This window comes from Variovorax sp. 01T432 (genome assembly GCF_056398605.1).
The window spans coordinates 1-56868 of record NZ_JBFTPS010000009.1 but is presented as its reverse complement, the minus strand read 5'-3'; the positions used below and the strand labels follow the sequence as shown (position 1 = coordinate 56868).

General features: G+C 67.6%; 51 protein-coding genes (1 of these 51 only partly in view). 22 read left to right on the top strand and 29 right to left on the bottom strand.

Annotation, left to right across the window (positions count from 1 at the left end; genetic code table 11):
• The 4 genes in view from AC1DNF_RS09730 to AC1DNF_RS09715 are tightly spaced (at most 55 nt apart) and all read right to left on the bottom strand, a layout consistent with a single transcriptional unit that may run on beyond the window.
• On the bottom strand, window positions 1–916 hold the 5' portion of the coding sequence (locus AC1DNF_RS09730; protein WP_478148368.1) for a phosphotransferase. The gene continues 173 nt to the left of window position 1, outside the view; 916 of the gene's 1089 nt are visible here — the first part of the coding sequence; it begins with the start codon at window positions 914–916; its stop codon lies off the left edge, out of view.
• Between the two features lie 20 nt (window positions 917–936).
• Window positions 937–1659, bottom strand: coding sequence for a Crp/Fnr family transcriptional regulator (locus AC1DNF_RS09725; RefSeq protein WP_478148367.1), 723 nt, complete (start codon window positions 1657–1659; stop codon window positions 937–939).
• Window positions 1660–1714: 55 nt separating this feature from the next.
• A complete protein-coding gene (locus tag AC1DNF_RS09720) occupies window positions 1715–2494 on the bottom strand; it encodes an oxepin-CoA hydrolase, alternative type (RefSeq protein ID WP_478148366.1) in 780 nt (259 codons plus the stop codon).
• A 9-nt stretch (window positions 2495–2503) separates the two neighbouring features.
• Window positions 2504–4024, bottom strand: a complete 1521-nt coding sequence (locus AC1DNF_RS09715) for a 3-hydroxyacyl-CoA dehydrogenase (RefSeq protein ID WP_478148462.1) — start codon at window positions 4022–4024, stop codon at window positions 2504–2506.
• 150 nt (window positions 4025–4174) lie between these two features.
• On the opposite strand from AC1DNF_RS09715, the gene AC1DNF_RS09710 reads away from it, so the two are divergent.
• Window positions 4175–6274, top strand: coding sequence for a type IV pilus assembly protein FimV (locus tag AC1DNF_RS09710; protein ID WP_478148365.1), 2100 nt, complete (start codon window positions 4175–4177; stop codon window positions 6272–6274).
• On the opposite strand, the gene AC1DNF_RS09705 is transcribed toward AC1DNF_RS09710, so the two are convergent.
• The 4 genes from AC1DNF_RS09705 to lexA form a co-directional block, all read right to left on the bottom strand.
• Complete coding sequence (locus tag AC1DNF_RS09705; protein ID WP_478148364.1) at window positions 6264–7436, bottom strand: MFS transporter; 1173 nt, start codon at window positions 7434–7436, stop codon at window positions 6264–6266. The two genes, AC1DNF_RS09710 and AC1DNF_RS09705, sit on opposite strands and share 11 nt — an antisense overlap.
• Complete coding sequence (locus AC1DNF_RS09700; RefSeq protein WP_478148363.1) at window positions 7433–8440, bottom strand: D-2-hydroxyacid dehydrogenase family protein; 1008 nt, start codon at window positions 8438–8440, stop codon at window positions 7433–7435. Before AC1DNF_RS09700 ends, AC1DNF_RS09705 begins: the two co-directional genes overlap by 4 nt.
• A gap of 78 nt (window positions 8441–8518) precedes the next feature.
• Window positions 8519–8863, bottom strand: a complete 345-nt coding sequence (locus tag AC1DNF_RS09695; RefSeq protein ID WP_478148362.1) for a hypothetical protein — start codon at window positions 8861–8863, stop codon at window positions 8519–8521.
• 117 nt (window positions 8864–8980) lie between these two features.
• The gene (lexA, locus tag AC1DNF_RS09690) at window positions 8981–9655 is read right to left on the bottom strand and encodes a transcriptional repressor LexA (protein ID WP_478148361.1); all 675 of its coding nucleotides are present in this window, start codon (window positions 9653–9655) and stop codon (window positions 8981–8983) included.
• Between the two features lie 74 nt (window positions 9656–9729).
• Between lexA and AC1DNF_RS09685 the strand changes: the two genes are divergently transcribed.
• A complete protein-coding gene (locus tag AC1DNF_RS09685) occupies window positions 9730–10725 on the top strand; it encodes an asparaginase (protein ID WP_478148360.1) in 996 nt (331 codons plus the stop codon).
• A gap of 50 nt (window positions 10726–10775) precedes the next feature.
• On the opposite strand, the gene adk is transcribed toward AC1DNF_RS09685, so the two are convergent.
• The 6 genes from adk to AC1DNF_RS09655 form a co-directional block, all read right to left on the bottom strand.
• Window positions 10776–11432, bottom strand: a complete 657-nt coding sequence (adk, locus tag AC1DNF_RS09680; protein WP_478148359.1) for an adenylate kinase — start codon at window positions 11430–11432, stop codon at window positions 10776–10778.
• Window positions 11433–11555: 123 nt separating this feature from the next.
• Window positions 11556–12308, bottom strand: a complete 753-nt coding sequence (kdsB, locus tag AC1DNF_RS09675; RefSeq protein ID WP_478148358.1) for a 3-deoxy-manno-octulosonate cytidylyltransferase — start codon at window positions 12306–12308, stop codon at window positions 11556–11558.
• Between the two features lie 89 nt (window positions 12309–12397).
• Window positions 12398–12580: a Trm112 family protein gene (locus AC1DNF_RS09670; RefSeq protein WP_478148357.1), complete on the bottom strand. Its 183-nt coding sequence runs from the start codon at window positions 12578–12580 to the stop codon at window positions 12398–12400.
• Entirely contained in the window at window positions 12561–13544 is a 984-nt protein-coding gene (gene lpxK, locus AC1DNF_RS09665) for a tetraacyldisaccharide 4'-kinase (RefSeq protein ID WP_478148356.1), read from the bottom strand. Before lpxK ends, AC1DNF_RS09670 begins: the two co-directional genes overlap by 20 nt.
• Before the next feature lie 2 nt (window positions 13545–13546).
• Complete coding sequence (locus tag AC1DNF_RS09660) at window positions 13547–13972, bottom strand: ExbD/TolR family protein (RefSeq protein ID WP_478148461.1); 426 nt, start codon at window positions 13970–13972, stop codon at window positions 13547–13549.
• 2 nt (window positions 13973–13974) lie between these two features.
• Window positions 13975–14607, bottom strand: a complete 633-nt coding sequence (locus AC1DNF_RS09655) for a MotA/TolQ/ExbB proton channel family protein (RefSeq protein WP_478148355.1) — start codon at window positions 14605–14607, stop codon at window positions 13975–13977.
• 312 nt (window positions 14608–14919) lie between these two features.
• Here AC1DNF_RS09655 and xseA point away from each other — a divergent pair, with 312 nt between their 5' ends.
• Together xseA and AC1DNF_RS09645 are read left to right on the top strand one after the other, a co-directional pair.
• A complete protein-coding gene (gene xseA, locus AC1DNF_RS09650; RefSeq protein WP_478148354.1) occupies window positions 14920–16233 on the top strand; it encodes an exodeoxyribonuclease VII large subunit in 1314 nt (437 codons plus the stop codon).
• Window positions 16234–16281: 48 nt separating this feature from the next.
• Entirely contained in the window at window positions 16282–16863 is a 582-nt protein-coding gene (locus tag AC1DNF_RS09645) for a superoxide dismutase (protein ID WP_478148353.1), read from the top strand.
• Between the two features lie 65 nt (window positions 16864–16928).
• On the opposite strand, the gene AC1DNF_RS09640 is transcribed toward AC1DNF_RS09645, so the two are convergent.
• Entirely contained in the window at window positions 16929–17381 is a 453-nt protein-coding gene (locus AC1DNF_RS09640) for a DUF192 domain-containing protein (RefSeq protein ID WP_478148352.1), read from the bottom strand.
• Window positions 17382–17534: 153 nt separating this feature from the next.
• Window positions 17535–17852, bottom strand: a complete 318-nt coding sequence (locus AC1DNF_RS09635; RefSeq protein ID WP_478148351.1) for a cell envelope biogenesis protein TolA — start codon at window positions 17850–17852, stop codon at window positions 17535–17537.
• 196 nt (window positions 17853–18048) lie between these two features.
• On the opposite strand from AC1DNF_RS09635, the gene icd reads away from it, so the two are divergent.
• The 6 genes from icd to AC1DNF_RS09605 all read left to right on the top strand — a co-directional run bounded on the left by icd (window position 18049) and on the right by AC1DNF_RS09605 (window position 25585).
• Window positions 18049–19308: an NADP-dependent isocitrate dehydrogenase gene (gene icd, locus AC1DNF_RS09630; RefSeq protein WP_478148350.1), complete on the top strand. Its 1260-nt coding sequence runs from the start codon at window positions 18049–18051 to the stop codon at window positions 19306–19308.
• A 220-nt stretch (window positions 19309–19528) separates the two neighbouring features.
• Entirely contained in the window at window positions 19529–19888 is a 360-nt protein-coding gene (clpS, locus tag AC1DNF_RS09625; RefSeq protein ID WP_478148349.1) for an ATP-dependent Clp protease adapter ClpS, read from the top strand.
• 54 nt (window positions 19889–19942) lie between these two features.
• The gene (gene clpA / locus AC1DNF_RS09620; RefSeq protein ID WP_478148348.1) at window positions 19943–22264 is read left to right on the top strand and encodes an ATP-dependent Clp protease ATP-binding subunit ClpA; all 2322 of its coding nucleotides are present in this window, start codon (window positions 19943–19945) and stop codon (window positions 22262–22264) included.
• Window positions 22265–22361: 97 nt separating this feature from the next.
• Window positions 22362–23819, top strand: a complete 1458-nt coding sequence (cls, locus tag AC1DNF_RS09615) for a cardiolipin synthase (RefSeq protein ID WP_478148347.1) — start codon at window positions 22362–22364, stop codon at window positions 23817–23819.
• 2 nt (window positions 23820–23821) lie between these two features.
• Window positions 23822–25264 carry an exodeoxyribonuclease I gene (gene sbcB, locus AC1DNF_RS09610; RefSeq protein ID WP_478148346.1) on the top strand — a complete coding sequence of 481 codons (1443 nt, stop codon included), beginning with the start codon at window positions 23822–23824 and terminating at the stop codon, window positions 25262–25264.
• Between the two features lie 24 nt (window positions 25265–25288).
• Window positions 25289–25585 (top strand): putative quinol monooxygenase, encoded by a 297-nt coding sequence (locus AC1DNF_RS09605; RefSeq protein ID WP_478148345.1) that lies wholly within the window; start codon window positions 25289–25291, stop codon window positions 25583–25585.
• Between the two features lie 41 nt (window positions 25586–25626).
• Here AC1DNF_RS09605 and AC1DNF_RS09600 read toward each other — a convergent pair whose 3' ends face one another.
• The 5 genes from AC1DNF_RS09600 to AC1DNF_RS09580 form a co-directional block, all read right to left on the bottom strand.
• The gene (locus AC1DNF_RS09600; protein WP_478148344.1) at window positions 25627–26481 is read right to left on the bottom strand and encodes an alpha/beta hydrolase; all 855 of its coding nucleotides are present in this window, start codon (window positions 26479–26481) and stop codon (window positions 25627–25629) included.
• A gap of 83 nt (window positions 26482–26564) precedes the next feature.
• Window positions 26565–27845, bottom strand: a complete 1281-nt coding sequence (locus AC1DNF_RS09595; RefSeq protein WP_478148343.1) for an amidohydrolase family protein — start codon at window positions 27843–27845, stop codon at window positions 26565–26567.
• A gap of 150 nt (window positions 27846–27995) precedes the next feature.
• Entirely contained in the window at window positions 27996–28628 is a 633-nt protein-coding gene (upp, locus tag AC1DNF_RS09590) for a uracil phosphoribosyltransferase (RefSeq protein ID WP_478148342.1), read from the bottom strand.
• Between the two features lie 42 nt (window positions 28629–28670).
• Window positions 28671–30080, bottom strand: a complete 1410-nt coding sequence (locus tag AC1DNF_RS09585) for a URC4/urg3 family protein (RefSeq protein ID WP_478148341.1) — start codon at window positions 30078–30080, stop codon at window positions 28671–28673.
• Between the two features lie 58 nt (window positions 30081–30138).
• A complete protein-coding gene (locus tag AC1DNF_RS09580) occupies window positions 30139–31530 on the bottom strand; it encodes a GTP cyclohydrolase II (RefSeq protein ID WP_478148340.1) in 1392 nt (463 codons plus the stop codon).
• 207 nt (window positions 31531–31737) lie between these two features.
• Between AC1DNF_RS09580 and AC1DNF_RS09575 the strand changes: the two genes are divergently transcribed.
• The 9 genes from AC1DNF_RS09575 to mctP all read left to right on the top strand — a co-directional run bounded on the left by AC1DNF_RS09575 (window position 31738) and on the right by mctP (window position 48823).
• Window positions 31738–32292, top strand: a complete 555-nt coding sequence (locus AC1DNF_RS09575; RefSeq protein WP_478148339.1) for a sigma-70 family RNA polymerase sigma factor — start codon at window positions 31738–31740, stop codon at window positions 32290–32292.
• Entirely contained in the window at window positions 32289–32930 is a 642-nt protein-coding gene (locus AC1DNF_RS09570; RefSeq protein WP_478148338.1) for an NrsF family protein, read from the top strand. Before AC1DNF_RS09575 ends, AC1DNF_RS09570 begins: the two co-directional genes overlap by 4 nt.
• A 33-nt stretch (window positions 32931–32963) precedes the next feature.
• Entirely contained in the window at window positions 32964–36470 is a 3507-nt protein-coding gene (gene recC, locus AC1DNF_RS09565) for an exodeoxyribonuclease V subunit gamma (protein WP_478148337.1), read from the top strand.
• Entirely contained in the window at window positions 36467–40222 is a 3756-nt protein-coding gene (recB, locus tag AC1DNF_RS09560) for an exodeoxyribonuclease V subunit beta (RefSeq protein WP_478148336.1), read from the top strand. The genes recC and recB overlap by 4 nt, the downstream gene beginning before the upstream one ends.
• Entirely contained in the window at window positions 40219–42237 is a 2019-nt protein-coding gene (gene recD / locus AC1DNF_RS09555) for an exodeoxyribonuclease V subunit alpha (RefSeq protein ID WP_478148335.1), read from the top strand. Before recB ends, recD begins: the two co-directional genes overlap by 4 nt.
• Window positions 42234–43490, top strand: a complete 1257-nt coding sequence (locus AC1DNF_RS09550) for a metallophosphoesterase family protein (protein WP_478148334.1) — start codon at window positions 42234–42236, stop codon at window positions 43488–43490. Before recD ends, AC1DNF_RS09550 begins: the two co-directional genes overlap by 4 nt.
• 23 nt (window positions 43491–43513) lie before the next feature.
• Entirely contained in the window at window positions 43514–46981 is a 3468-nt protein-coding gene (locus AC1DNF_RS09545) for an AAA family ATPase (protein WP_478148333.1), read from the top strand.
• Between the two features lie 157 nt (window positions 46982–47138).
• On the top strand, window positions 47139–47318 hold the full coding sequence (locus AC1DNF_RS09540; protein ID WP_478148332.1) for a DUF3311 domain-containing protein: 180 nt from the start codon (window positions 47139–47141) through the stop codon (window positions 47316–47318).
• The gene (gene mctP / locus AC1DNF_RS09535) at window positions 47318–48823 is read left to right on the top strand and encodes a monocarboxylate uptake permease MctP (RefSeq protein WP_478148331.1); all 1506 of its coding nucleotides are present in this window, start codon (window positions 47318–47320) and stop codon (window positions 48821–48823) included. Before AC1DNF_RS09540 ends, mctP begins: the two co-directional genes overlap by 1 nt.
• Before the next feature lie 13 nt (window positions 48824–48836).
• Here mctP and AC1DNF_RS09530 read toward each other — a convergent pair whose 3' ends face one another.
• A complete protein-coding gene (locus tag AC1DNF_RS09530; RefSeq protein ID WP_478148330.1) occupies window positions 48837–50672 on the bottom strand; it encodes a TRAP transporter large permease in 1836 nt (611 codons plus the stop codon).
• Entirely contained in the window at window positions 50669–51679 is a 1011-nt protein-coding gene (locus AC1DNF_RS09525) for a TRAP transporter substrate-binding protein (RefSeq protein WP_478148329.1), read from the bottom strand. The genes AC1DNF_RS09530 and AC1DNF_RS09525 overlap by 4 nt, the downstream gene beginning before the upstream one ends.
• A 134-nt stretch (window positions 51680–51813) precedes the next feature.
• On the opposite strand from AC1DNF_RS09525, the gene AC1DNF_RS09520 reads away from it, so the two are divergent.
• Window positions 51814–52602, top strand: coding sequence for an SDR family NAD(P)-dependent oxidoreductase (locus AC1DNF_RS09520; protein ID WP_478148328.1), 789 nt, complete (start codon window positions 51814–51816; stop codon window positions 52600–52602).
• Window positions 52603–52710: 108 nt separating this feature from the next.
• Complete coding sequence (locus AC1DNF_RS09515; RefSeq protein ID WP_478148327.1) at window positions 52711–52851, top strand: hypothetical protein; 141 nt, start codon at window positions 52711–52713, stop codon at window positions 52849–52851.
• 206 nt (window positions 52852–53057) lie between these two features.
• On the opposite strand, the gene AC1DNF_RS09510 is transcribed toward AC1DNF_RS09515, so the two are convergent.
• The 3 genes from AC1DNF_RS09510 to AC1DNF_RS09500 are packed head-to-tail and all read right to left on the bottom strand — an operon-like array spanning window position 53058 to window position 54975.
• Window positions 53058–54095, bottom strand: a complete 1038-nt coding sequence (locus tag AC1DNF_RS09510) for an L-idonate 5-dehydrogenase (protein WP_478148326.1) — start codon at window positions 54093–54095, stop codon at window positions 53058–53060.
• Between the two features lie 26 nt (window positions 54096–54121).
• The gene (locus tag AC1DNF_RS09505) at window positions 54122–54616 is read right to left on the bottom strand and encodes an enolase C-terminal domain-like protein (RefSeq protein ID WP_478148325.1); all 495 of its coding nucleotides are present in this window, start codon (window positions 54614–54616) and stop codon (window positions 54122–54124) included.
• Window positions 54544–54975, bottom strand: coding sequence for an enolase C-terminal domain-like protein (locus tag AC1DNF_RS09500; protein ID WP_478148324.1), 432 nt, complete (start codon window positions 54973–54975; stop codon window positions 54544–54546). The genes AC1DNF_RS09505 and AC1DNF_RS09500 overlap by 73 nt, the downstream gene beginning before the upstream one ends.
• A gap of 242 nt (window positions 54976–55217) precedes the next feature.
• Here AC1DNF_RS09500 and AC1DNF_RS09495 point away from each other — a divergent pair, with 242 nt between their 5' ends.
• Window positions 55218–55595 (top strand): hypothetical protein, encoded by a 378-nt coding sequence (locus tag AC1DNF_RS09495; protein WP_478148323.1) that lies wholly within the window; start codon window positions 55218–55220, stop codon window positions 55593–55595.
• A gap of 48 nt (window positions 55596–55643) precedes the next feature.
• Here AC1DNF_RS09495 and AC1DNF_RS09490 read toward each other — a convergent pair whose 3' ends face one another.
• Genes AC1DNF_RS09490 through AC1DNF_RS09480 form a run of 3 tightly spaced genes read right to left on the bottom strand, consistent with a single transcriptional unit; the run spans window position 55644 to window position 56660 of the window.
• Window positions 55644–55991 (bottom strand): hypothetical protein, encoded by a 348-nt coding sequence (locus tag AC1DNF_RS09490; RefSeq protein ID WP_478148322.1) that lies wholly within the window; start codon window positions 55989–55991, stop codon window positions 55644–55646.
• 17 nt (window positions 55992–56008) lie between these two features.
• A complete protein-coding gene (locus AC1DNF_RS09485) occupies window positions 56009–56407 on the bottom strand; it encodes a helix-turn-helix domain-containing protein (RefSeq protein ID WP_478148321.1) in 399 nt (132 codons plus the stop codon).
• Window positions 56367–56660, bottom strand: a complete 294-nt coding sequence (locus AC1DNF_RS09480) for a cupin domain-containing protein (RefSeq protein WP_478148320.1) — start codon at window positions 56658–56660, stop codon at window positions 56367–56369. The genes AC1DNF_RS09485 and AC1DNF_RS09480 overlap by 41 nt, the downstream gene beginning before the upstream one ends.
• Between the last annotated feature and the right edge of the window lie 208 nt (window positions 56661–56868).

Here is a 56868-nt window from a genome sequence, read left to right as displayed (position 1 = left end):
CCAGCGCTTCGGGCGTCGTGAGGCGCGTGCGGTCGCAGTAGCTGCGGATGTATTCGCTTTCGGTCGGAATGCCCAGGCTCTTCAGGTCGAGCCCGCCGAGGCCGCGGAAAGCCCCCGGAGCGATGTGCCACGACATGCAGTGGTAGCTGAAATCGGCGAGGGGGTGTCCCAGCGTCGAAAGCTCCCAGTCGAGAACGGCGATCGCGCGCGGCTCGGTCGGGTGGAACATCAGGTTGTCGAGGCGGTAGTCTCCATGCACGATCGAGGTCATCCTCTCGTCGCGGGCACTGGCGGGCATATGGGCGGGCAGCCATTCCATCAGCCTGTCCATTTCAGGAATAGGCTGGGTGATCGACGCGACGTACTGCTTGCTCCAGCGGCCGATCTGGCGCTCGAAATAGTTGCCCGGCTTGCCGTAGTCGGCGAGGCCGCGTTCGGCGAACTTCACCGTGTGCAGCGCCGCGATGACGCGGTTCATCTCGTCGTAGATGGCGCCGCGTTCGGCGTTGCTCATGCCGGGGAGGGATTGGTCCCACAGCACGCGTCCGGCCATGAACTCCATCACATAGAAAGCCCTGCCGATGACAGCCTCGTCTTCACACAGGCAATACATGCGGGGCACCGGCACGTCCGTACCGGCGAGGCCGCTCATGACCTTGAACTCGCGCTCGACCGCATGGGCCGAAGGCAGCAGCTTGGCGACCGGGCCCGGTTTGGCGCGCATCACGTAGCTCTGCGAGCGAGTGATGAGTTTGTAGGTCGGGTTGGATTGCCCCCCCTTGAACATTTCGACCGTCAGTGGTCCCTTGAAGCCGTCCAGGTTCTTCTCGAGCCACGCGGTCAGCGCTTCGATGTCGACGCTGTGCTGCTTGGAGACGGCACGGGTGCCGACGAAGTTGGTGAAGTCCTGGGTCATGTCTCTGCAGTGGGTGTCTGTTATTGATCGTCGGCTTCAGAGATGCGCATCAGCGCGGCGCGATCCTTCACCACCAGCCCACCCGGCTCGATGCGGATCGCCTCCTCGCGCTCCATGGCCTTGAGTTCCTGGTTGACGCGTTGGCGCGAGGCGCCCAGCAACTGCGCGAGTTCTTCTTGCGCCAAGTGCAGGCCAATGCGCATCTGGCTGCCATCCTCCAGCGTCGGCACGCCGTAGCTGCGAACCAGATGGATGAGCTGCTTGGCGAGCCGCGCTCGCAAGGGCAGGGTGTTGAGGTCCTCGACCAGGCCGAACAGCTGGCGAATGCGTCTGGCCTGCAGGCGCATCAGCGCCTCGTAGAGTTCGACGTGGTTGGAAAGGATCTTCTGGAAATCTGCGCGGGCCACACAGAGAATCGTGGTTTCGCCATGCGCATAGGCGTCGTGCGTGCGCCGGTCCCCATCGAACATCGCCACGTCGCCGAACCAGATGCCGGGCTCCACGTAGGTCAGCGTCACCTGCTTGCCTGACACCGCCGTCGAACTCACGCGCACCGCGCCCTTCGCGCATGCGATCCACTGCTCGGGCGGATCGCCGCGAGCGGCGATCAGATCGCCGTCCTTGTATCGTTTGACGTAAGCACATCGAAGAATATCGTGGCGCAGTGATGGAGAGAGGGAAGAGAACCAGCGACCACCGTTGATCGCCTCACGTTCTTCGATGGTAAGAATGGGGTCGTCCATGGACTGTCCTGTCGGAGACTGAAAGACTAGGGGTTGTCACGAGAGCGACGCGGCGCTATTCGTAGCGCGGCGTCTGCTTGGCCAGGAAGGCGGCGATCCCGATGCCGGCGTTGACGTGATGCAGGTTGCGCACGAAGTGGTCCCGCTCCTGCGACAGCTGCGTACCCAGCGCCGCACCGCGAGCTTCGCTGAGCAGCTCCTTGATGCTGGCCAGCGAATTGGGCGCGCGCGCGTTGAGGCGCGTCGCCAGCGCGAGCGCTGCGGCGAGGGCCTGGCCGTTCTCGGTGATCTCGTTGACCAGGCCGAGCGCGTGCAGGCGCGGTGCCTGGAACTTTTCTCCCAGCATGAGCCATTCGCTCGCCAGTTGGCGCGGCAAGGCTTGCCCCAGGTGCCAGCTCAGGCCGCCGTCCGGTGACAGTGCGACGTTGCTGTACGAAGCGGCGAACACCGAATCACGTGCCGCCACGATGAAGTCGCAGGCCATCGCCAGCGAGAAGCCAGCGCCGGCCGCCGCACCTTCGACAGCCGCGATGACGGGCTTGGGAAAGGTGCGAATCGAATCGATCCAGGTGTGCAACGCCTCGATGCTCTCCGCCTGCACCGAGGGCTCGCGACCGCGGTTGGCTGAAAGGCGTTGCAACGAGCCCCCGGCGCAGAACCATGCGCCTTCGCCGACAAGGACCACGCTGCGGATCTCATTGTTGCTCTCGGCACCATTGAGCGCTTCGATGCCGGCTGCATACATCTCGGGGCCCAGCGCGTTACGTTGCGACGGATTGGACAGTGTGAGCACCATCGTGCTTCCTTCGCTCGTGCTCTTGAGTTCTGCGGTCATCGATGTCTCTTACTCTTCTTGGTGGGTGAGGCTCAGGCCGAGAGCGCCGCGGCGGCGCAGCCAGGGGCTCGGCCGATAACGCGGGTCGCCATAGACGGTCTGGAGGTTGAACAGGATTTCGAGCACGTTGGTCGGCCCGTACAGGTCGCCCATCGCCAGCGGGCCCTGAGGGTAGCCGAGGCCGAGCCGAACCGCGGTTTCGAGATCAGCCGGCGAGCAAACGCCTTGTTGGCACATGTCCGAAGCGATATTCACGATCGTTCCGATCACTCGTTGCGTGATGAAGCCGCCGCTGTCGCGGATCACGCTCACGGGTTTTCCGTCCCGAGCGAACAGCGCATGCGCGGCGTCGCGCATGTCGCGCCGCGTCGCGGGGTTGGTCGCCAGCACGCGCCGCCTGGTGGCGGCGTCCTCCACCATGAGGTCGATGCCGATCGTGCGGGTCGCGTCGAGACGTTCGACAGCGGCCACGGTTGTCACGTCGAAGCCCAGARGCGCAACCAGGATCAAGGCGGCCGAGGAGGGCGTCGCGCCGCTTTCGAGCTGTGCGCCCAGCGTATGGACAAGTCTCAGGAGATCGGGCCGTCGCGCGGCGCGCGGCGACACCCAAACCGCGGGAATCGTGTCGACTGCGGGTACCGGGGGTTCCGGAGGAACCTGCATGATGCCGTCGAGGTAGCGGTAGAAGCCCTCGCCGGTCTTGCGTCCCAGGGCGCCGGCAGCAAGGCGCTGGGCGGTGATCACGCTTGGCCGAAACCGTGGTTCGTCGTAGTACTGGCGGTAGATCGACTCCATCACGGGATGGGAGACGTCAAGCGCCGTGAGATCGAGCAGTTCGAACGGACCGAGTCGAAAGCCAGCCTGGTCCTTCAGGATGCGGTCGATCGTTGCGAAGTCGGAAACGCCCTCGCCGACGATGCGCAGCGCCTCGGTGCCGTACCCGCGCCCCGCATGGTTGACGATGAAGCCAGGAGTGTCCTTGGCCTGCACCGCGCTGTGACCCATCTGTGCGGCGTATCCGGCCAGACGCTCGCAAACCTCGGCCTCCGTCTTGAAGCCTGCAACGACCTCGACGACCTTCATGAGAGGGACAGGGTTGAAGAAGTGGAAACCCGCCATGCGCCCGGGATGGGCCATCACTGCCGCGATAGCCGTGACCGAGAGAGAGGAGGTGTTGGTCGCCAGAATGGCGGAGGACGCGGCATTGGCTTCGAGTTCGCGAAACAGCTTGCGCTTAATCTCGAGATCCTCAACCACAGCCTCGATCACCAGATCGCAACCAGAGAGCGCCTGCATCGACTCGGCGGCGTGGATCCGTGCGGACAGCGCGTCGCGCTGTGCTTCGTCCAGCTTGCCTTTCTCATGCAGTTTTTGCCATTGCGCAAGGATGGCGTCGCGTCCGCGCATCGCCGCGCCCTCGAAGCTGTCGAGTAGCAAGACTTGGCTGCCGGCTTGTGCTGCAATCTGGGCGATGCCCCGGCCCATGGCGCCCGCGCCCACAACGCCTATGTTGGAAAAATTCACAGTCATTTGATAATTGTCTCTCGACGGATGGATGGACCTGACCCTCATGTCAGAATGTGACAACTTTCGGTTACTTTTCTTATTCGCTCCATTTTGCAGATCCCACGACTAGCGGCGGCCCTCTTTCTACTGGGGTCTGTCCTTGATTCTTCGGCCTTGACGATCGGACGACCCCAAGGGGCCGTCTGGATCGGCAAGCCGCTGGATGTGGTGATTCCACTATCGTTGGACGCCGCGGAGGCCGGTTCGGCGCTGTGCCTCGAAGCAGATGTGCTGCAAGGGGACGCGGCCCTTCCTGATCGACGCGTGACCGTATCGCTCGAATCAGGATCGGAGCCGGTCAGTTCGCGCATGCACGTTCGCTCCACGGTGCCGATGGAAGAGCCCGTGATCACCGTGAACGTGCGTGCGGGCTGCGACATGAAGTCGACCCGCAGCTATGTGCTGCTGGCCGATGTACCGAGTGAAATCGTGCAGTCGGGCGTCGCGAGCGCCGGCGCGCGAGCGCTATCAGGTCAAGGCGACGGCGGTACACCGTCAGTGCCCGTGCGACGCGGCGCGCCAGCAGCGGCCAGGCCACAACCGGCCAACCCCGGCACCCAGCCCCAAGCCTCTCGTCCGCCAGCGCCACGACGCGCTGCCGTTGCGCAGGCACCGTCCACGCCCCGCGCCGACGTTCCACGCGCCACGCCCTTGGTTCCCAAGCCAGTTGCATCGCCGCCGAAGCGCGAGGCTGCCGCCGGTGGGCCCCGTCTTCAGGTGGAGGCTCTGGAGCCGGCACCTGTCGCGGAGGCTGGCCTCAAGACCGCGTCCCAGCTCGCACTTCCTGCAAGCGAAGACTCCGCCCGACGCGCCGAGGCAGCGGCCCAGTGGCGCGCTCTCAATACGGGGCCCGAAGAAGCTCAACGCGACGCGCAACGCATGCAGGCATTGGAAGCGACGCTTGCAGCCCTTCGCGAGCAGACAGCGCAGAACCAGCGCACCTTGCTCGAAATGCGAAGCGAACTTGCAGAGGCACGCGAGAGTCGTTACCGCAATCCGCTCGTTTACGTCCTGATAGTCCTGCTGGTGCTCGCCCTCGTGGCGATCTTCATGCTGTGGCGTCTTGCGCGACGGACCGCCGCGCCCGCATGGTGGGGCGAGGCGCGGCCCGCAGGCGAGGGCGGCCTGAGGCGCCCGACACGCAACCGTGGCCTGCTCGACGAAGACCTCGAGGCCGAAGATCAGGATCTGGAATCAGATCGTCCGCACCGCAGTGCCAATGCCACGACCTTCGGAGCGACGCCCTTTGCGCCACTGGAGCCCGAGGTCGGCGATAGCGGCTTCGACGAGCCCATGGCACACCCGCCGCGTACTTTTGATGGCGCGCCTGCGAGGCCCGTCAACACCGAAGAACTCTTCGACGTGCAGCAGCAGTCCGACTTCTTTCTTTCGCTCGGGCAGCACGATCAGGCGATCGCTGTGCTGCGCGAGCACATCGCCGACAACCCCGGGACAAGTGCGCTGGCCTACCTCGATCTGCTGCGGATCTTTCACTCGCTGGGGCGCAAGGACGACTACACGCGCCTCGCCGAGGAGTTCGAACGGGCCTTCAATGCCGACGTGCCGGGCTTCGATAACTTCACCGATGCCGGCAAGGGACTCGAGCACTATCCCGCCACGCTGGCGCGCATCGAATCGCAGTGGCCGGCGCCGGGCACCTTGGCGTTGATTGAGGAACTGGTGTTCCGCAGGCCCGGCGTGCACGAGGACGGCGCCTTCGATCTGGCCGCCTACCAGGAACTGCTGCTGCTGTATTCCGTGGCGAAAGAAGTGATCGATCCGGACAGTGCGCCACCCGCACCTGTCACGCCTCAGTCATTCCTCGACACTCACGTCCATGGCTTGGACCCATTCACGACAGCGTCCGCGCCCCTGGAACCGGAAAGCCCACCCGAACCGGTGCAGGGTGGGCCCACGCTGGATCCCTCGATCTATGGCGCGATCGATGACGGCCTGCACCATGAGACGGTGCTGATTCCCGATGTCCCGGCCCCCGCGCCAGACAAGGGTGTCATTCCTCCAAGGGCCCGACCAGGTGCGGAGATGGATCTCGCCGAGTTCGACAAGACCGCTTACGAAACCATGCCGACGCCGCTCGAGCCGCCCGCGCGGCCGCCTTCGAGCGATCCGCACGTCATTGATTTCGAGCTCTTCGATCCGGAAACCGAGGCCGAGATCGCTCCCAAGACGACGCCCCCGATCATCAAGCGCTGAGTGCGGGAGCCCGGCGCTGTACCCGGTCGACGGCCAGGCTGAGTGCCATCGCGAACAACACCAGCACGAGGCCGACCCAGTTCATCAAGCCGATGGCATCGTTGGCTAGCAGCCAGCCGCCCGCCGCGGCACCTACGGCTTGGCCGACATAAATGCCGGAACTGTTCAGAGCGACGGAACCTGGTGCGAGCGTGGGTGAAAGCGCCACCAATCGCGCCTGCTGCGCCGAGTTGGCTGCAAAGCAGCCCATGCCCCAGGGCAGGAGGATCAGGGCGATCCATCCAAGCGTACGCCCCAGCGGCCACAGAAGCAGGCTCAACGCGATCGATGCGGTCGTGAGCAGCACTGCGCGCGGGGCACCTATACGGTCGATGTGTCGGCTTACAAGCATGTTGCCGAGCAGGCCGCACACGCCGAACCAACCCCAGAGAAAGCCCAATCCGGTTGCATTCGCACCGACAGTCTGTCGCAGGACGGGCGCGAAGTAGCTGAACAGCACGAACTGCCCGGCGCCCTGCAGCGCCGTGACTGACACGACGCCCATCAGCAAAGGACTCTTGAGCACACGGCCCCAGGCTTCGCGCGAGAGCGCCGGAGGGCGGATGCCCGTGGGGAGCTTGAGCCAGATCCAGACTGCGCTCAGGATAGACAGAGCCGCGATGGCGGCAAATGCCGTGCGCCATCCGAACTGGCCTCCCAGCAGCGCGCCGAGCGGCAGGCCCAGGACCGAGGCCATGGACCAGCCGAGAAAAATGAATGTGACGGCGCGACCTCGCTGTTCGGGCGGCACGAGCAGGCCGACGCATGCCGCGGCCTGTGCGGTGAAGACGGCGGGTGCGACCACCGTCAGCATGCGCACAGCCAGCAGGCCGCCGAAGCTGGGCATGAGCGTCGCCATCAAGTGCCCGCAGGCATACCAGAGCAGTGTGCATGCAAGTAGAAGCCTGCGGTCCCAGCCCGCGACCACCGCAGCCAACAGGGGCGCGCCGAGGCACATCACGATCGCACCTGCCGTGATCAACTGCCCGGCAGTGGCGGCGCTGACTTGCAGAGAGGCACTGAGTTCATTCAGCGTGCCGGGCACGACCATCACGCCCGTTCCGATCACGAAATTGCCCGCCAACAAGGCCCACAGCGCCGCGGGCAGAGGAGTCCGTGTCAACGACGGACCTGCAGCGCGCCAGGGTTGACGATGTTGGTCGGACTGCCCTTGATGAAGCTGACCACATTGTCGAAGGCCTGGCCGAAATACATCTCGTAGCTGTCTTGCTCGACATAGCCGATGTGCGGTGTGCAGATGCAGTTCTCCAGCCGCAACAGTGCATGGCCCTGCAGCGGTGGCTCGCTCTCGAATACATCGATGGCAGCCAGTCCGGGGCGACCGCGGTTGAGCGCTGCGAGCAGAGCGTCCTGTTCGACAAGTTCGGCACGCGATGTATTGACGAAGAGCGAGGTGGGCTTCATGCGGGAGAGATCCTCGAGCGTGACCAGGCCACGAGTCTCCTCCGTCAGCCGCAGGTGGACAGACAGCACGTCCGCCGCCATGAAGAAGGCTTCCCGGTTCGGCGCCACCTGAAGGCCGTCGGACCTAGCCTTGGCGCAGCTCTCCTCGCGGCCCCAGATCACGACTTGCATGCCGAAGGCCTGCCCGTAGCGTGCGACGAGTTGACCGATACGGCCATAGCCCCAGATGCAGAGCGTCTTGCCCTTGAGCACCGAGCCGAGACCGAAGTTGGGGGGCATGGAAGCGGATTTGAGGCCCGATTGCTGCCATGCCCCGTGCTTGAGATTGCTGATGTACTGCGGCAAGCGGCGCATGGCGGCCATGATCAGGGCCCAGGTCAGTTCCGCGGGCGCCAACGGCGAGCCTGTGCCTTCCGCCACCGCCACGCCATGCTCAGTGCAAGCAAGAACATCGACGTGACCACCGACCCGGCCCGTCTGAGAAATGAGCTTGAGCTTCGGGAGCTTCTCGATCAGCTGCCGGGAGATCTGGGTACGTTCACGGATCAGCACGATCACGTCAGCGTCCTTGAGGCGCACCGACAGTTGCCCGATGCCCTTGACCGTGTTGGTGTAGACCTTCGCCGCATACGCGTCGAGCTTGGATGCGCAGCGCAATTTGCGCACCGCATCCTGATAGTCGTCGAGGATCACAATGTTCATGGCGTGCCATTGTGCCTCGCACGATCGACATGCTGTGTCGGCGCAGCGCTGAAGTGCAGCGCAGGGGCCTGGCCAGCTTCAGTGCAGCGGGGTAGAACGAGGTGCTGCGTTCGCGGCTTCCAACGCGACGAGCCTGTCAAGTTCGGCGCAGACATCCGCCATCCGACCCGAAATCACCACGCGGCCGGCCCTTTGACCAGGGTGCTGCGCATCGACGGTGCGCACCACCCGCAAGGGTCTGGAGATTCGCTGCATCTTGCCTTCGGTGGCCACGCTCGGCCGAGCCGCGCAGCTTGGGCGGACACCGACGTAGCGAAGGCCCGCCGAGTCTTCCCGGCGTGAACGGCGCGCCGGAATCAATCGGCTGGCCAGGGCGTGCAGTGGCATGAACAAGTCAGCGATGCTGAGTAGGGCGATTCCCATGTGAACTCCAGAAAGGTCAGAGGTTGAACACAGGCAGGATTGCTCTCATCGGCCTCGACAGGGTGATGGCCCTCGGCCATACGCCCGCCACCTGTCGCGGCCGGGTTATTCAGTTGCTCACATCAGCATCGTGTTGCGAATCAAGCCGACGGCGAGGCCTTCGATTTCGAAGGGTTCGCCAGGCTGGACCACGATGGTGGGATAGTCCGGGTTCTCGGCATGCAGTTCGATGACTTGCTTGTTGCGCTTCAACCGCTTCACCGTGACCTCGTCGCCCAGGCGCGCGACAACGATCTGGCCGTTGCGAGCTTCCTTGGTGGCCTGAACTGCAAGCAGGTCGCCGTCCATGATGCCGGCGTCCCGCATGGACATGCCGCGCACCTTGAGAAGGTAGTCTGGTTGCCGCTGGAACAAGGTGTTCTCGACGTAGTAGGTCTGGTCGACATGCTCCTGGGCAAGGATGGGGGAGCCTGCCGCCACGCGTCCGATGAGCGGCAGCGCAAGCTGGGCCATGCCGGGCAGTGAAAGGGAGAACTGGTTGTTGCGCGATTCGTTGATGGAGCGCAGCGCGTCGCCCTTGAGTCGGATGCCGCGCGAGGTGCCGCTGACGAGTTCGATGACGCCCTTGCGAGCCAGGGCCTGCAGGTGCTCTTCGGCCGCATTGGCGGACTTGAAGCCCAGTTCGGAAGCGATCTCAGCACGGGTGGGCGGAGCGCCTGTGCGTGCGATTGCGCTTTGGATCAGATCCAGAATCTGCTGCTGGCGGGCGGTAAGCTTGACGGAGAACTGCATGAATGGCTCCTGGCGGATACTGGTTGGATAACCAGTAGCTGTATTTTTAACCAGTTTTCGAAAGTTGGCAAGCGATGGCCGAAACCAATTCAGATGGCAAGCGCCGCGTGGTCGTCCTCGGCACGGGCGGGACCATCGCCGGCCGGGCAAGAAGCGCAGGCGACAACATCGGCTATACGGCGGGTGAGGTAGGCGTGGCGGACCTGCTCGGATCCATTGATGCGCGCGAAGGCATCACCTTGTTCGCCGAACAGGTGGCCCAGGTCGACAGCAAGGACATGAGCTTCGGCATCTGGCGCGAACTGGCAATGCGCTGTGCGCACTGGCTTGCGGAGCCCGCAGTGGCGGGCATCGTCATCACGCACGGCACCGACACGCTCGAGGAGACGGCCTTCTTCCTGCAGTCTGTGCTCGCGCCCTCCAAGCCCGTGGTCCTGACCTGCGCGATGCGCCCCTCGACGGCGCTCGCCCCCGACGGGCCACAGAACCTGCGTGACGCGATCGTGGTGGCCGCCATGCCGGACGGTGGCGGCGTGGTCGCCGTTTGCGCGGGCACGGTGCACAGCGCATTCGACGTCCGGAAGGTCCATACCTACCGGCTTGATGCGTTCGATTCGGGAGATTCGGGACCGGTGGGGTACGTCGAGGAAGGGACGGTGCGCCGGCTCAGGAACTGGCCGGGTGGGCCATCCGCGGCGGCGCGCGAGTTGTTCGACCGGATGAAAGGCGCGGCGGTCCAGTGGCCCCGCGTGGAGATCCTGATGAGCCATGCGGAAGCGCGTGGCGACATCGTCGATGCTCTGGTGCGCGAGCGCAAGGCTGGCGCGGTCGACCCCGTGCAGGGTCTTGTGCTGGCGGCCACCGGGAACGGCACGCTGCATCACGCACTGGAGGCCGCGGCCCTTCGTGCGCAGGCTGAAGGCGTCGCCATCTTGCGAGCCACTCGATGTGCGGAGGGCCGCATCCTGGCCCGACCAGGCGACGGCTTGCGCGATGCCGGCTCGTTGACGCCTGTGAAGGCGCGCATTTCACTGATGCTGGATCTCCTGCCCGGCGCGGCGCCCAACTGAGCCTCTGTCGAGCGCATCGCCGCGCCTGTCCGGCCCGGCGGTTTGGAGGTTCAGCTGCTCAAGGCCGCGAGCGCGCGCTGTGTGATGTCCTCGACGGTTCCGACGCCGCTGATGGCGCGGTATTTCGGTGCCGCGGCGGGTTCGGCCTTGGCCCAGTCGGCGTAGTAGTCGACCAACGGACGTGTCTGCTGGCTATAGACCTCCAACCGCTTGCGGACGGTTTCTTCCTTGTCGTCCTCGCGCTGGATCAGGTCCTCGCCCGTCAGGTCATCCTTGCCTTCGGTCTTGGGCGGATTGAACTTGACGTGATAGATGCGGCCGGATGCGGGATGCGAACGGCGTCCGCTCATGCGGTCGATGATGTCCGCAAAGGGGACATCGATCTCAAGCACATAGTCGAGCTTCACGCCCGCCGTACGCATGGCCTCGGCCTGTGGAATGGTGCGTGGGAAGCCATCGAAGAGAAAGCCCTGAGCGCAATCCGCCAGCGCGATGCGCTCCTTCACGAGATTGATGATCAGGTCGTCGCTCACCAGCGCGCCCGACGCCATGACGGCCTGCGCCTGGAGGCCCAGAGGCGTGCCGGCCTTGACGGCGGCGCGCAGCATGTCACCGGTCGAGATTTGAGGAATGCCGTACTTGCGGCAAATGAAGGCCGCCTGCGTTCCCTTGCCTGCCCCGGGGGCGCCCAACAATATCAGTCTCATGGTGTCCTCGGACGTTTCTTTGATTTCTGTCGCGTCTTGCTCGCCACGGAGGCTCACAGGGCGGAGTTGCATCGAGGATAGCACGCGGCCCTCGAAAGAATTACGCCCGTGCTGGGGCGCGGGCTACGGGGCTGCGAAGAGCGCGCGGACACGCGCCAGGTCTTCCGGTGTGTCCACGCCCGGCCCCGGTGCATGCGCGCTGACGTGGACGGCGATGCGGTGTCCATGCCATAGCGCGCGAAGTTGCTCCAGGGCTTCAGTGCTCTCGACGGGTGCCGCAGGCATGTCTGGAAACTGACGCACGAAGGCGGCGCGATAGCCGTAGATGCCGATGTGCCTCAGCGCCGGGGGAGCCACGGGCAGGACCGTCACCCCGGCCTTTGCGAAGCCGTCGCGCCACCAGGGGATCGGCGCGCGGCTGAAGTAGAGCGCGTTGCCCTGCGCGTCGAGCACGGTCTTCACGACGTTCGGATTGACGAAATCGTCGAGCGAATCGATGGCGTGCGCAGCGGTGCTCATGGCGGCATCGGGATGCGACGCAAGCGTGTGCGCAACGGCATCGATCAGGCCTGGATCGATCAGCGGCTCGTCGCCTTGAACGTTCACGACGATCGCCTCGTCGGCAAGCCCCAGCTGTGTGCAGGCTTCCGCCAGCCGATCGCTGCCACTGGGGTGGTCGGCGCGGGTGAGCAGGGCGTCGACGCCGTGCGCATGGCAGGCGTCGACGATGCGTGCGTCATCCGCGGCCACCACGACGCGCATCGCGCCCGATTGCCGAGCGCGCCGCGCCACGCGTACGACCATGGGCAGGCCGGCGATGTCGGCAAGAGGCTTGTCGGGCAGGCGCGTCGATGCCAGCCGCGCTGGAATCAGCACGGTGAAGCCGACTGCCGGGCCTGGTGGGGGCGCGTCCTTCGTATCTCCCCCGGAGGGTGTGGCAACTCGGAGCGGTACGACGGCGCGACTCAAAGTCCCAACTCTTCGTCGGAAAGCGTGCGTGCTTCGGTCTCGAGCAGCACAGGAATGCCGTCGCGCACGGGATAGGCGAGGCGGGCGCTTCGCGAGACGAGTTCCTGCCTTTCAGCATTCCACGTCAGCGGTCCCTTGGTCACGGGGCAGACGAGCAGTTCAAGCAGCTTGGTGTCCATCGAGCGATGATAGCTTTGCATCGAGGGCCTCGAAGAAAGCGGGCTCGGGTTCGAACACCAGCGGCACGGCTAGCGCGTCAGGCGCCCTGCGCCAGAGCTTCACGGCGTCTTTCTCGGTGCAGACGAGCGCGTAGTCGCCACCGTCCGGCCGCGCCCAGTCGGCAAAGTCGTAGTGGTCGGGCAAGGACATGCAGCGCTGCGGCCGCAATGCCTTCTCGCGGAGCATGCGGAAGAACGCATCGGGCTTGGCAATCGCTGCAACCGCAACGAGCTGCCGCCCCGCCAGTGAGGCGAGTGTCACCTTCGAGCCGTCCCGGCGCAGCGCATGGTCGGCCAGAGCGCGCCGTGCAATGAACCCGGCGAACGCCGGGCGCGCGCCGGTATGCAGCACCAGGTCGCAGGGCCGCGGCCAGCGCTCGCGCAAGGGGCCGGCGGGGAGCAGCCAGCCATTGCCGACGCCGCGATCATCGAACACGCAGATCTCGACATCTCGCGCGAGCGCGTGATGCTGGAGGCCGTCGTCACTGACGATGAGCTGCGTGCCGGGATGGCGAGCGAGCAGCGCGCGCGCCGCTTCAACGCGCCGCCGAGCCACGAAGACCGGGGCACCCGTGGAGCGGCGGATCAACGCCGGCTCGTCGCCCACCTCGCGCGGATCGCTGTCATCGAGGACCTCGCGGCAGTCGTCGGTCGTCCTGCCATAGCCCCGAGACACCACGCCGACCTTGACGCCGCGGCCCTCGAGGTGACGCACGATGGCCATGACCGCGGGCGTCTTTCCTGACCCGCCAGCCACGACGTTCCCCACGACGACGACCGGCACGCCGACCCGTTCCGGCTGCAGGAGGCCGAGGCGGTAAGGCATCCGGGTGAAGGCGGCGAGCGCCGCATAGATCAGGGACAGAGGCCACAGCAGCCGCGCCGACGTACCGCGTTGCAGCCAGGCCCGCTGCAGGTGGGGCAAGGCTAGCGTCCCGCCTGCGCGGCCGATTGCGTCGCGAAGGTGATCTGCATGAGGCCCACGCGGCGCGCGGCCTCCATCACCGTGATCACCGATTGATGGGCGGCGTTGGCGTCGGCACTGATGATCACGACACTGTCCTTGCTGCCGGCCGCGGCCGCCTCGAGTGCCGCCGCCACCGATTCAACGCTGCGGTCGGTCATAGCGACCTTGTTGATCGCGTAGCGGCCGTCGGCAGAGACGGCGACGATGACTTCCTTCGGATAGTCGCGCTGCGCGTCCGCATCGGCCACCGGAAGGCGCAATTGCATCTCGGTGAACTTGCTGTAGGTCGTGGACAGCATGAGAAAGATCAGCACGACCAGCAGGACATCGATGAACGGGATCAGGTTGATCTCAGGCTCGTCCCGCGACCCGTGGCGGAAATGCATTCTCATGATCGCAGGGTGTTCAGGTGCCGTGCGAAACGCTCGCCAGCGAGTTCCAGATTCAGCAAGTATTCGTCGACGCGGCTGCGAAAGTAGCGCCAGAAGATCAATGTCGGGATTGCGATGATGAGCCCGAAGGCCGTGTTGTAGAGCGCGATGGAAATGCCATGCGCCAGTTGCGCAGGGTTGCCGGAGCCCACGGCGCCGCTCGCTGCCGACTGCGAACCGAAGATCTCGATCATGCCGATCACTGTGCCGAGCAGACCCAGCAGCGGCGCTGCCGACGCGATGGTGGCGAGGGCCGGCAGGTAGCGTTCGAGCCGGTGCGCCACGACACGCCCGGTCGACTCCATCGCGATGCGCAAGTCTTCCTCCGTCGAGCGGGGGTTGGAATTGATGGCGCGGAAACCCGCGGCCAGCACTTCACCCAGACCGGAATTCTGTTCCAGCTTGGCCACGACATCGGGGCCGGGAACCGCAGTCCGCGACACCGTGATGGCCTCGTCCAGCAGCTTGGGCGGCAAGACCTTGGAAGTCTTCAGGTTCGTGAATCTCTCGATGACGAGCGCAAGCGCAATCACCGAACAAGCGAGCAGCGGCCAGATCGGCCAACCCGCAGCAACTATGATGGAAAACAAGTATTCCTCCGGCCCATGGCATTGCAAATGCGCGGCGATTATCTACCGAGTGGCTCCAGCTTCCTGACTTGTCTGCAATGTAGGTTCAGACGCACAAATTCTGTGGATAACTTTGTGACTAATAAGCGGAGCAACCTGCTCCAAGGCCCGTGGAACGGGGCTTCCATTGGATCGATCGAATTTTGAGCAGCACTTTCCCCAATCAAATCAATGGCTTGCACGTGGACCCGTGGTTGCTGCGCGAATGCCCAAGGTCACAATCGACATGTTGGTCTCATGTGGACGACTCGCAATTTGTAACGCGAAAGTTGCATGAACGAGCGCAGTGAAAATTCAGCGCCGGGCGTGCGAGTGTGGGCAGTGGGTGCCTTGTGCCATGCCGTCGCAGATGCGCTCGATGCGCGTTTCAATCCGGTCGCCGTGCGCGGCGAGATTTCGGGCTTCTCGCGCGCGGCCAGCGGGCACTGCTATTTCGCGCTGAAGGACCCCAGCGGCCAATTGCGTTGCGCCATGTTCCGGCGTGCGGCGGGGCTGCTCGACTTTTCACCGCGCGACGGGGACCAGGTCGAGGTCCGCGGGCGGTTGGCGGTTTATGAGCCACGAGGCGATCTGCAACTTGTGGTCGAGAGTCTGCAACGTGCGGGGCAGGGCGCCTTGTTCGAGCAGTTCCTGCAGCGCAAGGCAAAGCTTGAAGCTGAGGGCTTCTTCGACACCGCGCGCAAGCGCCGCTTGCCCACCGTGCCTCGGGCGATCGGCGTGGTGACGTCGCTCGGCGCGGCGGCGCTGCACGACGTTGTCTCCGCCTTGCGCCGTCGCGTGCCTCATATTCCGGTGGTGCTGGCGCCGGCAGCGGTCCAGGGCGCGAACGCGCCGGCGGAACTGGCGCAGGCGCTGCGCTCGCTCTATGCGATGCAACCGGCGGTCGACGTCATCCTGCTGGTGCGCGGCGGCGGTTCGATCGAAGATCTCTGGGCCTTCAACGACGAAACACTGGCGCGCACGATCGTGCAAAGCCCGGTGCCCCTGGTCTGCGGCATAGGACACGAAACCGACTTCACGATCGCCGACTTCTGCGCCGATGTACGCGCCCCGACGCCCACGGCTGCGGCCGAGCTCGTCGCAGCGCCGCGCGAACTGTGGCTCGGTGCGCTCGAACTGCTCGACGAGCGGCTGCGCGATGCGCTCTCCGGGCGACTCGATGTCCTCGGCCAGCGTCTTGACCTCGCTGCGGGTCGGCTCGGGCGTCCATCCACCCTGGTCGCCCGGCAACAGCTGCGTCTGTCGCACCATGCCCAGCGACTGCACTATGCGGTGCTGTCGAGAACAAGCCGTCTCGGGCAGACACATCAGGCGTTGCGCGCGGAGTTGCCGCTCAAGTTCAAGTTCGCGCTGGCACGCCACCAAGAGCGGCTCGAACGGGCCGCGCTTCGACTGCAGTTGCTCGACCCGGCCCTGGTTCTCCAGCGCGGATACGCCTGGCTCACGAACGAGGAAGGCCAGGCCATTACCAGCGTCCGAGCGCTTGGGCCCGGCGATCCGGTGCGTGCGCGCCTCGCCGATGGCGCAGCCGATCTGACAGTCGTACAGACGGAGTTGACGGGAATGCGTCCGACGCCGCGCGGCTGATTCCTTTCTAGAATGCTCCATCCCACAACCCAACCTGCGAGATAAAACATGGAACACGTTCTTCCTCCTCTGCCGTACGCAATGGATGCGCTGGCCCCCGAGTATTCGAAGGAAACGCTGGAGTACCACTACGGCAAGCACCACAACGCCTACGTCGTGAACCTGAACAGCCTGCAGAAGGGCACCGAGTTCGAGAGCATGACGCTGGAAGAAATCGTCAAGAAGTCCAGCGGCGGCATCTACAACAACGCGGCCCAGGTCTGGAACCACACTTTCTTCTGGAACTGCATGAAGCCCGCGGGTGGCGGCGAACCCACCGGCGCGCTGGCCAAGGCGATCGATGCGAAGTGGGGCAGCTACGCCGCTTTCAAGGAAGCCTTCGTGAAGTCTGCCGTGGGCAACTTCGGTTCGGGCTGGACGTGGCTGGTGAAGAAGACCGACGGTTCGGTCGACATCGTCAATACCGGCGCTGCCGGCACGCCGCTGACGACTGCGGACAAGGCGCTCCTGACGGTAGACGTCTGGGAGCATGCTTATTACATCGACTACCGCAACCTGCGCCCCAAGTACGTCGAGACCTTCCTGGCGAAACTCGTGAATTGGGAATTCGCGGCGAAGAATTTCGGCTGATCCGATTTCTCCAATAAAAAAGCCGACGATGGTCGGCTTTTTTTTATTGGACGAGGGCCGGCGCTTCAACGATGGCTTGCAAACAGCTCGCCACCGAGTTTCGATCCTTCCTTGATGCCCTTTCGGGCAAACCAGCCCTGGTTCATTTCGAGCACGAAGCGGACAGGCTCCTTGGAGCAATGCGAGTCGTCGGTCATTGGCTTCATATCTGCCAGCGTCACGATGCGACCATCGTCCGCGACGAAGGCCGCAGTCAAGGGGAGCAGCGTGTTTCTCATCCAGAAGCATTGCGTGGCAGGTTGCTCGAACACGAACACCATGCCTTCGGTCTGAGGCATTTCCTTGCGGAACATGAGGCCGATTTCCCGTTGCCGAGGCGTCTGCGCGACTTGCGCGTCTATCTGGTACATGCCCGCGCTGAGCTTGACGCGCTGAAGATTGGTTTGGGCCTCTTGGGCATGGACAAGGCCCATCAACGAGGCGGAGAGGGCAAACAGGGTGACGAAACGCTGAAACATGGGTCGACTTTCTGGACGGAGCAGCACCAACAGAAATGCCCGCGGGTGCGGGCATGAGCAAATTGCGTTCGAAGCTTACATCGTCTTCGCGAAGGGTGCAGGCAAGAAAAAGGCGTCCTGTGGAACGCCTTTTTCGATGACCGTACGGCCGAATTACTGAGGCGTGCCGCCTTGGGTGCTGCGACGCTTCGGCTTGCCGTCCTTGCCTGGGCGGCGGACGTCGCGCGTTTCAGCGCGCTTTTCACCGGTGGCCGCAGCCTTGTCGGCGCCGATGGCGCCACCTTCGGGCGTCTTGACGATGTCGCCTGCAGGAGCCTTCACCAGACCCGCGGGCTTCTTGGCCTGCTTGGCGGCGGCGGCAGCAGCCGGCTTGCCCTGCGCAGTGGGGTCCACTTCGGCAGGCTTCGTGGTCTGTGCGTAGGCGCCAGCCGCGAAAAGGCCGGCCATGATGACTGCAAGAACTTTGCTCATATTACTGATTCCTCTGTGGAAAAGGGATTGAAAACGCCTCCCGGCCAGCAGAAGGTCAGCCAACAACGGAGCCGGCGTGGCTGTGGTTGACAGATTCTTCAGGCTCCTCCGGTTGCACTAAAATTCTAAGGCTATTCAGGCAGCCGGAAACATAGCGTCTTCCAGCGTCTTATTTCACCGCGGAGCCACAGTCCACATGCCCAGCTATCAGCACATCAAGGTCCCGACCGAAGGACAGAAGATCACGGTCAATCCAGACAACTCTCTGAATGTGCCTGACCAGCCGATCATTCCGTTCATCGAGGGCGATGGCACCGGTCTCGACATCACTCCCGTGATGCTGAAGGTGGTCGACGCGGCAGTGGCCAAGGCCTACGGCGGCAAGAAGAAGATCCACTGGATGGAGGTGTTCGCGGGCGAGAAATCAACCAAGGTCTATGGCCCCGATGTCTGGTTGCCCGAAGAAACGCTGCACGCCGTTCGCGACTATGTCGTCTCGATCAAGGGGCCGCTCACAACGCCCGTCGGCGGCGGCATTCGCTCCCTCAATGTCGCGCTGCGCCAGGAACTCGACCTGTACGTTTGCCTGCGCCCGATCCAGTACTTCGAGGGCGTGCCAAGCCCGGTCAAGGAACCGCACAAGACCAATATGGTGATCTTCCGCGAGAACTCCGAGGATATCTACGCGGGCATCGAGTTCGAAGCGGAAAGCGAAAAGGCCAAGAAACTCATCAAGATCCTGCAGGAAGAATTCGGGGTCAAAAAGATTCGTTTCCCGAATACCTCCGGCATTGGCATCAAGCCGGTATCGCGCGAAGGCACCGAGCGCCTCATGCGCAAGGCGATCCAGTACGCGATCGACAACGACAAGCCCAGCGTCACGATCGTGCACAAGGGCAACATCATGAAATTCACCGAAGGCGGCTTCCGCGATTGGGCCTACGGCCTGGCCGCCAAGGAATTTGGTGCCGAATTGATCGACGGTGGCCCCTGGATGAGGTTCAAGAATCCAAAGACGGGCAAGGAAATCACTGTCAAGGATTCGATTGCTGACGCATTCCTGCAACAGATCCTGCTGCGTCCGGCCGAATACTCGGTGGTCGCGACACTCAATCTGAACGGCGACTACATTTCCGACGCCCTGGCGGCGCAGGTCGGTGGCATCGGTATCGCTCCGGGCGCGAACCTCAGCGATACGGTGGCGATGTTCGAGGCGACCCACGGCACGGCACCGAAGTACGCCGGCAAGGACTATGTCAATCCCGGGTCCGAGATCCTGTCGGCAGAGATGATGCTGCGTCACATGGGTTGGACCGAAGCGGCGGACCTGATCATCAGCTCCATCCAGAAGTCCATCGCCAGCAAGAAGGTCACCTACGATTTTGCGCGTCTGATGGAGGGCGCCACGCAAGTGAGTTGCTCGGGCTTCGGTCAGGTGATGATCGACAACATGTAGAGGCAGGTTCCGGCAGCGTCCGCGAGCCTTCAAGAGCGAAGCCCCGTGCGCCGCAAGGCTGCGGGGCTTTCTTGTTGTCAGGCGTCGCCTGCGCGCGGGCAAGCGGTTTGCATCGACAGCGTGTCTGTTCTTGATCGCATCCGCCTTGAATGTCACAAAGCCGCCACCAGTTGAGCACTGCGGCCAGTGCAACTCGCAATGGCTCGATAAAATGATTTGAATGGCTACCAGAATTCCTTCGACCCCCAAGACGCCGCCGGCCACCAAGCCGCGGCGGGACGACGGCGACGCGGTCGTGCTGGAACGACGTCCGCAGAAGACCGCGCCGCCCCAGATGTTTCAGGTCGTGATGCTGAATGACGACTACACCCCGATGGAGTTCGTCATCGTGGTGATCCAGGAGTTCTTCAACAAGGACCGCGAAACCGCGACGCAGATCATGCTCAAGATCCATCTCGATGGCCGGGGCGTGTGCGGCGTTTACTCGCGGGACATGGCGGCCACCAAGGTCAATCAGGTGATGGAAGCGGCCCACCAGGCCGGGCATCCGTTGCAGTGCATCAGTGAACCGGTTGAATAAATCGCGCTCCAACCCATCTGAGAATCTATTTACAGCAAGGCAAAAGGAAATCACATGATTGCCCAGGAACTGGAAGTCAGCTTGCACATGGCTTTTGTCGAAGCCAGGCAGCAGCGCCACGAGTTCATCACGGTAGAGCACCTGTTGCTCGCCTTGCTGGACAACCCGAGTGCCGCAGAGGTTCTGCGCGCGTGCTCGGCCAACGTCGACGACCTTCGGGCGTCACTCACCAACTTCATCAAGGACAACACGCCGCAGGTGGCGGGTACCGACGATGTCGACACGCAACCCACGCTCGGTTTCCAGCGTGTGATCCAGCGCGCCATCATGCATGTGCAGTCCACCGGCAACGGCAAGAAGGAAGTGACGGGCGCCAACGTGCTGGTCGCGATCTTCGGCGAAAAGGACTCGCACGCGGTCTATTACCTGCATCAACAGGGCGTGACGCGCCTCGACGTCGTGAACTTCATCGCTCACGGCATCAAGAAGAGCGATCCGCCGGAAGCCGCCAAGGGCAGCAGCGAATCGTCTTCGGGCGAAGGTGAAGAGGGTGGCGGCGAGAAGAACGAGAAGGCATCGCCTCTCGAGCAGTTCACCCAGAACCTCAACCAGCTTGCCAAGGAAGGCAAGATCGATCCGCTGATCGGCCGGGAATACGAGGTCGAGCGCGTGATCCAGATCCTGTGCCGTCGGCGCAAGAACAACCCGCTGCTGGTGGGTGAAGCAGGCGTGGGCAAGACGGCGATTGCCGAAGGTCTTGCCTGGCGCATCACCCAGAACGAGGTGCCTGAGATCCTCGCGGAATCCCATGTGTACTCGCTCGACATGGGCGCGTTGCTCGCGGGCACCAAGTACCGCGGGGATTTCGAGCAACGGCTCAAGGGCGTGCTCAAGTCGCTGAAGGACAAGCCGAATGCCATCCTGTTCATCGACGAGATCCACACCCTGATCGGCGCTGGTGCCGCATCGGGCGGCACGCTCGACGCTTCGAACCTGCTCAAGCCGGCCCTGTCCAGTGGCCAGCTCAAGTGCATCGGGGCTACGACCTTCACCGAATACCGCGGCATCTTCGAGAAGGATGCGGCCCTGTCGCGTCGTTTCCAGAAGGTCGACGTGGTCGAGCCGACCGTGCAGGAGACGGTCGACATCCTGAAGGGCCTCAAATCGCGCTTCGAGGAGCATCATGGCGTGAAGTACGGCGTCGCCGCATTGCAGGCTGCCGCGGAATTGAGCGCCAAGTACATCAACGACCGTCATTTGCCCGACAAGGCGATCGACGTGATCGATGAAGCCGGCGCCGCCCAGCGCATTCTTCCCGCGAACAAGCGCAAGAAGACCATCAGCAAGACCGAGGTCGAGGAAATCGTCGCCAAGATCGCGCGCATTCCCCCGGCCAACGTCTCGAACGATGACCGCGGCAAGCTGCAGACCATCGAACGCGACCTGAAGAGCGTCGTGTTCGGCCAGGACAAGGCGCTCGAGGTTCTCGCCTCGGCCGTCAAGATGGCGCGTTCCGGCCTCGGCCGCGAGGACAAGCCGATCGGTTCGTTCCTGTTCAGCGGCCCCACCGGCGTCGGCAAGACCGAAGCGGCCAAGCAGCTCGCCTACATCATGGGCATCGAGCTGATCCGTTTCGACATGTCCGAGTACATGGAGCGCCATGCGGTGAGCCGGCTGATCGGCGCGCCTCCGGGCTACGTTGGTTTCGACCAGGGTGGCCTGCTGACCGAAGCCATTACGAAGAAGCCGCACGCGGTGCTGTTGCTCGACGAGATCGAGAAGGCGCACCCGGACATCTTCAACGTCCTGCTGCAGGTCATGGACCATGGAACGCTGACGGACAACAACGGGCGCAAGGCCGACTTCCGCAACGTCATCATCGTGATGACGACCAATGCGGGTGCCGAGACCATGAACAAGTCGACCATCGGCTTCACCAACCCGCGCCAGGCGGGCGATGAGATGGCCGACATCAAGCGCCTGTTCACACCGGAGTTCCGCAACCGTCTGGATGCGATCGTGAGCTTCAAGGCCCTCGACGAGCAGATCATCCTGCGCGTCGTGGACAAGTTCCTGCTGCAGCTCGAAACGCAGCTTGCCGAGAAGAAGGTCGACGTCACCTTCACCGATGTGCTGCGCAAGCACCTGGCGAAGAAGGGCTTCGACCCCCTGATGGGTGCGCGGCCGATGCAACGGCTGATCCAGGACACGATCCGTCGTGCCTTGGCCGATGAACTGCTCTTCGGCCGTCTGCAAGAGGGCGGCCGGTTGACGGTCGACCTCGACGACAAGGAAGAAGTGCAGCTCGACATTCAGCCACTGCCGAAGAAGGAAGGCCGGGCCAAGCCCGAAGCCGAAGAAGCGGCGGCGGGCTGAAGAGGCTCCACCCGCACCCGCGGGTTTGTCGACTCAAGAGGCCGGTAGCATTGCGCTACCGGCCTTTTTCATTTCCGCACCCTTTTCCTGTCTTCCCTTGATCCTCCCCCAGCTCAGCCCCGAATGGAAGACCGGCCTCTCCCTCGCCTGGAGCGGCTACATCGCAGTGCTTTCCGTGTGGATCGTGATGCAGAAGCGCGCGCCCGTGTCCACGATGAGCTGGATCCTCTCGCTGGCGCTGCTGCCATTTGCGGGCTTCGTCATCTATTACTTCCTGGGGCCCCAGCGTCTGAAGAAGCAGCGCTTGAGACGCTTGCGCAGCCGCGCCAGTGCCCAGGCGCCCGCTGACCTGTCGGCGCTGCGCGAGGCGGCCGAGCGTGCACCCCCCACATTGCGCCAGATGGCTGCGCTCGGCACTGCGGCCTGCGGTCTGCCGGTGTCGAGCGCGACCTCGGCCGAGCTGCTTTCCGGCGGCGCCCGCACCTTCGACGCGATCTTCGAGGCGATCCGCCAGGCCCGCGACCACGTGCACCTCGAGTACTACATCTTCGAGCCCGACAAGATCGGCACGGCGCTGCGCGACCTGCTGGTCGAGCGTGCGAAGCAGGGCGTCACCGTGCGCCTGCTGCTGGACGCGCTCGGCTCCAAGCGCATCGGCCGCAAGTTCATGGCGCCCATGCGCGCCGCCGGCATTCATGTCGGGCTCTTTCACGAGACCCGCATCGGAAGGCGGCTTCGTCCGGTGACGAACTACCGCACGCACCGCAAGATCGTCGTGTGCGACGGCCGCGTCGGCTTCACCGGCGGCGTCAACATCACCGACGAGGAAGACAGGCGCACACGCGCCGATGCCTATCATGATGTCCACCTGCGCATCGAAGGCAGCGCTGTGCGCTGGCTGCAGACGACCTTTCTCGAAGACTGGACCTATGCGACCGGCGAAGACCCGCGCCAGATGAATACCGCCTTCGACGACTTGCTGCCGCGCCTGCCGGCCCATGAGGGCGCGGGCGACATCCCGGTGCAGATCGTCACCAGCGGGCCCGACAGCGCGCTCGAGGCCATCCACCGCATGCACGTGGAGGCCATTCACTCGGCGGTGGACCGGGCCTGGCTCACCACCCCCTACTTCGTGCCCGGCGAGCCCGCGCTGATGGCGCTGACCAGCGCGGCGCTGCGTGGCGTCGACGTGCGATTGCTCGTGCCAAGGCGCAGCGATTCAATGATCGTCAGCGCCGCGGCGCGCTCCTACTACGACGAACTCATCGCCGCCGGCGCCAAGATCTGGGAGTACAAGGCTCGCATGCTGCACTCCAAGACACTGGTGGTGGACGACCACTGCGCGATGATCGGCACCGCCAATTTCGACAATCGCAGCTTCCGGCTCAACTTCGAGGTGTGCGCCGTGATCTACGGCCCCGCGCTCGCCATGCCGCTTGCAGCGCAGTTCGAAACCGACCTCCAGAGTTCTTCCCCGGTGCGGGCCAATCGGCGGCAGCACTTCCTGCCGCGCTTCGGCGATGCGGCGGCCCGTTTGTTTTCCCCTTTGCTCTGACCATGTCTGCTCACACCTTCCTCTGGCACGACTACGAGACCTTCGGTGCCGTGCCGCGCCGCGACCGGCCCTCGCAGTTCGCCGCCATCCGCACCGATGCCGAACTCAACGAAATCGGCCAGCCGCTGATGATCTACTGCAAGCCGGCCCCCGATTACCTGCCAAGCCCGCAGGCCTGCCTGATCACCGGTATCACGCCGCAGCTGTGCCTGGAGCGCGGCATTGCGGAACACGCCTTCGCCGCGCAGATCGAGCAGGCCTTCTCGCAGCCCGGCACCATCGGCGTGGGCTACAACACCATCCGTTTCGACGACGAGGTGACTCGTTTCCTGTTCTGGCGCAGCCTCATCGACCCCTACGCGCGCGAGTGGCAGAACGAATGCGGCCGGTGGGACCTGCTCGATGTCGTGCGGCTCACCTACGCGCTGCGCCCCGACGGTATCGTCTGGCCGAAGAAGGAGGACGGCAGCCAGAGCTTCAAGCTCGGCGACCTCGCGCGCGCCAACGGGCTGCTGCACGAGTCGGCCCATGACGCCCTGTCGGACGTGCGCGCCACCATTGCGCTCGCGCGTCTGATTCGCGACAAGCAGCCCAAGCTCTTCGACTTTGCATTCGGCCTGCACCGCAAGGACCGCGTCGCCAGCGAACTCGGCCTGCCCGCCACGCGCGACACCGCGCGGCCCTTCCTCCACGTGTCGGGCATGTTCCCCGCGGAGCGCGGATGCCTCGCCGTCATGTGGCCGCTCGCCACCCATCCGACCAACAAGAACGAGTTGCTCGCCTGGGACCTGGCGCACGATCCGAGCGAGCTGCGCGACCTGGACGTGGAGACGCTGCGCCTGCGCCTGTTCACGCGCAGCGCCGATCTGCCCGAGGGCGTCGCGCGCCTGCCCATCAAGGGCGTGCACCTGAACAAGTCGCCGATGGTGGTCGGCAATCTCAAGACGCTCGCGCCGGCCATGGCCACGCGCTGGGGCATCGATCTCGAGGCCGCCATGCGCAATGCCACCATCGCCGCCGCGCTGCCCGACATGAGCGCCATCTGGCCGCGGGTGTACGAGCGGCCCAGGGAAGCCGCGCCGGACGTCGACGAGGACCTCTACGGCGGCTTCGTCGGCAACGGCGATCGCCGCCGGCTGACGCAGCTGCGTGCGCTCTCTCCGGCGGAGCTCGCGAAGGCGCGCACCGGCTTCGACGACCCGCGCCTCGAAGAGCTGCTTTTCCGCTATCGCGCGCGCAATTTCTCCGACACACTGGCAGAGGAAGAACAGGAGCGCTGGGAAGCGCATCGCGTGGCGCGGTTGCTCGAAGGTGAGGGTGGCGCGCGGAATGTCGACGCGCTCTTTGCCGAGATCGATATGCTGGCCGAGACGGCCGACGAGCGCGGGGAAGAGATTCTCGGGGCGCTCTACGAATACGCAGAGGCCATCGCGCCGACGGTCTGATTCCGCAACGCACGGAGAAACGCCATGATCCTCGTGACCGGCAGCATTCTCGCCAGGCCCGACAGCCTGGACCAGGTTCTTGCAATGAGCCTCGATCATGTCCGACGCTCGCGCGCCGAGCCGGGTTGCGTCTCGCATGCCGTGCATCAGGATGTCGAGAATCCCCTGCGCCTGGTCTTCGTCGAGCGATGGGCCGACCGCGTGTCGCTGATGGCGCATTTCGGCGTGCCGGATTCACGCGCCTTCGCCAGGGCCGCCGGTGCGCTGTCGGCCCAGCCACCCACGGTCGAAGTCTACGAGGCCCAGCCGTTGGAGCTTTGAATGCCGGGGCCTGTGCCGCCTGCCGGCCGCCGACGCGCGCGTCAGTTCGAGGACTTGCCGACGGAGCGAATGAAGTCGTCCACAGCCGCGGTGTAGGGGGTCGGCAGCCCGAGTTCGCCATCGATCTGCGCATGCGACAGATCCTGGGGCAGGAGGTCCGCGCGCCCGCCGGCGGCCGCGACGCGTTGCGCGAACCGTTGCGCCTGCGCGCAGGAGCCATCGCGCCGCTGCGTCGAGCAGACCAGCAGCATCGGCGGGGCGCCCGGCGCGAGCGTGTCGGTCGGCGACACGGCGCGCCAGAAGGCCGGATCGGCGCCGAACACCCGGTCGTAGAAGGGCAGGTGCCGCCGCGCCATCAGCGCCGCGGTGTCGAGGGCGGCGCTGTCGAGCGCCACGGTGCCGAGCCAAGGCCGCGCGCCCTGCTGCCGCGCGATGGTGGGCGAGGCGCTCAGCAGCGCGACCAGATGCGCGCCCGCCGAATGCCCCATCAGCACGAACCTCGTCGCGTCGCCGCCCCATGACGCGGCGCTCGCCTGCGCGACGGCCAGCGCGCGCGCCACGTCCTGCGCCTGCTGCAGCGGATCGACCGAAGGGACGAAGCGGTACGCCACGGAGACCAGGATGAAGCCCCGGTCGCGCACCCAGTGCTCGATCTTGAGGCCCACCACCGAGGGCGCGGCCTTGTTCCCGAACATCCAGGCGCCGCCATGCACCATCATCAGCACGGGTGCATGTCCGGTGCCGGCGTTCGGCGGCAGGTAGACGTCCATGCGCTGTTGCCCGTCGGGGCCGTAGGGGACATCGGCAAGCCTGCGCACGCCCGGCACCTGCTGAGCCAGCGCGGGCAGCGAGGCAAGCCACAGCGCAAGGAAGAGAAGCCGAACCAGTGTCTTCATGAGGATGCCTCCGGTGGACCCCGCAAGGTCCTGATTCTGGCTCGCCAGCCGCTGGCGCGCTCCAGGTCGCGGGCCGGGCCTCCTCAGGCCTTCGCCGTCATCCACGCCGTCCGGTCGACACGGCCCGGCAGATGCAGCGCGGCCGTGGCCGGCGGCGTCTCCGCCAGCAGCCTGCCGCGGCGAAACACCTTGAGCCGCGTCGCGCGCAGCCGGATTGCCTCCACCGGATCGCGCGCCTGCAGCAGCACGAAGCTCGCGTCGCAGCCGGCTTCCAGCCCGTAGCCTTCCAGGTGGAACACCCTGGCCGCATTGACCGTGACCGCGTCGAAGCACTGGCGAATGCCGCGCTGGCTGGTCATCTGCGCCACGTGCAGGCCCATGTGGGCGACCTCCAGCATGTCGCCCGAACCCATGCCGTACCACGGGTCCATCACGCAGTCGTGCCCGAAGGCGACGTTCACGCCCTGCGCCATCAGCTCGGGCACGCGCGTCATGCCGCGGCGCTTGGGGTAGCTGTCGTGGCGCCCCTGCAGCGTGATGTTGATCAGCGGGTTCGCGACCACGCCGACGCCGCTTTCGGCGATCAGCGGCAGCAGCTTGCTCACGTAGTAGTTGTCCATCGAGTGCATCGAGGTGCAGTGCGAGCCCGTCACGCGGCCCTGCAGGCCGAGGCGCTGCGTCTCGAAGGCCAGCGTCTCGATGTGGCGCGAGAGTGGATCGTCCGATTCGTCGCAGTGCATGTCGACCAGCTTGCCGCGCTCGGCCGCGATCTCGCACAGCAGCTTCACGCTGGCCGCGCCATCGGCCATGGTGCGCTCGAAGTGCGGAATGCCGCCGACCACCTCCACGCCCTTGTCGAGCGCGCGCTGGAGGTTGTCGATGCCGCCGGGCGAGCGCAGCACGCCGTCCTGCGGGAAGGCGACCAGTTGCAGGTCGAGGTAGGGCGCCACGCGCCGCTTCACCTCCAGCAGCGCGTCGACCGCCAGCAGCCGCGGGTCGCTGGTGTCGACGTGGCTGCGGATGGCGAGCAGGCCCTTGCCCACGGCCCAGTCGCAGTAGGCGAGCGCGCGTTCGATCAAGGCCTCGGCCGTCAGCAGCGGCTTGAGTTCGCCCCACAGCGCGATGCCTTCCAGCAGCGTGCCGCTTTCGTTGACGCGCGGCATGCCGTAGCTGAGCGTCGCGTCCATGTGGAAATGGGGATCGACGAAATGCGGCGCGACGAGCAGGCCACCGGCATCGAGCCTTGCGTTGGCCGGCGCGTCGAGCCCCGCCGTCACTTCGGCGATGCGGCCGTCCTGCACGGCGATCGACATGCCGGCGCGGCCGTCGGGGAGGGTGGCGTTGTGGACGAGAAGGTCGAGCATGGCGTGTTCCAGTGAGGCCGCCGCCGCGGCGACAGGCTTGGCGTCCGCCTTTGCGGCGGGGCTTCATGAGGGCGGGGGACAGTTGGCCTCGGCCACTTCAGCGCCTTGCGCCGGGCTCCCCGCCGGATTCTCCACCTCGTTGAAATGAATCTACTTGGTGCCGAAGATCCGGTCGCCCGCGTCGCCCAGCCCCGGCAGGATGTAGCCGTGGCTGTTGAGTTCGCGGTCGATGGCGGCGGTGTAGATCGGCACATCCGGGTGCGCGTCCTGCATGTTCTTGATGCCTTCGGGGCAGGTCAGCAGGCAGACGAACTTGATCGACTTCGGGTTGAGTTCCTTCAGGCGCTCCACCGCCGCGACCGCCGAATTGCCCGTGGCCAGCATCGGGTCGACCACGATCACGTCGCGCTCCTCCATGCCGCCGGGCATCTTGAAGTAGTACTCGACCGCGGTCAGCGTCTTCGGGTCGCGGTACAGGCCGATGTGGCCCACGCGCGCGCCGGGCACCACGCTCAGCATGCCGTCCAGGATGCCGGTGCCCGCCCGCAGGATCGACACCAGCACCAGCTTCTTGCCGTCGATCACCTTGGCATTCATCGTCTCCAGGGGCGTCTGGACCACGATGTCCTGCATCGGCATGTCGCGCGTGACCTCGTAGGCCATCAGCATGCTGATCTCGTTGAGCAGGCGGCGGAAACTGTTGGTGCTGGCCTCCTGGCGGCGCATCAGCGTGAGCTTGTGCTGGACGAGGGGATGGTCGAGGAGGTGGACGTTGCTGCTCATGAGGTGATCGGGAAGAACGGAAAAAGAAAGGAGTCTAGAAGACTAGAACACGGTACCGTCGCTCTCGATGCGCAAGGGAGGCGCACCGTCGCGCAAGCGCTGTGCCAGCGTGCGTCCCGCGGCCCAGGTGCCGCCTTCCAGCACACGCGCCAGCGGCAGTTCCTCGGCGCTGCGCCCGAGCGCCTCGCGCACGCGCGGCGCCAGTTCGTCGAGCAGCGCCACCGTCAGCGCGCGCCATTCGACGATGAACTCGTCGCCCGTCTTCCATGTGCGCTCCAGGAAGGCCGGGTCCCGGGGCACGATCACGCCGCTGTCGATCAGGAGCCCGCCGTTGCGGTATTCGGGCAGGCCAGTCAGCGCTTCGACATGGCGCACCTTCACGCCGGCCCACTCGAAGGGCTCGAGCAGCGAATAGGTCAGCCACTGCGACAGCTTGTGGAAGGGCATCCAGCCGTTGGTCAGGCCGGGGCCCTGCACGGCGCTGTGGCGCCAGCAGTCGCCGAGCGCCAGATCGGGGTCCCCCGAGCCGATGGCGCCGGCCATGTCGCTGCCGTCCACCGCGATGCTGTCGATGGCGTTGGCGGCGGGCCAGATGCGCGAGAGGGTGTCGAGGAGCAGGGAGAGGATCTCGTGCGCCGTCACCTCGGCCGTGGGCGGCGCGGCCGGCCCGTAGGGGCCGACCAGGGCATCGAAGAGCCCGCCCGGCCGGCCGTCCTGGCCGAAGGACTCCGGCTGCTCGTGCATCGCCTCGCCGAGCCGGCGCAACAGCATCGCGCGGCCGGCGAGTCCGACCAGCGGATTGACGCGATTGACCTGGAAGGCGTCTCCCAGGCGGTCCGTCACGAGGGCGCGCAGCCCGGCGGCATCGGCTTGCAGCGGGCGGTCCGGGTCGGACGAGAAGAGGCCGCTGGTGAAGGCGTGAAAGCTGGCCACGCCCAGTCCTTCGGAGCGCGTGAAGCGCTTGCCGCTGGCTGCTTCGCTGTAGTGCCAGTCGGGGCCGGCGCCGGCATCCAGCAGCACGCTGACCAGCACCAGGTCGATGTGCGCGCGCGCCCGCTGCCGGACGTCCACCTTGCCGAGCAGTTCGTCGAGTTCCGCGAGGCGGTCCACGCCGCCGGCCTCGAAATGGCGCCAGCGGCTGTGGTACGGGATGCGTCCCTTGGGGTAGCGCTCGCGCGTGACCTCGGCGACCGTCCCCGCGGTGTCGTCGAGCGTGACGTTGTCGCCGATGGTGAACCACCGCGACTCGTCCCGGCGCGCGCGCGCCAGCAAGGCGGCGGCGCGTTCGCGCACGGCCTGCGTGGTACGCAGCAAGGCCGCCGCGCCTGCCGGCTGCGTCGCATCCGGCACGAATTCGAGTTCGGGGTCGACATGGCCCTCGGCATCCGCGCTGCGCACGGCCGGATTGGCCGTCGGCCGCTCGGGGTCCAGCCCGTAGTTGTCCTTGCTCATCCGGCTCTCCCTATGGTTGTCGTTTCGTGTTCGGCGCGCACCCGGGCCCGGGCGGCATTCATTGATCGAGCTTCCGGCCCTTGGCCTTCTTCAGTTCCTCGGCGTCCGGCACCGCGCCCGGCGTGAAGTAGCCGGCCGCCATCTTGGCATCCATCTCGACGCGGGCATCGGCGGGAATCAGTTCATCCGGAATGTTCACGCGCGTGCCGATCTCGATGCCCGAGCCCGTGATGGCGTCGAACTTCATGTTGCTCATCGACACCAGCCGGTGGATCTTGCGGATGCCGAGCCAGTGGAACACGTCGGGCATCAGCTCCTGGAAGCGCATGTCCTGCACGCCCGCCACGCACTCGGTGCGCGCGAAGTACTGGTCGGCCGTGTCGCCGCCCACCTGGCGCTTGCGCGCGTTGTAGACCAGGAACTTGGTGACCTCGCCGAGCGCGCGGCCTTCCTTGCGCGAGTAGGCGATGAGCCCGACGCCGCCGCGCTGCGCGCCCTGGATGCATTCCTCGATCGCGTGCGTGAGGTAGGGGCGGCAGGTGCAGATGTCGGAGCCGAACACGTCGGAGCCGTTGCACTCGTCGTGGATGCGCGCCGTCAGCTCGACCTCCGGATTGGCGAGGTCGCGCGCGTTGCCGAAGATGTAGAGCGTCTGGCCGCCGATGGGCGGCAGGAAGACCTCGAGGTCGGAGCGCGTCACCAGCTCGGGGTACATGCCGCCGGTTTCCTCGAAGAGCACGCGGCGCAGGTCGGTTTCCGAGCAGCCGAAGCGCTTGGCCACCTCGGGCAGGTACCACACGGGCTCGATGGCCGCCTTGGTGACCATGGCCGCGCCGCCGGCCGTGAGGAACTTGCCGTCGGCCTTGAGCCGGCCGCTCTGCAGCGCCTCGATCACCTCGGGCAGGATCACATGCGCCTTGGTGATGGCGATGGTGGGACGGATGTCGTAGCCGGCCGCCAGCTCGGCGGAGAAGGCATCGGCCACCAGCGCGCCCCAGGGGTCGAGCGAGACGATGCGGCCGGGCTCGCTCCACTGCGGGTAGGGCCCGATCGCGTCCGTGGGCGAGGTGTTGGTCAGGTCGGCCTTGTGGTGTGGCGAGAGCGCGCCCGAGGCCACGGCCAGCGCGCGATACACGCTGTAGGAGCCGCTGTGCGTGCCGATGACATTGCGGTGGGCGCGCTTGGTGGTGGTGCCGACCACCGGCCCGCGCTCGGTCGCCGTGGCGGCGCTCCACTGGATGGGCAGCGCGCCGAAGCCGCCCGCGTGCGAAGTCAGTCGGATGTGGCTGCGCTGGGGCAGGCTGCCCGGGTAGACCGGCGGGATCGAGACAGCCTCGGGCAGTGAGAGGGGGGCTGAGGGCTCGGGAAGAGGCGCTTGGGACTCCGGCAACTCCGGGGGATTCGGGGAAAGCGACGTTGAAGAAGGAGTCGGAACGGTGTCTAAAGACATTGCGGGCCCTCAAAAAACACAATGTACCGATGGCTCCCTGAACTGGCAAGGCAAGGCGCATGCCAGTCGCCTGAATGCCACGCCTGCTGACGCCGCCCTGCGCGCACGCGGAAGCACGCGGAGCACGCGGCACAATCCGCCGGACTTCTTTATCTGGATCTGCTGTAACCGGCCGGAGCGAAACCCCGAATGACCAAAGGCAGCCCCATGGCAAGGAGCGACGCCGAGCTGCTGCTGCACGACCTGTTCGTTCGCGGCCTCGACGGCGACGCCGCGGCCTACCGCGAGTTCCTGCGCAAGCTGGGCGCGCATTTGCGCGCGTTCCTTGCCAGGCGCTTGTTCGGCTGGCCCGATGAAGTCGAAGACCTTGTCCAGGAATGCCTGCTCGCCATGCACAACCAGCGCCACACCTACCAGCCCGACCAGCCCCTGACGGCATGGGTGCACGCGATTGCGCGCTACAAGATGATCGACCTGCTGCGCGCCAAGGCCGGCCGCGAGGCGCTGCATGACCCGCTGGACGACGACCTCGCCGTCTTCGCCGAATCGGCCACCGAGGCCAGCGATGCGCGCCGCGACCTGGACGGCCTGCTCCAGACGCTGCCCGACCGCCACCGCCTGCCGATCATGCACGTCAAGATCGAGGGCATGTCGGTGGCCGAGACGGCGCGCCTGACGGGCATGTCGGAATCGGCCGTCAAGATCGGCATCCATCGCGGCCTCAAGGCGCTGGCGTCGAAGATCAAGGAGGCCTCCCTGTGAAGACGGACGATCTGGTGTCCCTGCTGGCGGCCGATGCGGTGCCGGTGCCGCGCGGTGCCGCTTCGCGGCGGCTCGTGGTGGCGTTGCTGATCGGCCTGCCGCTGTCCTTCGCCTGGATGATTCATGCGCACGGCATCCGGCCCGATCTGATCCAGGCCATGTTCTGGCCGATGTTCTGGCTGAAGCTGGTGCTTCCGGCCTGCGTGGGAATCGCCGGCTTCGTGATGGCGCAGCGCCTGGCGCGGCCCGGCGCGCGTGTGCGCAAGGCGTGGCTGGGCCTGGCGGTGCCGCTGGCGCTGATCTGGGGGCTGGCGCTGGTGGTCCTGTTTCTTGCTCCCGCGGCCGAGCGGCCGGTCCTGGTCCTGGGGCAGACCTGGCGCGTGTGTACCTTCAACATCGCCGTGATCTCGGTGCCGGTCTTCGTGGCCGCGCTGGCGGCGTTGAAGAGCCTGGCACCGACGCGTCCCGCGCTGGCGGGCGCGGCGGCGGGCGCCATGGCTGGCGGCGCGGCGGGTGCGGTCTACGCTTTGCATTGCGTGGAGCTGGCGGCGCCTTTCCTGGCCATCTGGTACGCCGCCGGCATCGCGGTGCCGATGCTGGCCGGCGCGGCCATCGGGCATCGGCTGCTGCGCTGGTGAGGCCATGGGCGTCGCTACACTCGCAGCGACCGCATGACCTCCGACCGACTCCAACCGGGCTTCCTGGTTCTCCACAGCAACCGGGCCGAACTCCTTGGCGAGGCCCTGTTCGAATGGATCCGCCGCAACCCCCTCCAGCCCCTGGAAGAAGAAGTCTTCCTGGTGCAGAGCAACGGCGTGGCGGAATGGCTCAAGATGACGCTGGCCGCGCAAAGCGGCATCTGCGCCGCCACGCGCGTGGAGCTGCCGGCGCGCTTTCTCTGGCGCAGCTACCGCCAGGTGCTCGGCCGCGATGCGGTTCCGGCGCAGTCGGCGCTCGACAAGCTGGCCCTCACGTGGCGCCTGATGCACCTGCTGCGCGAGGTGGCGCCGCGCCCGGGCTTCGAGCCCCTGGCGGGCTTCCTGCGCGACGGCGACATGGGCCGCCGGCTGCAGCTCGCGCAGCGGCTGGCCGACCTGTATGACCAGTACCAGGTCTATCGCAGCGACTGGCTCGCGGCCTGGGCCGCCGGCCAGGATGTGCTGCCGAATTCCAACCTGGCGCCCGCGCCCGACATACCATCCGACCAGGGCTGGCAAGCCGCGCTGTGGCGCGAACTGCTCGCGCCCCTGAGCGAGGATGAGCGCGCCGGCTCGCGTGCCAGCCTGCATGAGCGCTTCCTCTCCTCGCTCGCGATCGGCGCGGCGCCGGCCTCGCCGGTCGCGCGGCGCGTGGTGCTGTTCGGCATGACGCACGTGCCCATGCAGACGCTGCAGGCGCTCGCCGCCTTGTCTTCCCACTGCCAGGTGCTGCTGGCCATTCCCAACCCCAGCCGCTACCACTGGGCCGACATCATCGAGGGGCGCGAACTGCTGCGCATGGAGCGCCGCCGCCAGCCCCTGCGCAAGGGGCGCGATCTGGCGCTGGTGCCGCTGGAAGAGATGCATGCCCACGGCCATCCGCTGCTGGCGGCCTGGGGCCGGCAGGGCCGCGACTTCGTGCGGCAGCTCGATGCCTTCGACGACGCGGCGGCGGCGCAGCAGCGCTTCGCCGGCGCCAAGGTCGACCTGTTCGACGAGGCGCCGGGCGACACGCTGTTGCGGCAGGTGCAGGCGAACATCCGCGACCTGGTGCCGCTGGCCGAGCACCCGGGCGAAGCGGCCGACGCGGCCGACCGCTCGATCGTGTTCCACATCGCCCATGGCGCGCAGCGCGAGGTCGAGATCCTGCACGACCAGCTGCTGGCGCTGCTGGCCGACCCGCCCGAAGGCAAGCCGCTCGACCCGCGCGACATCGTCGTGATGGTGCCGGACATCGCCGCCTTCGCCCCGGCCATCCGTTCCGTCTTCGGCCAGCACCCGCGCGGCGACGCGCGCTTCATCCCCTTCGACATCACCGATCTGAACCAGCGCGGCAACAACCCGCTGATGATCGCGCTCGAATGGCTGCTGCGCCTGCCGCAGCAGCGCGCGCGCCTGACCGAGATCAGGGACCTGCTCGACGTGCCGGCCGTGGCCGAGCGCTTCGGCCTGCAGCCCCAGGACCTGCCGCGCCTGTCGCAGTGGATGGAAGGCGCCGGCATCCGCTGGGGCCTGAATACGCGGCACCGCGACGAGCTGGGCCTCGCGGCCTGCGGCGAGCAGAACACCTGGCTCTTCGGGCTGCGGCGCATGCTGCTCGGGTACGCGAACGGAGAAGCGGGCGCGGGCGAGGAGGGCGGCGCCTTCCAGGGCATCGAGCCCTATGCCGAGGTCGGCGGGCTCGAGGCCTCGATCGCGGGCTCGCTGGCCGACCTGGTCGGCGCGCTCATGGCCTGGTGGGCGCAAGCCTCGGCCGATGCCACGCCCATCGAATGGGCCGAGCGCGCGCGCGCTTTGCTGGAGGCCTTCATGGCCCCGACCGACGAGCGCGAGCGTCTCACGCTCGCGGCCGTGCAGGAGGCCCTGCGCGCCTGGCTCGAAGCCTGCGACACGGCCGACTTCGACGAGCCCGTCTCGCTCGCCGTCGTGCGCGAGGCCTGGCTGGGCGGCATCGACGAGCCGGGCCTGAACCGGCGCTTCCGCGCCGGCGGCGTCACCTTCTGCACCTTGCTGCCGATGCGCGCCGTGCCCTTCGAGGTGGTGTGCCTGCTGGGCATGAACGACGGCGACTATCCGCGCAGCAGCCCGCGCAGCGACTTCGACCTGATGAGCCTGCCCGGGCAGCGCCGCCCCGGCGACCGCTCGCGCCGCGACGACGATCGCCAGCTGATGCTGGAGGCCCTGCTCTCCGCGCGGCGCGTGCTCTATGTGAGCTGGACCGGCCGCAGCGTGCGCGACAACAGCGAGCAGCCGCCCTCGGTGCTGGTTTCGCAGCTGCGCGACTACCTGGCCGCCGGCTGGCGGGGCGAGGTCCTGGCGCAGCGCACCACCGAGCATCCGCTGCAGCCCTTCAGCCGCCGCTATTTCGAGGCGCGCGATGTGATGGGCGATGAGGGCGAGACCCTGTTCACTTATGCGCGGGAATGGCGCGCGGCCCATGCGGCCGGGGCACCGACTCCGGCGGCGGCGCCGAAGGCCTCGGCGGGCGGCACCGCTGCCGCCGACAAGCCCGTCCCCCTGACGCTCGCGGACCTCACCCAGTTCCTGCGAAATCCGGTCAAGGATTTCTTCCGCCGCCAGCTCAACGTGGTGTTCCGCGACGACGAGGAGGCCATGGAGGACGACGAGGCCTTCGCGCTCGATGGCCTGGAGGAATACGGCCTGCTCGACGAAGTGCTGGACGAATTGCGCGACATTCACCAGGGCCCGAGCGGGGCGGTGGCGAGCCTGCCGCGGCGCGTCGGCGAGCGCATCGCCCGCATCCGGCGCAGCGGCCGCCTGCCGATGGCCGGCCTCGGCCAGCGCAGCGAGCGCGCCCTGGTCGACACGCTGGTGCCGATGCTGGAGCGCTGGTCCACGCTGTACGCGCAGTATCCCGAACCCGCGCAGAAGGAGCCCCTGCGCTTCGACCACGAGGGCCTGGTGCTGGACGATTGGCTCGATGGCCTGAGACTGGATTCGCCCGAGTCCGGCCAGCCGGTCTGGCTGGAGCTGCTGCCGACGCGGCTGTGCGAGAAGGGCAAGCCGCTGGTGATTCCCCAGAAGCTCATCTCGGCCTGGGTGCGCACGCTCGTGGCCAGTGCCTGCGGCGCGCCGGTGCAGGGCATGATGGTCGGGCGCGACGCCACCGTCACTGTCGAGGCGATGCCCGCGGACCAGGCGAGGGCGAGCCTGCGGATCCTGCTCGACGCCTGGCGCGAAGGCATGGGCGCGCCGCTGCCGCTGGCCTCGAAGACGGCCCTTGCATGGCTGGCCGGTGCCAATGCGGAGCAGGTCTACGAAGGTGGCATGTTCGTCAGCGGCGAAGTCAGCGAGGCCTGCCTCTCGCGCATGTTTCCGGACTACGAGGCGCTCACCGCCGACGGCCGCTTCGAAACCCTGGCCGAGAGCCTCTTCGGTCCCCTGGCGTCGTGGGCCCGAACGCACGTGGCGGCGCGGTTGCATTCGGCGCCCGGCGCCTTCGAAAGCGAGCCCGCGTGAGCCATATCCTCGATCCATTGACCCTGCCCTTGTGGGGCAGCCGCCTGATCGAAGCCAGCGCCGGCACGGGCAAGACCTGGACCATCGCCGCGCTGTATCTGCGCCTGGTGCTGGGCCACGGCGACGAAGGCAGCGCCTTCGCGCGCCCGTTGATCCCCTCGGAAATCCTGGTGATGACCTTCACGCGCGCCGCCACGCGCGAGCTGTCCGACCGGATTCGCTCGCGTCTGCTCGAGGCCGCGCGCTGTTTCCGCGGCGAGGCGCAGCCCGATGCGTCGGACGCCTTCCTGCGCAGCCTGCTTGCCGCCCATGCCGAAGGCCCCGCGCGCCAGGGCGCCGCCTGGCGGCTGGCGATGGCGGCGGAGAGCATGGACGACGCGGCCGTCCACACCATCGACGCCTGGTGCCAACGCATGCTGCGCGAGCATGCCTTCGACAGCGGCAGCCTGTTCGACGAAGAGCTCAGCAGCAACGAGGGCGCCATGCTCGCGGAAGCCGCGCAGGACTACTGGCGGCAGCAGTTCTATCCGCTGCCTCCCGATCTGCTCGACATTGCGTTGTCGGTCTGGCCCAAGGTGGGAGAGCTCATCGGGGATGCCCGCGCCCTCATGGACCAGGCGTTGCCGGCCGATGCCGGGCAGGGCAGCCTGGCCGAGCTGATCGCGGCGCTGTCGGCGGCGCACGATGCCGCGCTCGCCGCCCTGAAGACCGGCTGGTCGCAGCGCGCGCGGGAGATGAAGCAGTGGATCGACGCGCAGATGGCGCTCAAGCCCTGTCCCTTCGACGGCCGCCGCATGGCCGCGCGCAACTACACCGGCTGGCTGCAGGCGCTGGGCGCCTGGGCGGATGATCCGCGTGCGGCCTACCCCGACATGAAGACCGGCCTCAAGCGCTTCACGCCCGGCGGCATGGAAGAAGCCATGAAGTCCAGCGGCGCGGTCGAACTGCCCGGGCACTTCGCGGCCTTCGAGCAACTCATCATCGCCCTCGACGCGCTGCCGCCCGTGGCGCCACGCCTGCGCCTGCATGCCGTCGCGCACATCGCGCGGCGCCTGGACGAACTCAAGCGCCAGTCGGGCAGCTTCGGCTTCGCCGACATGCTGACGCGGCTCGACAACGCCTTGAACCCCGAACTCAACGGCGAGGCCGCCACGCGCCTGCGCGAGCGCATGGTGGCCCAGTACCCGATCGCGCTGATCGACGAGTTCCAGGACACCTCGCCCGTGCAGGCGCGCATCTTCGACCGTCTCTACCGCATCGCGGCCAACGAGCGTGCCACCGGCCTGCTGATGATCGGCGACCCGAAGCAGTCGATCTACGGCTTTCGCGGCGCCGACATCCACAGCTACCTCACGGCGCGGCGCGCCACCGAGGGGCGGCACTACGTGCTCGGCACCAACCACCGCTCGACCGCGGCGGTGGTGGCGGCGGTGAATCACCTGCTGGAGCATCCGGAGCGGCGCGACGGCGAGGGCGCCTTCATGTACCGCGGCCCCGCCGACGTGGCGGGCCAGGCGCAGGCCAATCCGCTGCCCTTCGTGCCCGTGCAGGCGCGCGGCCGGGCGGAGTCCTTCGTCACATCGCGGGGCGCCGAGCCCGCCGTGACGCTCGCGCTCGACCCCGATCTGCTCAATGCCGACAGCAGCCGGCGCCACTTCGCCGCGCGCTGCGCCGAGCGCATCGTCACGCTGCTGAACGACCCCGACGCCGGCTTCGCGCATGCGGGCAAGCCTTTCGTCCGCCTGCGCCCGGCCGACGTTGCCGTGCTGGTGCGCACCGGCAAGGAAGCCGCGGCCGTGCAGCGCGAGTTGCGGCGGCGGCGCGTGGCCTCCGTCTACCTCTCGGACAAGGATTCGGTCTTCGCGAGCCCGGAGGCGCATGACCTGCTGCATTGGCTGCAGGCCGTGGCCTCGCCGCTCGACGTGCGCCTGATCCGCGCCGCGCTGGCGACGCGCACCGTGGGCCTTTCGATCGACGAGCTGCTCCTGCTCGCGCGCGACGACGAGGCCTTCGATGCGCGCGGCGAGCTGATGCGGCAGCTGCATGGCGTGTGGCAATCGCAGGGCGTGCTCACCATGCTGCGTCGCACGCTGCACCTGCTCGACCTGCCGGCGCGCTGGCTCGGCGCTGTCCGCGACGGCGCCCACGACGGCGAGCGGCGCCTCACCAACTTCCTGCACTTGGCCGAACTGCTGCAGGCCGCCAGCGCGGAGCTCGACGGCGAGCAGGCACTGATCCGCTGGCTGGCCGAACAGATGCAGGGCGGCAGCGGCGGCGGCGACGAGCAGATCGTGCGGCTGGAAAGCGATGCCGACCTGGTCAAGGTCGTCACCGTGCACAAGTCCAAGGGCCTTGAATACCCGCTCGTGTTCCTGCCCTTCGCCAGCAGCTTCCGCGGCGTGCAGCGAAGAAGCACCTCCTTCGTGAACCTCGCCGACGCGCAGGGCCGGCGCAGCCTGCACCTGCACCTGAGCGACGCCCACATCGAAGCCGCCGACAAGGAGCGCCATCGCGAAGACCTGCGCCTGCTGTATGTGGCCCTCACGCGGGCGCGCCATGCGGTGTGGGTCGGCCTCGCGGCCTTGAAGGAAGGCAGCGGCAGCACACCGACCCTGCACCGCAGCGCCATCGGCTATGTACTGCACGGCGCCGAGGAAGTGCAGGCGGACCAGCTCATGGCGCGTATCGGCGAACTCGTGGAGCCCTGTGCCGACATCGCGCTGCTCCGGGCCGAAGCATTCGCGGGCATCGCCTGCACGCCCCTGCAGCCGCGCGGCGAGCCACCCGCGCTGCGCGAGGGCGAGCCCTATGCCGCGAACTTCGAGCGCCAATGGTCGGTCGGCAGCTTTTCGGCGCTGGTGCGCTCGCTGCCGATGACCGGCGCGTGGGCGTCCAGCGTGGCCGCCGTGCGGGACGACGAAGTGCTCGACGCCGGTGAAGGGCAGGGCAGCTCGCTCGCCCAGGCCGCGCCATCGCCGGCCGAGCGCGTGGCGGTCCTGTCGTCCGCGCAAGCGTCCGAAGCCCAGCCCTGGCATCGCTTCCCGCGCGGCGCCATGCCCGGCAACTTCCTGCACGACCAGCTCGAATGGCTGGCCGCCGAAGGCTTCGACCTCCAGGACTCGCCCGAGCGCCAGGAGCAGCTGCTGCGCCGCTGCGAGCGGCAGGGCTGGGGCCATCGCGCGCCCGAGGTGCTGGCCTGGCTGCTCCAGGTCGTCGCGACGCCGCTGCCGCCCGTCGGCGCATCGCTCGCCTCGCTGGCCGCGACGGTGCCGGAGATGGAGTTCTGGCTGCCGAGCGAGCGCATGGCGTCCGCGGGCATCGACGCGCTGTGCCGCCGGCACCTGCTGCCCGGGCGCGAGCGGCCCGCGCTGCCGGAGCGCGAGCTTCGCGGCATGCTGATGGGCTTTGCCGACATCGTGTTCGAGCACGGCGGCCGCTACTGGGTGCTCGACTACAAGTCGAACCACCTGGGCGAGGGCGACGCGGCCTACAGCGCCGACGCGCTGGAGAACGCGATGGCGACGCACCGCTACGACGTGCAGGCGGCCATCTATCTGCTCGCGCTGCATCGGCTCCTGCGCTCGCGCCTCGGCCAGGCCTACGACCCCGCCCGGCACCTGGGCGGCGCGGTCTATCTTTTCCTGCGCGGCATCCAGGGCCCCGCGAAGGGCTGCTGCCACGTGGCGCCGCCCCTGGCCCTGCTCCAGGAACTCGACCGCCTGCTCGGCCAGAACGAGGAGATGGCGCCATGACCGCCCCGGCCGCCGACACGCTGCTGCACGCCCTCAAACGCTGGTCTGAACAAGGATGGCTGCGGCGCCTCGACAGCGCCTTCGCCGGCTTCGCGCGCGAGCTGGACCCCGCCGCGCCCCCGCCCGTCGTCATGGCGGCCGCGCTGGTCGCCCACATGGAGGGCCGTGGTCACGCCTGCCTGATGCTCGATGAACTGCTGGGCGACACCGACGGTCTGCTGAGCTGGCCGCCCGAGGCCGCCGCCGAACTGCAGGCGGTGATGGCGGACCTGCCGCGCACGGCCGGCGAATGGATCGACGCGCTGCGCGCCAGCCCCCTGGTGTGGACCGACCAGGCCGGTTCCGAAGCGATGGAGCATGGCCGCAACCAGCCCCTGGTGATGCGCGGCAGCAGGCTCTACCTGCGCCGCTACTGGGGCTACGAGCGGCGCGTCGCCGCCCAGGTGCTGCGGCGTGCCGCGATGCCGATGGCGGCGAGCGAGACGACCCTGCGTGAATGGCTCGACAAGCTGTTCCCGGTGCGGCCGGCCGACGCTTCCCCGGCGAACATCGACTGGCAGAAAGTCGCCTGCGCCATCGCCTTGCGCGGCCAGCTGTCAATCATCACCGGCGGCCCCGGCACCGGCAAGACCTACACCGCGGCCCGCCTGCTGGCGCTGCTGTTCGCGGTCGACCCGGCGCCCGGGCGTCTGCGCGTGATGCTGGCCGCGCCCACCGGCAAGGCCGCCGCGCGGCTCAAGCAGTCGATCGACACCGCCCTCGGCGCCCTGGCCGGGCAGCTGGAAGGGCGCCTGGCCCTGCAGGAACTCGCCTCGCACATCGAGCCCGCCCGCACGCTGCATTCGCTGCTGGGCGCGCGCCCCGACACCCGCGCCTTCCGCTTCGACGCCGCGCATCCGCTGGACGTGGACGTGCTGATCGTCGACGAGGCCTCGATGGTCCACCTGGAGATGATGGCGGCCCTGCTCGAGGCCTTGCCCGCGCGCGCCCGCGTGATCTTCCTGGGCGACAAGGATCAGCTGGCCTCGGTCGAGGCCGGCGCCGTCCTCGGCGACCTGTGCCGCGACGCGGAGGCCGGCCGCTACTGCGCCGACACCGTCGCGTTCATCGAGGCCGCGGCCGGGCAACGCCTGCCCGCTGCCTACCTCGGCGACGGCCCGGCGCTGGCGCAGCAGACCGTCATGCTGCGCCGCAGCCATCGCTTCGGCGGGCCGATCGGCCAGCTCGCCCTGGCCGTCAACGCGGGCGACGCCAGGGCGGCCACGGCGCTGCTGGCGGCCGGCGCGGAGGCGGCGATCCGCTGGATCGACGCAGCTTCGCCGACGGCCGTGCTGCGCCTGGCGCTGCACGGGCGCGAGGGCGCCGAAGGCGGCTACGGCAGCTACCTCGCCGCGCTCGCGCGCCGCCCCGCCGTGCCGGACCGCGACACGCACGAGGAATGGGTGCGCTCGGTGCTCGCCGCCTTCGAGCGCTTCCGGCTGCTGTGCGCGGTGCGCGAGGGAGAGTGGGGCGCGTTGGGGCTGAACGCGGCGGTCGAGGCCGCCATGGTGGCCGAGGGCCTGCTGGCCCGGCGCGGCGAATGGTACGAGGGCCGCCCCGTCATGGTCACGCGCAACGACCGCGAAGTGGGCGTATTCAACGGCGACATCGGCATGGTGCTGCGGCCGGTGGCGCCGGGCTCTCCGCTGCGGGCCTACTTCATGGACGGCGACGCTGTGCGCTCCGTCGCCGTGAGCCGGCTGGCCGATGTGGAAACCGCCTTCGCCATGACCGTGCACAAGTCGCAGGGCTCGGAGTTCGAGCACACCGTGCTGGTGCTGCCGCGCGAGCCCAGCCGCGTGCTCACGCGCGAACTGGTCTACACCGGCATCACGCGCGCGCGCAAGGCCTTCACGCTGGTCAGCGGCCGGCCGCAGGCATTTGCCGATGCGCTGGCGCAGCAGACCCGGCGCGCCAGCGGGCTGCTCGGCCTGCTGGCCGCGCGCGAGGAATCTGCACAATCGAGCGCTCCATGAGATTCATCCACGCCGCCGACATCCACCTCGACAGCCCCTTGCGCGGCCTGGCGTCCTACCAGAACGCGCCCGCGGAAAGCCTGCGCACCGCCACGCGCGACGCCTTCGTCAACCTGATCAACGAAGCCATCGAACTGGAGGTCGACTTCCTCGTCATCGCCGGCGATCTCTACGACGGCAACTGGAAGGATTTCAACACCGGCCACTTCTTCGTGCGGGAGATGGGGCGGCTGCACCAGGCCGGCATTCCCGTCTATCTGCTCTACGGCAACCATGATGCCGAGAGCGAGATGACCAAGCGGCTCGGCTTCCCGCCCAACGTGCATGTGTTCGACGCGCGCAAGCCCGCCACCCACCGCATCGAGGCCCTGCGCGTGGCCCTGCACGGGCGCAGCTTCAAGGACGCGGCCACCTTCGACAACCTGGTGCTCGGCTACCCCGACCCGGTCCCGGGCTGGCTCAACATCGGCGTGCTGCACACGGCGCTCGAAGGCGACGCGGCCCACGCCCGCTATGCGCCGTGCTCGCTGGCCGAGCTCAACGCCAGGGGCTACGACTACTGGGCGCTCGGCCACGTGCACGAGCATGCGGTGCTGCAGCGCGAGCCCTGGGTCGTCTTCCCCGGCAACCTGCAGGGCCGGCACATCCGCGAGGCCGGGCCGCGCGGCGCGGTGCTGGTGACGGCCGACGAGACCGGCATCCAGTCCGTCGAACGCCTGATCGTCGACGTGCTGCGCTGGGAGCGCATGGAGGTCGACGCCGAGGGCGCCGCCGACCTGCCCGCGGTGGTCACGCTCGCCGGCCGCGCGCTCGAAGCCCTGCTCGCGCGCCAGTCCGACCGCAAGCCGATGTCGGTGCGCGTGACCTTCACCGGGCGAAGCGGCGCGCACGGCGAGCTGTTCGGGCGCAACTCGCAGCTGCGCGAGGAGGTGCTGGCGCAGGCGGCGGCGCTCGGCGGCGACCGCCTCTGGATCGAAAAGGTCGTGGTCGACACCACCCCGCCGAGCGACGCCACGCAGATCCGCGAGCGCGCCGACGCGATCGCCGACCTGCAGGCGCTGCTGCTGGAGGTGCCGACGGATGAAGCCTTCCTGCGCAGCCTGGCCGAAGACCTGCAGCAGCTCGCCGGCAAGGCCCCGCTGGAGCTGACCGAAGCCGTGCCGGCCTTCGGCGCCATTCGCGCGGGCGAGGTGAAGGCGCTCGTCGAGTCCGTCACGCCGGGCCTGCTCGCGCGCCTGGCGCAGTCGCGCTGAGCGCTCGACATCCGCGGAACCCCATGCGCATCCGACAACTCGACCTGCTGCGTTACGGCAAGTTCACCGACCGCAGCCTGGCCTTCCCGCCGAGCGCGCGCGACTTCCACCTCATCGTGGGCGCCAACGAAGCGGGCAAGTCCACCACGCGCAGCGCCATCCTCGACCTGCTCTACGGCATCGAGACGCGCTCGACCTACGACTTCCTGCATGCCAAGGCCGAGATGCGCCTGGGCGCCACGCTGGAGCAGGGCGGCGCCGCGCTGGCCTTCGTCCGCACCAAGGCCCGCGCCAAGTCCTTGCTGGACGCCGAGGGCAAGGTGCTCGCCGATACGGCGCTGGGCAGCTTCCTCGACGGCACCGATCGCGGTTTCTTCGACCAGATGTTCGGGCTCGACCACACGCGGCTGGTGGCCGGCGGCGAGGACATCCTCAGGAGTTCCAACGACATCGGCCAGATCCTCTTCCAGTCGGCCGCCGGCATCGGCAGCCTGGGGGCGGTGCGCGAGCAGCTGGTGGCCGAGGCCGACAGCCTGTGGGCGCGGCGGCGTTCCGGCGAGCGGGCGTACTACATCGCCAGCGACCAGCTGGCGCAGGCCGAGGCCGCGCTGAAGGCGGCGACGGTGCGCACCAAGGACTGGGTCGAGGCGCAGCGCGGCGTCGAGGAGCTGCAAGCCCTGCGGGCGAAGTCGCGCGAGCGCTACCGCGCCTTCGAGACCGAGCGCATGCGCCTGGAGCGCGTGCGCCGCGTCGCGTCGCCCCTGCACCAGCTGCGCGAGCGGCAGGCCGAGCTCCGGGCCCTGGGCGAGGTCGTGCTGCTGCCCGCCGATGCCGCGTCTCAACTGACCCAGACCGAACTGGAACTTGCCGGCGCCGAGCGCGACTGCGTGCTCTTCGAGGCGCAGGCCGCGAAGACCCGCGAGCAGCTGCAACAGCTTCACCCGGACGACGCCCTGCTGCGCCATGCCGCCGACATCCTGCTGCTGGCCGACCGGCGCCAGCAGGTGCGCAACCATGCGCGCGACATCGAGCGCCGCCAGCTCGAAATCTCGGTGCACTGGCAGCAGGCGGAGAGACTCGCGCGCGAGCTGGGCTGGCCCGTCACGACCGAGGAAGTCCTCGCCAGGCGCCTGCCGGCGCTGCCGCTGCGCGCGGCGGTGGCGGGCCTGATCAAGCGCTTTCCGGTGCTCGACCAGTCGCGGCGCGCCGCCGATGCCGCCCTGGCGGACAAGGCGGCCGAGGCGTCCTCGCTGGCGGCCCAGAGACAGGCGCTTGCCGTGTCCAGCGTGCCGCCGGCCGTGCGCGCCGCGCTGGCCGCCGCCCGGGCGCTGGGTGACCCCAAGGCCGGCCTGGCGCGCGACCAGACCCAGCTCCAGAAATGCGAACGCGAACTCGAAGCCGCATGGCGCGGCCTGGGCGCGTGGACGCCGGATCTGCCCGCCCTGCGCGCGCTCGTGCTCCCCACCGAAGCCGCGATACGCGACCGGCGGCAGCGCCAGACCGACATCGAGCTGGGCCTGAAGGCGCTGGGCACCCGGCGGGCCGAGCTGGAGGCCGAGCTCGCGCTGCAGCAGCTCGACATCGCCCAGTACCGCAAGGCCAACCGCCCCGTCGGCCTGGCGGAACTCCAGGCCGCGCGCGCCGCGCGCGATGCGGTGTGGAGCGCCATCCGGTCCGGTGAGCGCCCATTGCAGGACGCCGCCTCGGACTTCGAGGCCCGTCTCGGCGCCGCCGACGAGGTGGCCGACCAGCGGCACGACAAGGCGCAAGAGGCGAGCGAACTCCAGTCCCGGCTCGACGCGCTGGAGCGCCTGCAATTGCAGGCCGCGGACACGGCCCGCCGCAAGACGGCCCAGGAGGCCGAGCGCGACGCGATGGACGCCGACTGGCGCCGCCTGACCGACGCGCTCGGCCTGGCCGGCCTGCCGCTGCAGGACATCGAGGCCTGGCGGGCCGCGCGGGAGCGGGTGCTGCGCGCCGAGGACGCGCGCGACGATGCCGAACGCGCGCTTGCCGCCACGCGCGATGCGCTCGCGGCCGTCGCCGTGGAACTGGGCTGCGCGCTCGCCGGCGCGGGCATCGCCTTCGATCCGGCGGCGCCATTGGACGCCACCATGCTGATCGCGGCCGATGCCGTCGAGCGCGCCACCGAAACGCGGGCGCGTTCGGAAACACTCGAGCGGCAACAGCAGTTGCTGGCCTCCGCGCTCGCTGGCCAGACCGACGTGGCGCTCGCGGCGCGCGAGGACTTCGCCGCCTGGGAAGCCGACTGGCGCGCGGCCATCGAGCGCATCGGCGCGCCGGACTCGGCCGACGTGGTGGATGTGGCGGTCGCGGAAAGCGCACTGGGCGCCATCGCGGCCATCGACGCCCAGCTCGCCGCCATCCGCGAGCTGCGCGAGAGCCGTGTCGATGCGATGCGCCAGGACCTGGCGGATTTCGAGCGCGAAGTCGCGCTGGCCCTCGCTGCCGCCGCGCCGGACCTGGCCGGGCTGGAAGCGGGCGCCGCCGTCGTCGAACTGAATGCGAGGCTCGCGAAGGCCAGCGAGGAACGCAAGGAAGCCGACCGCCTGCGCGACGAACTGGCCGCGCGCGAGGCCGACGCCTTCGCCGCCGGCGCCCGGGTGGCGCGCGCCCGCGCCACGCTGCTGCCCTTGATGCGGCTCGCGCGGGTGGCCGACCCCGATGCCCTGCGCGAGATGATCGTGCTGTCCGACCGGCGCCGGCAGCTCGCCCTCGACCTGGCCGCGGCGCAACGCGCGGTGGAGGAGGGCGGCGACGGCCTCGACATCGCGACGCTGGAAGCCGAGGTGAGCGCCACCGATGCCGCGCAGATCCCGGCGCTCATGGCCGACCTCGGCCTGCAGCTCGACGCCGTGCGCCAGGAGCAGGATGCGCTGACCGTGCAGCTCACCCAGGCCCAGGCGCTGCTTGCGCGCATCGCCGGCCAGGACGACGCCGCCCGCGCCGAATCGGAGCGCCAGAGCGCCCTGGCCGCGATGGCGAACGCGGCCGAGCGCTACGTGCAGGTCCACACCGCCTCGCGCCTGCTCAAATGGGCCATCGACCGTTACCGCGAGACGCGGCAGGGCCCCATGCTCGGGCGCGCCGGCGCCATCTTCGCGGGGCTCACGCGCGGCTCGTTCCAGAAGCTCTCGGTGGATTTCGACAGCGAGCCGCTGACGCTCAACGGCTTGCGCGCCGACGGGCAGGTGGTCGGCATCGCGGGCATGAGCGACGGCACGCGCGACCAGCTCTACCTGGCGCTGCGCCTGGCGGCACTGGAGATGCACCTGGCCCAGAGCCATGCGATGCCCTTCATCGCCGACGACCTCTTCATCAACTACGACGACCCGCGCGCGACGGCGGGCCTGGAAGCCCTCGCCGAACTCTCGGAGAAGACGCAGGTGATCTTCCTGAGCCACCACGACCACCTGGTGCCGAGCGTGCGGGCGGTGTTCGGAAGCGATGTGAACATCGTCGCGCTGTAGCCGCTTTCGCACGGCCAAGCACAAGGTCCGCCGCCTCGTCCCGCGGCTTTCAAAGACAAGACCTCCCGAAGGGGCAAGCCCGCTCCGAGCTGCGCCCGGGCGCCCGCCGTCCTATAAACGCGCACTCCCATAACAACACACCAGAGGAAGACAGCGTATGCGATTCCTGCTCCTGCTGCCCTTCATCGGGCTTCTATGGCTGCCGTTCTATAACAGCGAAACCCCTTCGCTCTTCGGCTTTCCCTTCTTCTACTGGTATCAGCTGGTCTGGGTTCCGATCACGGCGCTCCTGATCTGGATCGTCTACCGGCATGCCTACGATGAGGGAGACGAATGATGAACGGCGAAATCCACTGGACGGCGCTCGCGGTCTTCATCTTCTTCTTCGTTCTCGTCACCGTGATGGGCTTCGCGGCCTCGCGCTGGCAGACCGGCGGCAAGGCCAGGGAGGCGCATCTCGACGAGTGGGGCCTGGGCGGCCGCAACTTCGGCACCTGGATCACCTGGTTCCTCGTGGGCGGCGACTTCTACACCGCCTATACGGTGATCGCCGTTCCCGCGCTGGTCTACGCGGTCGGCGCCTATGGCTTCTTCGCGCTGCCCTACACGATCCTCGTGTACCCCATCGTCTTCTTCATCATGCCCAAGCTCTGGCACTCGGCGCAGCGCGCCGGACACGTGACGGCGGCCGACGTGGTGTACGGCCGCTATGGCAACCGCGCCCTCGAACTCGCCGTCGCGGTCACGGGCGTCTTCGCGACCATGCCCTACATCGCGCTGCAGCTGGTCGGCATGGAGGTCGTCATCAAGGCCCTGGGCCTCACGGGCGAGCTGCCGCTGGCGGCGGCCTTCGTGATTCTTGCGCTCTACACCTACTCGGCCGGCCTGCGCGCGCCGGCGCTCATCGCCTTCGTCAAGGACCTGATGATCTACATCGTGGTGCTGGTGGCGGTGGTGCTGGTGCCGATGAAGCTCGGCGGCTACGGCAGCGTGTTCCATGCGGCCGGCGAGGCCTTCGCCGCCAAGGGCGGGGCGACCGGCCTCACGCTCAAGCCCGCGCAGATGCTGCCCTTCGCCAGCCTGGCCCTGGGCTCGGCCATGGCCGCCTTCATGTACCCGCACACGCTGACCGGCATCTTCGCGGCCCGGAGCGCCAACACCATCCGCAAGAACGCCGTCTTCCTGCCGGCCTACACGGTGCTGCTGGGGCTGATCGCGGTGCTGGGCTACATGGCCTATGCGGCCCACCTGAGCGTGAAGAGCAACAACGACGTGGTGCCGGCGCTCTTCAATGCGCTCTTCCCCCCATGGTTCGCGGGTTTCGCGTTCGCGGCCATCGCCATCGGCGCGCTGGTGCCGGCGGCGGTGATGTCCATCGGCGCGGCCAACCTGTTCACCCGCAATTTCTGGAAGGCCTACGTGCAGCCGGACATCTCCTCCGCGGGCGAGGCCAAGGTGGCGAAGATCGTCTCGCTGGTGGTCAAGATCGGCGCGCTGATCTTCATCCTGTTCCTGCCGACGCAGTTCGCGCTCGACCTGCAGTTGCTGGGCGGCTTGTGGATCCTGCAGACCTTCCCGGCGGTGGTGTTCGGCCTGTTCTTCCGCTGGTTCAGGGCGCCCGCGCTGCTCACCGGCTGGGCCGCCGGCATGGTGTGCGGCAGCTGGCTCGCCTTCTCCGACGGCATCAAGCCTGTGCACACCTTCGTCGTCGGCGGCGACAGCTTCTCGCTCTACACCGGGCTGGTCGCCTTCGCGCTCAACGTGGTGGTGGCCGTGCTGGTGCAGCTGGTGTTCAAGGGCTCGCCCTTGCGCGAGGCGCCGGTGCTGGCGCGCACGCGCTAGCGCCTTCGGTCGATCAGAGAAAGCCGATCGACAGCCACGGGAAGGCCGCGATCACCGCGATGCCGGCCAGCAGCGCCAGCATGTAGCCGACCATCGGCTTGATCGCGTGGTCGGGGTGGACGCGGGCGATGGCGCAAGCCGCATAGAAGCCCACCCCCAGCGGCGGCGCGAACAAGCCGAGCCCCATCGAGAGGGTGGCGACCATCGCGTAATGCACCTCGTGCACGCCCATCGCGCGCGCGATCGGAAACAGCAGCGGCCCGAACAGCACGATGGCCGGAATGCCCTCCAGCACCGAGCCGAGCACCACGAAGGCGAGGATCGACACCGCCAGGAAGGTCGGGGCACCGCCCGGGAGGTTCGACATCGAGCTCGCGAGCCAGCCGGAGAAGCCCGACTGCGTGAGCCCCCATGCCATCGCCGTGGCCGTGCCGATGATGAGCAGGATCGCGCCCGAGAGCGACGCGGTGCTGACCAGCATGGGCGCCAGGCGACGCCAGTCGAACTGGCGGTAGAGCAGCAGCCCGATGACGATCGCATAGGCGATGCCGATGGTCGACACCTCGGTGGCGGTCGCCACGCCCTCGACCACCGCGGCGCGGATGACGAAGGGCAGCGCGATGGCGGGCAATGCGATGGCGAACAGGCGACCGATCTCGCGCCATGGCTGGCGCGGCGCCTGGCTCACGTCCTCGTCGCGGTTTCGCCGATAGACCACGATGCACAGTCCCACGCCCAGCACGATGGCCGGCAGCAGGCCGCCGGTGAAGAGCGCCGCGATCGACACCCCGGTGGCCGAGCCGATCGCGATCAGCACCAGGCTCGGCGGCACGGTCTCGGTCTGCGCGCCGGTGGCCGCCAGCAGGGCGACCAGTTCGCCGTCGTGCGCGCCGCGCTTTCTCATCTCGGGGAACAGCGCGGGCGCGACGGCGGCCATGTCGGCCGCCTTGGAGCCGGAGATGCCCGAGACGAGGTACATCGCGCCGATCAGCACATAGGACAGCCCGCCGCGCACATGCCCGAGCAGGCTGGCCAGAAAGGCCACCATCGCGCGCGCCATGCCGGTCATCTCGATGAGCAGGCCGAGAAAGACGAACAGCGGCACCGCCAGCAGGATCAGGTGCGACATGCCTTCGTCCATGCGCCCGACGATGACGGGCAGGGGTGCCCCGGTGCCCAGCGCCACATAGCCGAAGGTGCCGAGCCCGAAGGCGAAGGCGATGGGGATGCCGGCGAACACGCTCCCCGCGGCGACGCCGACGAAGAAGATCAGGAGATTGAGCCGCCCCAGGTCCTCGAAGGCGGAGCGCCCGAACCAGAAGGCGGCGATCAGCACGACCACGATCGCCACCGCCTGCAGCGCCGGGCGCATCTGCGCGGTGCGAAGCAGCCGCAGCAGCGAGAAGACGGCCATCAGGATGATGCCCGCCGGCAGCGCCGCCGCGCGCCAGACGTTGGAGATCTCGAGCGCGGGTGTCGTGATGGCGCCCTCGTCGGCCGCATACTGCCAGGCCGGCCAGGCCACCATCGCCAGGAAGGCGAGGGCGGCACAGGTCGCGACCGCCTCGAACACCTCCCGCCCCGCGGGCGAGAACCTGGTGACCAGCGCGGTCATGCGCATGTGCTCGCCGCGCCGCAGCGCGATCACGGCGCCGAGCATCGCCAGCCAGACGAACAGGATCGAAGCCAGCTCGTCGGACCAGACGAGGGGGCGATGGAGCACGAAGCGCGCGACGACGCCGGCAAGCAGCACGACGATGTCGGCCGTCACCAGCAGCGCGGCCGGGACTTCGACCAGCCAGCCCAGCGCGGCCTCCAGCCGCGCCAGGCCGCTCCTGGCGGCACTCACGCCAGTTTGCCGGCGCCGCCTTCGAGCAGCGCCCAAGCCTCGTCGCCGTATTTGGACTTCCACTCCGAGTAGAAGCCTGCCTTGCGCAGCTGAGCCCGGAAGGCCGCCGCGTCGGGTTGATTGAACGTCAGCCCCTTGCCGGCGAGTTCCTTCTGCAGGCTGGCGTTGAGTTCGGCGACGTCGGCGCGCTCCTTCATGCCGGCATCGTTGACGTGCCGGGCGACGATGGTTTGCAGGTCCGGCGGGAGCTTGTCCCAGGCGCGCTTGTTGGCGAGGAACCAGAAGCCGTCCCACATGTGGTTGGTCAGGGAGCAGTACTTCTGCACCTCGTAGAGCTTGGCCGTCGCGATGATGGCGAGCGGGTTCTCCTGGCCGTCGACGATGCGCGTCTGCAGCGCGGAGTAGACCTCGGCGAAGTTGATGGAGGCCGGGGACGCCTCGAGCGCCTTGAACATCGAAGTCCACAGCGGCGACACCGGCACGCGGATCTTGAAGCCCTTCATGTCCTCGGGCGTCGCGATGGGCTTGCTCGACGAGGTGATCTGGCGGAATCCGTTGTCCCAGATCTTGTCCATGGCCACCAGGTTCGCCTTCGCGATCTGGGCGCGGATGTAGGCGCCGAGATCGCCGTCCATGGACTTCCACACGGCGGCGTAGTCCTTGAACGCGAATCCGATGCCGCTGATCGATGCCGCCGGCACCAGCGTCGAGAGGATCAGGCCCGAGAGGGTGAAGAACTCGATGCCGCCCGAGCGCAGCTGGCTGAGCATGTCGGTGTCGGAGCCGAGCTGGTTGTTGGGGTAGATCTGGATGTCGACGCGGCCCTTGGTGTCGGCGCGAATGGCGTCGGCCATTTCCTTGGCCCGGATGTTCATGGGGTGCGCGACGGGCAGGTTGTTCGCGTACTTGTAGGTGAACTCGGCCTTCTGGGCGAAGGCCTGGCTGGCGGGAAGGCCCAGGGCCGAAGCGCCGCTGGCGGCCAGGATCTGGCGTCGCGTGAAATTCATTCTTTGTCTCCTTCTGGTGGATGGGTCCGCTCTCGGGGCGCGAGTATAGGGGTGGGCCCGGCCGGCGCGCCGCAGATACACTGGAAAAAAAGCACCCGCCGGCTTCCGGCTCCCCGATTTGCTGGAGTAGACATATGAACGCATCCTCAACCCCCTCACGCGTCGCCGTCGTCACCGGCGGCGCTCGCGGCATCGGCCTCGAGATCGGGCGCTGGTTCCTTGCCCGCGGCTGGCGCATCGTGCTGCTGGACATCGACCGCGAGACGCTGGAGCCCGCGGCGGCGGCGCTGGCGCGGCCCGACGACGTGTTCGCGCTGCACCGCGACGTCTCCGATCCCGAGGGCGTGCGCACCGGCGTCGAAGCGGTGGTTTCGCGCTTCGGGCGCATCGACGCGCTGGTCAACAACGCGGGCATCGCGGTGTTCAAGCCGATCGGCGAGACCTCCTTCGAGGAGTGGCGCAGCGTGCTGAGCGTCAACCTCGATGGGGCCTTTCTCTGCACGCAGGCGTGCGCTCCGGTGATGCTGAAGACGGGCGGCGGCGCGGTGGTCAACATCGCATCCATCTCGGGCCTGCGGGCGAGCACGCTGCGGGTGGCCTATGGCACCAGCAAGGCCGCGCTCATCCATCTCACCAAGCAGCAGGCCGTCGAGTTGGGCAACGCCGGCATCCGCGTGAATGCGATCGCGCCGGGGCCGGTCGATACGGAGATGGCCAAGCTGGTGCACAGCGTGGCCATTCGCTCGGACTATTACGACACCATTCCGCTCGGGCGCTATGGGACGACGGAAGAGATGGCGGAGACGGTCGGCTTCCTCTGCAGTCCCGCGGCGAGCTTCATCAATGGCCAGGTGATCGCGGTGGATGGTGGCTTCGACGCCGCCGGGGTCGGCCTGCCCACCTTGCGGCGGCGCTCGGTCTGACTCCGGATACGGTGGCGCGTCGGCGGGCGGTGCGCCCATGCCCCCGCGCGCCGCGCAAGCGCAAAATTGGGCCGAGACGGGCCGTGGCACCTGTCGTCCGGAGGCATCATGTTCAAGTTGGCGAGCGCAATGATCCTGTGCATCCTGGCCGGCTGTGCGGGCACCCTGCCCCAGGGCAGTTCGGTCTGCTCGACCCAGCCAGGTACCTATGCGTGTCAGATCGAGCAGTACCAGAACGTCGACGTCTGACGATGTCCTGGCAGAGACCGGCGGGCATCGGCCGCACGCGCCCGGCTGCCAGCGGCCGGAAGCGCGGCGCCTGAGCTTGCATCGACCATGACCCTCTTGAATCCTTCACTCATCCGCCACTGGCACGCCCATGTGTACTTCGACGCATCCAGCCGGCAGGATGCGTGGGCGCTGCGCGAAGCGATCGCGACCGGAAGTCTCCCGGATCAATCGAAGTTCAAGAGCACCTTCATGGCCTGCGAGCGGTCTGCCGCCAGTGCGAAGGCGCGGGCCGAGTCCCGGTAGGACAGCGTGGCGGAGATCACTGGCTTGACGTTCACCAGCCCCTTGTTCAGCAGCTCGACGGCGACTGCGAATTCCTGGTGGAAGCGGAAGACGCCGCGCAGATCGAATTCCTTCGCGACGATCGTGTTGACAGGCAGCGTGATCTCGCCGCCGCTCAACCCGAGTTGAACGATGATGCCGCGCGGGCGCAGCACGTTGAAGGCGCCGCGCAGCGCGCGCTCGTTACCGCTCGCCTCGAAAAGCACGTCGAACTGGCCCTTGTCGACGGCGTAGCGAGCCAGGCCGTCGGGCTGGTCGGCGACGTTCACCACCTCGTCCGCGCCGACCTGCAAGGCCTTGGTGAGGGAATGGGCTCCGACGTCGGTCGCCACGATGTGCGCGGCGCCGGCGCGCCGGGCCGCGATGATGGCCAGCGCGCCGATGGGCCCGCAACCGGTGATCAGCACCTTCTTGCCCAGCAGGTCGCCCGCCCGGCGCATGCCGTGCAGCGCCACGGAGAGCGGTTCGGCCATCGCGCCTTCGGCGTCGCTCAGCGAATCCGCCAGCAGGTGCGCCTGGTATTGCTCGATGACGATTTCCTGGCGGAAGGCGCCCTGCACGTGCGGATTGCGCATGGCGCTGCCGTAGTAGCGCATGTCCAGGCAGTGGTTCTGCAGGCCTTCCTGGCAGAAGCGGCAGAGGCCGCAGGGGCGGCTCGGGCTGATGGCGACACGCTGGCCGGCCTTGAAGGCGGTCACGTCGGGTCCGACGGCGTCGATCACGCCGGCGACTTCGTGGCCCAGCACCATCGGTTCGTGGATGCGCACGGTGCCGAAGCCGCCGTGCTGGTAGTAGTGCAGGTCCGAGCCGCAGATGCCGCCGCAGCGCACCCGTACCCGCATCTGGTCGCGCTGGACCTCGGCGGTCGGAAAGGTCTCGACGCGCAGGTCGCCGGGAGCGTGGATGACTAGAGCTTCCATGTCGTGTGCCAGTGTGGTGGTTATGTTCAAGGGGTTTGGAGCGTGCCGTCGACCAGCCGCGTCTGCGTCCAGGTCGTCACGGTGTTCTCGCAGGGGTACTTGGCGGCTTCTTTTTCGTCGATGTCGACACCCAGGTTCGCGTAGACGAAGCCGTTCCTGAACTCGGGCATGCCGGGGAAGACATCGAGCAACGCATCCCGCGGACCCTTGAGATCCTGGATCACGAAATTGGGCGGCTCGGTGCCCGACCACTCCTGAACGCCGAAATTGCGCGCCGCGAGGTCGATGTGGATGTTGGCCGCGTGTGCCAGGGGAGACATGTCGCCGGGGCCATGCCAGGCCGTGCGCACGCCGTACTGCTCGGCGAACAGCTGCAGCTTGCGACCGGCCGTGATGCCGCCGATCTGGCTCAGGTGCACGCGGATGTAGTCGATCAGCCGGTCGGCGATCAAGGTGCGCCACTCGAAGGGGTAGTTGAACAGTTCGCCCTGCGCAAGCGGCGTGACGGTCTTGGCGCGCAACTGCCGGATCCGCCTTCCTCGAGCGGGATGGCATCCTCGAGGAAGAACAGTGCATATGGCTCGAGCGCGACCGCGAAGCGGATGGCGTCCACGGGCTTGAGGCGCTCGTGCACGTCATGGCACAGCTCGACATCGAACCCCACCTTCTCGCGAATGCCGTCGAACAGCTTGAGCGTGTCGCGCATGTACTTCCGGCCATCGAGGTAGACGCCCGCCGGCGCGCCGGTCGGGGCGGAAGCCGGCGCCGTGCCGTAGCCGCCGCCGCCATAGCTGCTGCGCAGGGCGATCCAGGCGGTCTGCGAACAGCGCGATCCCGGCGACCTGACGACCATCGACGATCCGTCGACCTTGCAGGCCATTCGCGATCTGGCCTGACATCGGCATCGGACTTCGTCCCGCGCCGACCCTATCCTGTGGTTTGGGTTGCCCGGACCGCCGAGACCGGCATGCCGGGTGCCGCAATGTCTGCCAGGCTGGGGTCCTGCAAGCCCAGCGCGATCGCGGCGGATCGTGGTCGCGTCGTTGATGGCCATCGCGATCAAGCCCGCCTCCCGCTGCGGCACGGCCGTGGCCCAGAAGTTCGCCGCGAAGGGCGCCAGCAATGCCCAGCGCCAGCAGGAATCCCGTGCCCGCGGCCAGGCCGACGGTCCACGCGGGATACTGGTCCGACACGAACTGCAGCAGTGCCGCGAAGTGCTACGGCAGCGTGGCCGGCGGCTTCCTGTCGGAGCGCTGGCTCGGCGCGAGCGAACCCGCCCAGCCGCTGGAGAACCGCTCGCTGGTCAAGTACAAGCTCATCATCGATGATTTCGACGGCTGGGACCTGTTGCAGCACCTGCTCGCGCAACTGCAGCGGATCGCGCAGCGGCACGGCGTATCGATTCCGACGGTCGCGATGCATCGGGGAACTTGGGCTCGGTTCAAAAACCTAAGGGAGGTACCGTTTCTCCAAGGTCGACCACCGGCCTTCTTGCCCTGACTGGAAACAGCCAGGGCTTTTTCGTTTCAGGGCGGGCCGGGTCGCGGGTTAACCAGCGACCGCCACCCGCGCCTCGCGACGGAACCCACGCTGGAGGATTTCGCGGCCGAGCAGCACGTGCTGGTCTCGTCGTCGGGCACGGGCCACGGCGTTGAATTGACCGGGCATGCGCTGGAAGCCGCGATCCCGGCCCACTTCACGGTGCGCGTGCCCGGCTTCACTGCCGCGGCCGTGGTTGCCAAGCATACGGATGCCGTGGTGACGCTGCGCTCGCCGCTCGCCGCCGTGCTGGCCCGCGAGCTCGACCTCGAATTGATCAAGCCGCCGCTGCGACTTCCGCGATTCGAGGTCGCGCGCGGCCGCTCGACCATCACGCGCGCCCGGCCTTGCTGGCAAGGCAGTTCGTATGAGCCTCAGGCGCGCGTCAGCTCACGACGCGCGTTGCCGCGGAATTCCGTCGGCCGCAAGCCCGTCTGCTTCTTGAAGAAACGGCCGAAGTAGGCCTCGTCCTCGAAGCCCAGCTCCGCCGCGATCTGCTTGATGCTGAGCGATGAATAGACCAGCTCGCGCTGCGCCTCGTGCACCACGCGCGCATTGATCGCGTCGAGCGTCGACATGCCCATCACCTCGCGGCACATGCGCGTGAGCTGGCCCGCCGTCACGCCGAGTTCGCGCGCATAGCGCTCCACCGGCACGCGCTCGCGGCAGTGCTCGTCGAGCAGGGTGCGGAAGCGTTCGACCTGCCTGGCCGTTCGCGACCGCGGCACGTCTTCATCGCTTCGCGCGGTCTGGCTGATGCGCGCGATCTGCACGAACAGCGCGCGCGGCCGTGACCACCGGCCCATCGACATCGCCGATCGTCCAGCGAAAGCCATGCACCGAGCGCGCCGGCGCGACGATGAGGCAGGGCGTCTGCAGCGTCCACTTGCGCCCGTCGATGAAGGTCTCGCCGCCGCCGCTGATCGGGTAGAGCACCTGGATCAGCGCGTCATGGAAGTGCGGCTCGATCTCCCAGTTGTGCGGGCCGGATCGCTCCGGAATGCGCTCGAAATGCACGAGGTCCATCCACGAAGGCTGCGCCTCGGTGCCGTACAGCGCGAAGTTGGGAACGTGGCCTTGGGTTCGGGGGTGCGGTGGCGGGCGGTGTGCCCTTGGCTGGCCGACGTCACCGCCCCTTCGGGGTCCCCTGCGCTGCTCGCGTCAGGCGGGGTCACGTGCAAACTCGCTTCGCTCAAACAGCACGTGCCCTTATCCGCCTGCCGCTGCGCTGCTC

Bases quoted from the DNA above. Each gene is read 5' to 3' on its own strand.
- AC1DNF_RS09725 (WP_478148367.1), bottom strand. From the start codon at position 1,659: ATGGACGACCCCATTCTTACCATCGAAGAACGTGAGGCGATCAACGGT.
- AC1DNF_RS09720 (WP_478148366.1), bottom strand. From the start codon at position 2,494: ATGACCGCAGAACTCAAGAGCACGAGCGAAGGAAGCACGATGGTGCTC.
- AC1DNF_RS09700 (WP_478148363.1), bottom strand. From the start codon at position 8,440: ATGAACATTGTGATCCTCGACGACTATCAGGATGCGGTGCGCAAATTG.
- AC1DNF_RS09695 (WP_478148362.1), bottom strand. From the start codon at position 8,863: ATGGGAATCGCCCTACTCAGCATCGCTGACTTGTTCATGCCACTGCAC.
- lexA (WP_478148361.1), bottom strand. From the start codon at position 9,655: ATGCAGTTCTCCGTCAAGCTTACCGCCCGCCAGCAGCAGATTCTGGAT.
- AC1DNF_RS09685 (WP_478148360.1), top strand. From the start codon at position 9,730: ATGGCCGAAACCAATTCAGATGGCAAGCGCCGCGTGGTCGTCCTCGGC.
- adk (WP_478148359.1), bottom strand. From the start codon at position 11,432: ATGAGACTGATATTGTTGGGCGCCCCCGGGGCAGGCAAGGGAACGCAG.
- AC1DNF_RS09670 (WP_478148357.1), bottom strand. From the start codon at position 12,580: ATGGACACCAAGCTGCTTGAACTGCTCGTCTGCCCCGTGACCAAGGGA.
- AC1DNF_RS09660 (WP_478148461.1), bottom strand. From the start codon at position 13,972: ATGCATTTCCGCCACGGGTCGCGGGACGAGCCTGAGATCAACCTGATC.
- xseA (WP_478148354.1), top strand. From the start codon at position 14,920: ATGAACGAGCGCAGTGAAAATTCAGCGCCGGGCGTGCGAGTGTGGGCA.
- AC1DNF_RS09645 (WP_478148353.1), top strand. From the start codon at position 16,282: ATGGAACACGTTCTTCCTCCTCTGCCGTACGCAATGGATGCGCTGGCC.
- AC1DNF_RS09640 (WP_478148352.1), bottom strand. From the start codon at position 17,381: ATGTTTCAGCGTTTCGTCACCCTGTTTGCCCTCTCCGCCTCGTTGATG.
- AC1DNF_RS09635 (WP_478148351.1), bottom strand. From the start codon at position 17,852: ATGAGCAAAGTTCTTGCAGTCATCATGGCCGGCCTTTTCGCGGCTGGC.
- icd (WP_478148350.1), top strand. From the start codon at position 18,049: ATGCCCAGCTATCAGCACATCAAGGTCCCGACCGAAGGACAGAAGATC.
- clpS (WP_478148349.1), top strand. From the start codon at position 19,529: ATGGCTACCAGAATTCCTTCGACCCCCAAGACGCCGCCGGCCACCAAG.
- clpA (WP_478148348.1), top strand. From the start codon at position 19,943: ATGATTGCCCAGGAACTGGAAGTCAGCTTGCACATGGCTTTTGTCGAA.
- sbcB (WP_478148346.1), top strand. From the start codon at position 23,822: ATGTCTGCTCACACCTTCCTCTGGCACGACTACGAGACCTTCGGTGCC.
- AC1DNF_RS09605 (WP_478148345.1), top strand. From the start codon at position 25,289: ATGATCCTCGTGACCGGCAGCATTCTCGCCAGGCCCGACAGCCTGGAC.
- AC1DNF_RS09600 (WP_478148344.1), bottom strand. From the start codon at position 26,481: ATGAAGACACTGGTTCGGCTTCTCTTCCTTGCGCTGTGGCTTGCCTCG.
- AC1DNF_RS09595 (WP_478148343.1), bottom strand. From the start codon at position 27,845: ATGCTCGACCTTCTCGTCCACAACGCCACCCTCCCCGACGGCCGCGCC.
- upp (WP_478148342.1), bottom strand. From the start codon at position 28,628: ATGAGCAGCAACGTCCACCTCCTCGACCATCCCCTCGTCCAGCACAAG.
- AC1DNF_RS09585 (WP_478148341.1), bottom strand. From the start codon at position 30,080: ATGAGCAAGGACAACTACGGGCTGGACCCCGAGCGGCCGACGGCCAAT.
- AC1DNF_RS09580 (WP_478148340.1), bottom strand. From the start codon at position 31,530: ATGTCTTTAGACACCGTTCCGACTCCTTCTTCAACGTCGCTTTCCCCG.
- AC1DNF_RS09575 (WP_478148339.1), top strand. From the start codon at position 31,738: ATGGCAAGGAGCGACGCCGAGCTGCTGCTGCACGACCTGTTCGTTCGC.
- recC (WP_478148337.1), top strand. From the start codon at position 32,964: ATGACCTCCGACCGACTCCAACCGGGCTTCCTGGTTCTCCACAGCAAC.
- recD (WP_478148335.1), top strand. From the start codon at position 40,219: ATGACCGCCCCGGCCGCCGACACGCTGCTGCACGCCCTCAAACGCTGG.
- AC1DNF_RS09550 (WP_478148334.1), top strand. From the start codon at position 42,234: ATGAGATTCATCCACGCCGCCGACATCCACCTCGACAGCCCCTTGCGC.
- AC1DNF_RS09545 (WP_478148333.1), top strand. From the start codon at position 43,514: ATGCGCATCCGACAACTCGACCTGCTGCGTTACGGCAAGTTCACCGAC.
- AC1DNF_RS09540 (WP_478148332.1), top strand. From the start codon at position 47,139: ATGCGATTCCTGCTCCTGCTGCCCTTCATCGGGCTTCTATGGCTGCCG.
- mctP (WP_478148331.1), top strand. From the start codon at position 47,318: ATGAACGGCGAAATCCACTGGACGGCGCTCGCGGTCTTCATCTTCTTC.
- AC1DNF_RS09525 (WP_478148329.1), bottom strand. From the start codon at position 51,679: ATGAATTTCACGCGACGCCAGATCCTGGCCGCCAGCGGCGCTTCGGCC.
- AC1DNF_RS09520 (WP_478148328.1), top strand. From the start codon at position 51,814: ATGAACGCATCCTCAACCCCCTCACGCGTCGCCGTCGTCACCGGCGGC.
- AC1DNF_RS09515 (WP_478148327.1), top strand. From the start codon at position 52,711: ATGTTCAAGTTGGCGAGCGCAATGATCCTGTGCATCCTGGCCGGCTGT.
- AC1DNF_RS09510 (WP_478148326.1), bottom strand. From the start codon at position 54,095: ATGGAAGCTCTAGTCATCCACGCTCCCGGCGACCTGCGCGTCGAGACC.
- AC1DNF_RS09500 (WP_478148324.1), bottom strand. From the start codon at position 54,975: ATGGCCTGCAAGGTCGACGGATCGTCGATGGTCGTCAGGTCGCCGGGA.
- AC1DNF_RS09495 (WP_478148323.1), top strand. From the start codon at position 55,218: ATGCCCAGCGCCAGCAGGAATCCCGTGCCCGCGGCCAGGCCGACGGTC.
- AC1DNF_RS09480 (WP_478148320.1), bottom strand. From the start codon at position 56,660: ATGGACCTCGTGCATTTCGAGCGCATTCCGGAGCGATCCGGCCCGCAC.